Genomic DNA, 48,246 nt, shown 5'->3' with positions numbered 1-48,246 from the left:
ACGAAGGAGCTGGTTGTATTTCGCCATCCTGTCTGATCGACTCATTGATCCTGTCTTAATCTGACCACTGTTGGTTGCAACAGCAATATCTGCAATGGTAGCATCCTCAGTCTCACCAGACCTATGAGATACGACTGCCGTCCATCCTGCTTTGTGAGCCATTTCGATCGCATCCAGAGTTTCAGTAAGTGTCCCAATCTGATTCACTTTAATCAAAATAGAGTTAGCAGCCTTTTCATTGATTGCTTTCTCCAGAAACTTCACATTAGTTACCAATAGATCATCTCCTACCAGCTGGCATTTATCCCCGATCTTCTCCGTTACCATTTTCCATCCATCCCAGTCGTTTTCATCACAGCCGTCTTCAATGCTGTCAATTGGGTATTTACTCACCAATTCAGCCAGGTACTCTGCTTGTTCAGCACTTGATCGCTTTGCACCATTAGGTCCTTCGAATTTGCTGTAATCGTATACTCCATTTTCGAAAAACTCTGATGATGCACAATCCAATGCGATAGTGACGTCTGAACCGGGCTTATATCCGGCCTTTTCGATAGCGGCCAATACACTTTCCAAGGCTTCTTCAGTACCTCCCTCAAAGTTTGGTGCAAAGCCACCTTCATCACCTACTGCTGTACTCAATCCTTTGTCGTGGATGATTGCTTTCAGGTTGTGAAATATTTCACCACCCATTCGAAGCGCTTCTGTGAACGTAGGAGCTCCCACAGGACGGATCATGAATTCCTGAAATGCTATTGGAGCATCTGAGTGAGATCCGCCATTGATAATATTCATCATTGGTACCGGAAGTGTCTTTGCATTGGCTCCACCGATATATCTGTAGAGCGGCAACTGGCATGCATCTGCACCGGCATGGGCAACAGCTAATGATACTCCTAAGATGGCATTTGCACCCAGTTTTGACTTGTTCGGCGTACCGTCTAAATCAATCATGACCTGATCGATGTAAGCTTGCTCAACAACCAGTAATCCCTCAATTTCAGGGGCAATGATATCATTCACGTTATCAACTGCTTTTTGAACACCCTTGCCCATGTAGCGAGACTTGTCACCATCTCTGAGTTCTACGGCTTCATGCTCTCCGGTAGAAGCCCCTGAAGGAACTGCGGCTCTTCCAATGTAGCCATCTTCTGTAATCACCTCTACTTCTACAGTAGGGTTACCTCGGGAGTCCATAATCTGACGGGCAAATACACTTTCGATAACGCTCATTACTTATTGTCTTTTATTAGTTGGATAAAATCGTCGAATAGATAGGTAGAATCGTTGGGGCCTGGCGAGGATTCCGGGTGATATTGCACAGCGAATGCCGGCTTATCTTTCAACCTGAGTCCCTCAACCGTATCATGATTCAAATCGATATGGGTTAATTCGGCTACTTTGGAATTTTTCAATGCTTCCATCTCCACAGCAAATCCATGATTTTGCGAAGTAACTTCACTTAATCCGGTGTTTAAGTTCTTCACGGGGTGATTCAATCCTCTATGTCCGTGGTGCATTTTATAGGTAGGGATACCTACGGCCAGTGCGAGAATCTGACTTCCCATGCAAATACCGAAAACGGGTTTGTTGGCTTCCAATATTTCTTTTGCGGTATTAGTAGCATAATCCATCACAGCAGGGTCACCGGGTCCATTGGAAATAAAATATCCGTCAGGCCCCCATTTTTCCATCTCTGCAAAAGTGGTTTTTGCGGGAAATACTTTGCAATGACAATTTCTGTTCACTAGATTTCTAAGAATAGATTTCTTTATCCCAAGATCCAGTACTGCTACCTTAAACCCATCATTATCCTCACCAAGCTCATATGGTTCTTTTGTTGTAACCTGAGTGGAAAGCTCAAGCGCTTCCATGCTAGGAATCTTATCCAGTTCAGTCTGCAGTGCATCTCCTTCCAGTTCTGAAGAAATTATAGCATTCATTGCACCTTTGGTACGAATGTGGCGGACAATCTTGCGGGTATCTACACCAGCAATACCAACCGTATTGTTTCTCTCAAGGAATTCCTGAAGGCTTTCGGTTGCCTTGGTTCTACTGTAGATATGGGAAAAGTCATTTACTACTAACCCTTTAATGGTAGGAGTATCGCTCTCCACCTCTGAATCAATCGCTCCATAGTTTCCTATGTGTGAGGTGGTATTTACAATGATTTGACCATAATAGGACGGATCGGTATAAATCTCCTGGTATCCGGTCATTCCGGTGTTAAAGCAGATTTCTCCACCGGAAGTACCTTGTTTTCCAATAGAATATCCAGTAAATGTCGTGCCATCTTCAAGTAAAAGTGTGGCTTTCTTTCGGGTAGGGTATTTCATACTGGGGAGCAAAAATAGTTATGGATTGGGCAATAAAAAAGCCATCTAAAAACTCAGATGGCTTTCTATTGTTTGGTTTTAAAATTTTATTCTTTGATGAGACGAGAAGTGATCTCTTTTCCACCGAAATTAAACTTCACAAAATAAGTACCTGGGTCTAGATTAGATATGTCTAGCAATGAGCGTGTGCTCTTTGATAACTTGGGGTATGAGTTTTGCTTGAGTATCATCTTCCCATCCAAGCTTAGAATCTCCACAGATACATCACCTATATAGTCATTAATCATTTCTATCGAGACTCGGCCTTTACTTGGGTTTGGGTAAACGACAACTCCGGCTTCTTCCCATTCCGCAACGGCAGTAACGTCTGATATATTGATTTCAAATGATTTAGCAAAGCTATTTCCATCATCGTCTTCGGTTTGTATGCGAATGGTGTAAACAGCTTTCGTTTCAAAATCGAATACTGCACCGGATTGCAGCTCAGTTCCCGAAATCACAAAATCTCCATTGTCATCAGACCCTTCTCCGGTTACCAATGTGAATGTATGCGTATCATCATCCTCATCCACTGCTTCCAACGTGCCTATCACTGTGCCGCTTGGATCTTCCTCTGCGATTGTACTATTTGATAGGGTTATATTTGAAGGAACTGCAAGGCTCACCACCTCAAGCGAAACCTCGTTGTTACTTGTATCCTCATCTCCTGGAACTGAAACTTCTACCCTTATTTCATATGCTCCAACAGTGGTGAAATCATAGGTGGTGGTAAATGTATGCTGGTAAGACCCTAGGTTATCTATTACTTGAGTCACATTATCTGATACAACCAACTCATTATTTACATAAAGCAGAATATCATAGTTATTTATTGATAGGTTGCCCAGATTCTGAACAGTAGCTATTATCTCTGTTTCTGTCTCAGAAAACACTCCATCTTCAATTCCATCTATACTTTTTGCCATTAAATCCGTATCGAAGAAAGAAACTGTAGCAGAGTAAACCCCATTTCCGTGAGTCGCTGCTACTACCAGACCGTCCAATCTTGTTATCATATGCTCAACGACTGTCGCCCCAATATCATTTTCACCTTCCCTGATCCACTGAGTATTTGTTCCGTCAAGCAAATCAGTTGAATACAACCCAGTGCTGGTTCCGACAAAAAACTTGAAATCATTGCCATGAATTCTTCCTACTCTCACTGATGGACCACTTCCGGAACCATCGATATTCTCTTCAAGATTTCCACTAACATCCGTCCAGGTAATACCTCCATCATTCGTATAAAACACACTTGGTATTTCGTAATTTGAAAAGGTAACCAAAACACGGTCATTATTTACCGGATTAACGCTGACTCCAGAGATATAACCTCCTGGAAAATTAGACCCGGTTACATCCTCCACTGTCGGACTAGACTCACTGGCATTTGTTACTTTAAAAACATTTCCTGATGAAGTCCCCGCATAAACTACTTGATTGCTCCCTACACCTATTTCACTAACTACTCCAGTAGCTCCCGTAAGTGCTATTGACTTCCATCCCGTGTTTTCATTTCCAGTGCTGGCTTGTGTATTAACCCATAAATCAAAATCCCCCCCAAGATAAAACACATCATCATCGTTTCTATCCAGATAAAAAGGAGTGATAAATAAAGATGAGGTATATGACGAAGGTGTCATAAAGTCAAATCCATCATAAGTTACATCATTCGCATCCGAATAATCCAAGCGGTAAATATTCGCATTCTGTGATGATACATAACGATGAGTCCCATCCTCACTTATTGAACTATATGCCCCGTCTCCACCAAAGGGATCTGTCCAATTATCTGTTGAAGCAGTCAAATTACTTGCAAACCAGGTACCGTTATCCTGCAATCCAATTAAAAGTTGGTCTTCAGGTCCGGCTGAAACCGCGTAAATCTGAGCAGTCAGGTACCCATTGTTTAATGGGGTCCATGAGACTGTGGATGCAGTTATATCATTAGTTAATTGAACGCCTCCATCATTGCCAGAATAGGCTCGAACTCCATCAAGAAATATGAATGAATGTTGATCAGGATGGTGATTAGGATATAGTGCATAGGAATCATTATCGGAAGTATATCCCCCAATCCAGGTGGTATTGGTTGAAGTAGAAAAACCGTCAGAGGAAGCAAAAAGATTAGTCCCACCTATGATTACAAAATTTGGATCATCATTTTTCACTTTTATGAGTAAGTCGTACCCTCCTTGTGAATCAAAGTCACCAGTCAACCCCCCTAATTGGGGGATATTTGCTGACAGATCGGTCCATGTATCTGTTGCATCATCAAACTTCCACAATGAATGTCCGCTCGCCTCTGTGGCATCCTCACCCAAAACATATATGACATCTTCATTAGATGGAGCAATTGCTATCTCCTTACGCTCACCGGCCGCAAACGAATGGTTAACGTCCGTGATATCTGTCCAGTTGTCTCCCCCATCCACAGACTGAAAAATTCCTGCAACTAAATGATTTTTAATTGCATATAGAACTCCACTGGACGTAACTGCAACTTCAGACCACCCAACATCACCACCGTCTTCAAAGTCAAAACTCGCTAATATTTTAGTGAACGAATTACCTCCGTCTTGAGATCTAAAAATCCCAAAGGAATTAGCTACGAGAACATCTCCATTCGTAGGGTTAATGACGATTTCATGATTATAGTCAAAACCTTGATCAAATGACTCAGGTGTTTCAAGGCTCGTGGCTGGTAAAAGTAACCAGCTATCTCCTCCATCTGTGGACTTAAAAATACCATCACCACGATATGGAGCCCCTGAACTACCGGCCGAATTTCCACTCCACTCTCCGGTACCATAATACCACACCTGTGTTTCACCACCTGTAGTATCTTGAGCTATACAAGTAATACTTTGTAAGTCTGTAGGTGTAGTCATTTTAGACCAATTTGTACCTCCGTTAGTGGTTCTCCACAATCCCCCTGAAACGCCACCGGCCAAAATCGTATTTTCTGTTGGATCCGTTACATCAATAGCGAGAGCTCTTGTTCGACCTCCAACATTATATGGTCCTCTATTTTCCCATGCTGTTGCTGGTGGGGCTAGTGCCAGAGGATTAATGCGGGATTTAAGGTCTAGCTGACGTTGATCCATCAAAGCCCTTTCCTTTAGCCTAATACCTGCTGGTATCTGGTTGGTAACAGGATTCTTCGTCCGCATAAATTCAAACTCTACACGAGCTTGTGGGTCATCTTTTTGATTCTGTATTTGTGCGGACACACATAGGCTCAAAATCAGGAAGGTAGTAGTAGTTAGTAATCTTCTCATCGGCGTTATTTTAAAATTCGGGTTAGTCTAAACTTCTTTCCACCCATTCTATCAGAAACCTCAAAAGCACAAATGAATTTTTCCTGAGGTTGCTTATTGGTTTGAATGTCAATGATCTCACCAGGAGTTAATACCATTTTTGCACCAAATCCTGCTGCAAGTTGCTCTACTACTTCGACTCTGGCTATCCCAGATTCATAAGTCACTAGCTTTGCACTAATGATTACTTCATCAGGGTTTGGTTTAAACTCTTTTTCGGTTGGATTAGCATTTATATCGTTAGATTGAGAAGTAGCTTGCTTGTTGGAGGTACACTTAATAGTAGCAAGGGCGAAAAGACACAAAATAAGTATTCGCATTATTTTTTTCTGTAAAATAAAAAAAGGGATTGAGCTGTGGCTCAATCCCTTTATATTTTCGACGATTAAGTTTACTTAATCTTCTTTTTTCTTATCTTCTTTCTTCTCCTTCTTCTCAGCTTTAGGAGCTTCTTCTTTCTTCTCTTCCTTCGCTTCTGCTTTCTCCTCCTTAGCTTCCTCAGCTTTTTCTTCCGCTTTAGTTTCCGCTACTTCCTCTTTTACTTCTGCGGCTTCAGCTTTAGGTGCCTCTTCTTTCTTTGCTTTCGCTTTCCCCCCTCTACGAGATCTTCTGGTCTTAGCTTTTCCGGCATCTGCTTCGCTCAATAGTAGCTCGTTGAAATCCACAAGCTCCATCATGCACATTTCTGCATTATCGCCTAGTCTTGCACCAGTCTTGATGATTCTAGTATATCCACCAGGTCTGTTGGCGATCTTTTCAGCTACATTATTGAAAAGCTCAGACACAGACTCTTTATCCTGAAGGTAAGAGAATACAACTCTTCGAGAGTTTGTATCATCTGTTTTAGACTTGGTTAGAATAGGCTCTATATACTTTCTAAGTGCTTTCGCCTTAGCGACAGTTGTATTGATTCTCTTATGCATGATAAGAGAAGAAGCCATATTGGAAAGCATCGCACTTCTGTGTGCGGTCTTTCTTCCCAGGTGATTAAATTTCTTTCCGTGTCTCATTATTCTTCCTCCAATTTGTATTTGCTAAGATCCATACCGAAAGTAAGACCTTTATCAGAAACCAATTGCTCCAATTCAGCAAGTGACTTCTTACCGAAATTTCTAAACTTCATCATGTCAGAAATTTCAAGTGATACGAGATCACCTAAAGTTCTAACATCAGCTGCTTTCAAGCAGTTGTAAGCTCTCACTGAAAGATCAAGATCGTTAAGATTAGTCTTAAGCATCTTTCTCATGTGCAGAAGCTCTTCATCTACTTGCTCTGGCTCTCCAGCTTCTTGAGTCTCCAGAATCATGTTTTGATCTGAGAACAACATGAAGTGCTGGATCAAAATGTTTGCAGCACCTTTAAGAGCATTTTCCGGGTGAATGGAGCCATCAGTTTCAATATCCAATGTCAACTGCTCATAGTCAGTCTTTTGTTCTACCCTGGTATTTTCAACACTGTACTTCACATTCTTGATCGGCGTATAGATTGAATCTATAGCGATAAATCCAAAATTTTGCTCAGCAGGCTTATTTTCATCGGCCCCAACATATCCTCGTCCTTTCTGAACTGTAAGTTCCATTTCGAACTTAGCCGATTCGTCCAAGTGACAAATCACATGATCAGGATTAAGGATCTCGAAAGAAGTAGTTGCTTTAGCCAAATCTCCAGCAGTAAGCTTCTTCATTCCAGAAACATTTACAGTGATAGATCCATCAGCAACTTCCTCGATCTTTTTGAATCGAACCATTTTAAGGTTCAAAATCATTTCACTCACATCTTCTACAACTCCTTCGATAGTAGAGAACTCATGCAGAACACCAGGGATTTTCACGCCGGTGATTGCATAACCCTCTAAAGAAGAAAGTAGAATTCTTCTCAACGCATTACCTATTGTAACACCGTATCCTTTTTCCAGTGGTTTGAAAGTAAAGAGGCCATGGAAATCATCTGCTTTTTCCATTACCACTTTTTCCGGCATTTGAAATGCTAGGATAGACATATATCTTATTTTTTGAGTGTTTACTTAGAGTACAATTCGACGATCAACTGTTCCTTGATGTTCTCGGGAATTTCTTCCCTGCTGGGAGCATTTAGAAACTTACCAGTCATGCTGGCAGAATCCCACTCCAACCAAGAGTAGCTTCTTGCATTAGATGCAAGGCTATCAGTAATGGCTTCAAGAGATTTTGATTTCTCTCTTACACCAATGATGTCATTACCTTTTAATGTGTAAGAAGGCACGTTAACGATTTCTCCATTCACAGTGATGTGTTTGTGAGAAACAAGTTGTCTCGCTGCTCTTCTTGTAGGCGCAATACCTAAACGGAAAACAGTATTGTCCAATCTTGCCTCCAATAACTGAAGAAGGATTTCACCTGTAATTCCACTTTTTCTTGAAGCCTTTTCAAAAGCATTGGAGAATTGACGCTCAAGTACACCGTAAGTGTATTTTGCTTTTTGCTTCTCAGCCAGCTGGATCGCGTATTCAGACTGCTTTTTTCTTCTTCCTCGGCCATGCTGACCAGGAGGATAAGCTTTCTTCTGCAGCGCTTTGCTAGCCCCGAAGATTGGCTCTCCGAATCGTCTTGAAATTTTAGTTTTAGGCCCAGTATATCTTGCCATTATCTATAACAATTTAAAAATCTTAAACTCTTCTTCTTTTAGGGGGTCTACATCCGTTATGCGGTAGTGGAGTAACGTCTTTGATCATTGTTACTTCTATACCAGTATTTTGGATGGTTCTGATGGCAGACTCTCTTCCTGACCCAGGACCTTTTACGTAAACTTCTACTTTTCTAAGTCCCAAGTCATACGCTTTCTGTGCACATTCCTGTGCTGCTACCTGAGCAGCATAAGGAGTATTTTTCTTAGATCCACGGAATCCCATTTTACCTGCTGATGCCCAGCTGATAACCTGACCGGTTCCGTTGGTCATGGAAATAATTATGTTGTTGAAAGATGCTTTGATATGGGCTTGACCCATTGCATCAACGGCAACAACTCTCTTTTTCGCTTTATCTTTTCTCTTTTGTGCCATCTATCTATTACTTAACAGCTTTCTTCTTATTAGCAACCGTCTTTCTCTTACCTTTTCGAGTTCTAGCGTTGTTCTTGGTGTGCTGCCCTCTTACAGGAAGGCCTTTTCTGTGACGAAGGCCTCTGTAGCAACCAATATCCAGAAGTCGCTTAATGCTCATCTGAACTTCGCCTTTGAGAACACCCTCTACTTTGTAATTCTCACGGATTACGGTTCGAACTTTGCCGCCTTCCTCGTCAGTCCAATCCTGAACTTTCTTGTTAGCGTCAACGCCAGCCTCAGATAAAATTTTCTGTGCTGATGCTTTGCCGATACCAAAGATGTACGTCAAGGCAATCTCGCCTCGCTTATTATCGGGAATATCTACTCCTGCAACTCTTGCCATAATTATCCTTGTCTTTGTTTAAACTTTGGATTCTTTTTATTGATCACATAAAGCTTCCCTTTTCGTCTGATGACCTTGCAATCAACGCTTCGTTTTTTTACGGATGCTCTTACTTTCATTTCTTTATTCTTTTCAGTCTTCGACTGTTATTTATATCTATAAACAATTCTTCCTTTCGTCAGATCATACGGTGACATCTCCAACTTTACCTTATCACCAGGTAAGATTTTGATGTAGTGCATTCTCATCTTTCCTGAGATATGCGCAATCACCTCATGACCGTTTTCAAGTTCTACTCTAAACATTGCGTTTGACAATGCTTCCACGATCGTTCCGTCTTGCTCTATGGATGCTTGTTTTGCCATTATGCTGCTTGAGTTCTTCCTTTTACTCTACCTGATTTCATCATACCTTCATAGTGCCTCATGAGCAGGTAGCTCTCAATCTGCTGAAGGGTATCAAGAATTACACCAACCATAATCAAAAGGGACGTTCCTCCGTAAAACTGAGCAAATCCCTGATTCACACCTGCAATCATTGCGAAAGCAGGCAGGATCGCGATAATCGCAAGGAAAATCGCTCCCGGTAAAGTGATTCTTGAAAGAATATTGTCAAGGAAATCAGCTGTTTGCTTACCTGGTTTCACACCAGGAACAAAACCGCCATTTCGTTTCATGTCGTCTGCAATCTGGTTAGGATTGATCGTAATAGCAGTGTAGAAGAACGTAAATACGATAATCATAATCGCGAACGTCAGATTGTACTGCCACGAAGTAAAATCAGAGAACGTAGTTCCAATGTAGTTAGCAAAATCACTTTCTTCTCTCCATAGTCCAGCAAGCATAGCCGGCAAGAACATGATGGATTGAGCAAAGATGATAGGCATTACTCCAGAGGCATTCACTTTTAAAGGAATGTACTGTCGCTGACCTCCGTATACCTTATTGCCTACCACTTGCTTGGCGTATTGAACAGGTACTCTTCGAACTGCTTGTACTAAGGCCACTGTTACCAACACTACAAAGAAAAGTGCAACCAACTCAAGGATGAACAATAACATCTCACTCATTCCCCTGGTGATTGCCTCAGCAGCAATGCTTCCAGGGAACCTTGAAATGATACCGATCATAATTAGCATGGAAATACCATTGCCAATACCCTTATCAGTAATTTTCTCTCCAAGCCACATACAGAAGATCGTTCCTGAAGTAAGGATGATTACCGATGTGAATTTGAAAAAGAATGTATTATTAAGTATTGCTGTCGGCTCGATAGCAGCTGAAACGTAGCTGAAACCCTGAGCCATACATATAGCAATCGTTAATACTCTTGTTAGTTGATTAATTTTCTTTCTTCCACTATCTCCTTCTTTTTGGAGCTTCTGGAAGTAAGGAACTGCCACTGTCATCAGCTGCAACACGATGGAAGCCGAGATATAAGGCATGATACCAAGTGCGAACACTGAGGCATTACTAAACGCCCCACCAAGGAATGTATCCAACAATCCAAAAATACCTGACGCCTGTCCGGTAAGTTTTGATGGATCTACTCCAGGTAATACCACGAAAGAACCAATTCTAAAAATTACCAAGAATCCTATCGTATTTAGGATTCTGGTTCTTAGTTCCTCAATGGAAAAAATGTTTCGTATGGTATCTATGAATTTCTTCATTATTCAGCTACTGTAATTGATCCACCAGCTTTCTCAATAGCTTCCTGAGCTGTTTTTGAGAATTTATGTGCTGTAACTTTTAGTCCTGTTTTCAATTCGCCTCTACCCAATACCTTAACGATATCATTCTTTTGAGCAAGGCCATTGTCAATTAGAACCTGAAGCGTCACTTCTTTCAATTTCTTTGTTTCACTTAGCTTCTGAAGGTCATCCAGGTTGATTGGCTTAGAAACAACTTTATTATTGTTTTTGAATCCAAATTTTGGAACCCTTCTTTGAAGTGGCATCTGACCTCCTTCGAAACCAGTCTTTCTAGAGTATCCAGATCTAGACTGAGCTCCTTTGTGTCCTCGCGTAGATGTACCACCTCTGCCAGAGCCTTGTCCTCTACCTACTCGCTTTCTGTTTTTTGTTGAGCCTTCTGCAGGCTTTAATGATTCAAGTCTCATGTTTACAGCTCTTTAACTTCTACTAAGTGATTCACCGTTTTGATCATCCCCTCAATGGAAGGAGTCAATTCTTTTTCAACGGACCTATTGATTTTACCAAGACCCAGAGCAACAATTGTTTTTTGCTGATTCTTTGGACGCTTGATCGTACTTCTCTTCTGTGTGATTAATACTTTTCCCATTGTCTTAGCCATTGAAAACTTTATCTAAAGACACTCCTCTTTGCTGCGCAACAGCGAAAGGATCTCTCATTTTATTCAAAGCATCAAAAGTTGCTTTAACCACGTTGTGAGGGTTAGAAGATCCTTTTGATTTTGCAAGTACATCATGTACCCCAGCACTCTCCAACACTGCACGCATTGCACCACCGGCGATTACTCCAGTACCAGCTGCAGCTGGCTTCAAAAGCACGTGTCCACCACCAAATTTTCCAATCGCGTCGTGAGGAACAGTCCCTTTGAAAACAGGAACTCGAACCAAATTCTTCTTCGCATCGTCAATTCCTTTAGTGATAGCATCAGTTACCTCGTTGGCCTTACCAAGTCCGTATCCTACTACACCATTTCCATCTCCTACTACAACAATAGCAGAGAAGCTGAATCGACGACCACCTTTCACTACTTTCGCTACTCTTTTGATGGCAACTACTCGCTCCTGAAGGTCGATTTCACTTGCTTTTATAGATCTTATATTGCTTTGTGACATAATTTCTTTCTTAGAATTTTAAACCTCCTTCACGAGCACCTTCTGCCAAAGATTTTACTCTTCCATGGTAAGGGTATCCGCCTCTATCAAAAACGACTGTTTCAATACCTGCGCTTTTAGCATTTTCAGCCAGTTTCTTACCCACTTCCTTCGCTACTTCTACGTTAAGATTTGGCTTGCCAATTTCCTTTGTAGATGCAGATGCTAGCGTCTTACCATTCACATCATCAATCAACTGAGCGTAAATGCCTTTATTGCTTTTGAAAATAGAAACTCTAGGTCTCTCAGCAGTGCCAGAAATCTTCTTTCTGATACCCAGTCTAAGTCTTTTTCTTCTTGCTGTTTTAGTAATTGCCATGTCTTATTATTTAGCAGCAGTTTTACCAGCTTTTCTTCTAATTTGCTCACCAATAAAGCGAATACCTTTTCCTTTGTATGGTTCCACTTTTCTAAGTGACTTGATCTTTGCAGAAATCTGACCTACTAATTGTTTGTCGATTCCTTCAACGATCACTTTAGGATTTTTACCTTTCTCTGTTTCAGCCGAAACTTTAATTTCTTCCGGAACAGCGAAATATATACTGTGAGAATATCCCAGGTTAAGCTCCAATACATTGTTTTGTACGGCTGCTTTATAACCTACCCCAACAAGCTCCATCTCCTTCTTGTATCCGTTGTTCACCCCTTCTACCATGTTGCTCACTAATGAACGGTAAAGGCCGTGCAACGACTTGTGTCTTTTCTGCTCAGTTGGACGCTCAAGCGTCACTACTCCGTCTTCCACCTTACAGGTGATATCCGGATCAATCTCCTGAGTCAGCTCACCTTTAGGACCTTTCACATTCACTACATTTTTATCTATAGTGATTGAAACTCCTTCGGGCAAATTAATTGGTGCTTTTCCTATCCTAGACATCTCAATTCTATTAATACACGTAACATAAAACTTCTCCACCTACATTCTCTCTGCGTGCTTCCTTGTCAGAAATTACGCCCTTAGATGTAGATAAAATTGCGATACCAAGACCATTCAATACTCTTGGTAGGGTATCCGCCGCAGCATACTTTCTAAGCCCTGGCGTACTTACACGCTCCAGGCTTGTGATTGCCGACTGCTTTGTCTGAGGATTGTACTTCAAGGCGATTTTAATGATCCCTTGCTTGCCATCTTCCTCAAACTTATAGTTTCGGATGAAGCCCTTGCTGTGCAATACCTTAGTGATCTCCTTCTTTAAATTAGAAGCAGGCACCTCTACTACACGGTGGTTCGCTGCAATTGCATTGCGAACTCTGGTTAAATAATCTGCTATCGGGTCTGTTACCATTTCTTAAACACACTTATCCCCCTCTGAAAAAGGGGGTGCAAAAATAATAATTTATATTTTGAAACGAAAGGAAGTTTGAAAACTACCAGCTAGCTTTTGTTACTCCTGGTATTTTTCCTTCGGATGCCATTTCTCTGAATGTCACCCTAGAGATTCCAAATCTCCTCATGTACCCCTTAGGTCTACCTGTAAGCTTACATCTATTGTGTAATCTTACTTTTGAAGAGTTTCTTGGAAGCTTGTCTAAGCCCTGATAGTCTCCAGCTTCTTTCAAAGCTTTCCTCTTCTCAGCATATCTTGCTACAAGCTTTTCTCTTTTTCTTTCTCTCGCTTTTACTGCTTCTCTAGCCATAATATCTTAGTTCTTCTTTGAAGTAAACGGCATTCCTAGAGATCTTAATAATTCAAGACTCTCTTCATCAGTTTGTGCTGTTGTCACAAACGTGATGTCCATACCTGTGATTTTGTTTACTTTATCGATACTGATTTCAGGGAAGATGATTTGCTCCTGGATACCCAGTGTATAATTTCCTCTTCCGTCAAATCCTTTTTCTCTAATTCCTTTGAAGTCTCTTACTCGTGGTAGAGCCACAGTCACCAATCGGTCAAGGAATTCATACATTTTATCACCACGAAGTGTCACTTTCGCACCGATAGGCATTCCTTCTCTCAACTTAAAGTTGGAAACTGACTTCTTAGCAATGGTAGGAACCGCTTTTTGTCCGGTAATCATTGTAAGTTCTTCAACACCTACATCTACCATCTTCTTATCAGATACAGCAGCACCAATACCTTTATTGATGGCAATCTTAGTAAGCTTCGGTACCTGCATAACAGAGCTGTACTGAAACTTATCTTTCAGATGTGGAATAATCTCCTTGCTGTATTTTTCTTTTAATCTAGGACTAGCCATTTGTGATAAATTCTCCTGATTTTTTTGAATATCTCTGCAGCTTACCGTCTGCATTTTTCTTTCTTCCGATTCTGGTTGCATCTCCGGATGATGGATCTACTACCATTAGGTTGCTAAGGTGAATTGCAGCTTCAGTTTCCTGAATGCCACCTTCCGGATTCGTAGCGGATGGCTTTACATGTTTTGTAACCATGTTAGCACCTTCAACCACTGCTCGGTACTTAGTTCGATTCACTTCAAGTACTTTACCGGTTTTTCCTTTATCGTTACCGGCAATGATCTTGACAGTGTCGCCTTTTCTTACGTGAAATTTTGCTTTGCTCATCGTTAAAGTACTTCTGGTGCTAATGATACAATTTTCATGAACTGCTTTTCTCTAAGCTCTCTTGCCACAGGGCCAAAGATCCTTGTACCTCTCGGCTCATCATTGGCAGTAAGAAGTACAGCAGCATTATCTTCAAATCGGATATATGTGCCATCTTTTCTTCGTACTTCCTTCTTCGTTCTTACAACGACCGCTCTGGATACAGTTCCTTTTTTTAAACTACTTGATGAAAGTGCATGCTTAACAGTCACAATCACTTTGTCACCAACAGAAGCATATCGCTTCTTGGTGCCACCAAGCACACGGATCACAAGCACTTCTTTAGCGCCGCTGTTGTCCGCAACCGATAATCTTGACTCCTGCTGTACCATTATTTTGCTCTTTCAATAATTTCTACTAACCTCCATCTTTTGCTTTTGCTCATTGGACGAGTTTCCATCACCTTTACCGTATCACCGATATTGCAATCGTTCTTCTCGTCATGAGCTGTGAGCTTAGTGGTTTTTCTCACAAATTTTCCGTAGATCGGGTGCTTAACTTTTCGTTCTACTGCCACAGTGATGCTTTTCTGCATTTTATTGCTCACCACTTGTCCGATTCTTTCTTTTCTTAGATTTCTTTCCATCACTGAAAATTATTTGCTTGCTTCAGCAACTTGATTTAATTCTTTGGCTCTGATTTCTGTTTTTATTCTTGCCACCAATTTTCTATTCTCTCGAATTTTCATTGGATTTTCGATTGGAGTAATACTATGAGCAAACTTTAGTTTGGCATAGTTCTCCTTCTCTACTGCAAGCTTGTTTTTCAGCTCGTCCAGGCTCAATCCTCTTAGTTCAGAATTTTTCATTACTCTGGCTTATAATCTCTTGCAATTGTAAATTTTGTCGAGATCGGCAGTTTTTGTTCCGCCAATCGTAAAGCTTCTCTAGCCAACTCGATATCTACACCTGCAGCTTCGAACAAGATGGTTCCAGGCTTGACAGTTGCCACCCAATATTCAGGAGCTCCTTTACCCTTACCCATCCGTACTTCAGCAGGCTTCTTGGTCACAGGCTTGTCCGGAAAGATTCGGATCCATACCTGACCTTCCCTTTTCATCGCTCTGGTCATGGCAATCCTTGCTGCCTCAATCTGACGGCTAGTGATCCATCCCGGCTCCATCGCCTTGATTCCAAAAGTTCCGAATGCCAGTCTGTGCCCACGTTGAGCAAGACCCTTCACTCGGCCTTTTTGCATTTTTCTAAATTTCGTTCGTTTTGGCTGTAACATGCTCTACAAAACTTTACTTTCTTCTTCTATTATCTCTTCTCCTTCTGTTAGGACCGCCACTTGGAGCATTTCCTCCTGTCTGACCTTGTCCTACGTTAGGTGAAAGGTCTCTTTTACCGAAAACCTCTCCTTTAAATATCCACACCTTGATACCAATCTTTCCGTAGATGGTGTGAGCTTCAGTAATCGCATAATCGATATCCGCTCTCAACGTGTGAAGTGGAATTCTTCCTTCTTTATACTGCTCACTTCGCGCCATTTCAGCACCACCTAATCTTCCTGAGCATTTGATTTTAATTCCTTGAGCACCTACTCTCATAGAAGAAGCAATTGCCTGCTTCATCGCTCTTCGGAAAGAGATTCTGGCCTGAAGCTGCTGCGCGATAGACTCACCTACCAGTTTAGCATCTAGTTCAGGTCTCTTTATTTCGAAAATGTTGATCTGAAGATCTTTTCCGGTTAGGTTTTTCAACTCTTCCTTGATCTTATCTACTTCAGATCCCCCTTTACCGATCACAACCCCCGGACGAGCCGTATGAACAGTAAGGGTAATTCTTTTTAGTGTTCGTTCGATCACCACTTTAGAGATGCCACCTTTAGGCATACGTGCAGCGATGTATTTACGAATTTTGTTGTCTTCAACAATTTTGTCAGCATAGGACTTACTATCAAACCAGGCAGAATCCCACCCTTTGATAACTCCTAATCTAAATCCAACTGGGTTTACTTTTTGTCCCATTACTTGTTGCTTTCTTTAGTTTCGTTAGTATCCTGATTGTGATTATCGATTACGATACTCACATGATTTGATCTTTTTCTGATTCTGTGAGCTCTTCCTTGTGGAGCAGGTCTCAGTCTTTTCAGCATTCGAGCACTATCCACATAGATTTCTTTCACATAAAGGTCAGCTTCTTCGATGCTGATGTCTTCATTCTGCATCTGCCAGTCTGCAATTGCAGTCAAAAGAAGCTTCTCCAGTGTTAGTGAAGCCTGGTGCGAATCAAAACGAAGGATGTTAAGAGCAATGTTTGCACGCTCACCTCGAATCATGTCAGCAACGAGCCTCATTTTTCGTGGAGAGGTTGGAACATTTCTAAGTGAAGATTTCACTGCACCTAGTTTTCCTTTGTTCTCCTCACGGAATTTTTTCTCAGCTTCTTTCTGAAGTCTGATTCGTACTGATTTCTTTAGTTTCTTTTCAGCTTCCATTGGTGCTCTTATCTTTTACCTTTATCCTTCTTGGCAATGTGTCCTCTGAAGTTTCTCGTCGGAGCGAATTCACCAAGTTTATGTCCTACCATGTTTTCAGTTACGAAAACAGGAATGAATTTATTTCCATTGTGCACGGCGAAAGTATGACCTACAAAATCCGGAGATATCATAGAGCGTCTTGACCAGGTTTTGATCACAGACTTCTTACCTGATTCGTTCATCGCGTCAACTTTCTTCTCAAGACGAAAGTCTATATAAGGCCCTTTCTTTAATGATCTTGACATTATTTCCTTCGTTTAACTATCTGCTTATCAGAATATTTATTTGGTCTTCGGGTCTTCATACCTTTCGAGTACAGACCGTTTCTAGATCTTGGGTGACCCCCTGAAGCTCTTCCTTCACCACCTCCCATTGGGTGATCCACTGGGTTCATCGCTACACCTCTTACTCTAGGACGCTTACCTAACCATCTGTTTCTACCGGCCTTACCAAGTCTTACAGACATATGGTCAGAGTTAGAAACAACTCCTACTGTGGCTAGACAGGTATTCAATACCAATCTCATTTCACCAGAAGGAAGCTTTACTGTAGCGTATTTTCCTTCTCTAGCTACCAACTGTACGTAGGTTCCGGCACTTCTTGCCATTACTCCGCCCTTACCTGGCTTCAACTCCACGTTGTGGATAATTGTACCAAGAGGAATGTCAGAAAGGAACAATGCATTCCCTACTTCCGGAGCTACTCCCTTACCAGAGTTTACTACTGTTCCAACTTCTAATCCTGCTGGAGCCAGCATATATCTTTTTTCACCGTCAGCATAGTAAAGCAATGCGATTCTTGCAGATCTGTTTGGATCGTACTCAATTGCCTTCACTGTTGCAGGGATTCCGTGCTTATCTCTTTTGAAGTCGATGATACGAAGCTTTCGCTTGTGACCACCGCCTACGTTTCGCACGGTCATTCTACCCTGATTGTTTCTACCACCGTTTCTTTTTGATGTGGCCACCAAAGATCGCTCTGGAGTGGACTTGGTTACATCATCAAAGACAGGAGCCATTCGGTATCTCTGTCCTGGGGTAGTCGGTTTAAGTTTTTTTACAGCCATTTCTGTCTATTATATTCCGCTATAAAAATCGATTATATCACCCTCAGCCACCTGCACTATAGCCTTCTTGTAAGCTGGAGTTCGTCCTTCAATGATCCTCGATTTGGTATATCTTCTTTTCGATTTACCAGGCTGGATCATTGTATTTACAGATTCAACAGTAACACCGTAAGTTTTTTCAACTTCAGTCTTAATCTGAACCTTATTCGCATCCTTGGCAACTACGAATCCGTATTGCCCGTGCTCGTTTAGCGCGGATACTTTCTCAGTAACTAATGGTTTAATTAAAACTCCCATCTTAGTTAAATCTTTCTTTTAGTTGCTCAAGTGTACCTTCACACAGGATCAAACGCTCTGCATTGATCAAATCATAGGTATTCACTTCATCAACAGTTGAAACATGTGCTTTCTTAAGATTTCGGGAAGACAAGAAGATGTTCTTGTTTTTGTCGCTTACTAGCAACAATGACTTCTTGTCTGAAACCGAAAGGCTGTTAAGAAGGCTGATGAATTCTTTTGTTTTAGGCGCTTCGAAAGTGAAGTCTTCTAAAATCTGAATGGCTTTCTCTTTTGCTCTTGAAGAAAGTACTGACTTGCGAGCAAGTTTTCTTACTTTCTTATTCAGCTTAAAGCCATAATCTCTTTGTTTTGGCCCAAAGATGGTTCCTCCACCTCTGAAGATAGGAGACTTGATGCTACCTGCTCTTGCAGTACCTGTTCCCTTTTGCTTCTTAATCTTTCTGGTAGATCCAACGATCTCTCCTCGCTCTTTCGTCTTGGCATTACCATGCCTTTGATTTGCCAGATAGTTCTTTACATCAAGGTAGACAGCATGCTCATTCGGCTCAATGCCAAATATGCTTTTGTCCAGGCTGATCTCTCTACCTGTTTCCTCTCCTTTAATATTTAATACAGCTACCTTCATGATTACTTCTCAAGTATTACGAATGAATTTTTAGCTCCTGGAATTGCTCCTGATACAAGCACTAAGTTCTTTTCAGGATATACCTTCATGATTCGAAGGTTCAATACCTTCACACGATCTCCACCAGTTCTCCCAGCCATTCTAAGGCCTTTGAAAACTCTTGATGGGAATGAAGCTGCACCAATTGAACCTGGCGCTCTCATTCTATTATGCTGACCGTGAGTTGCTTGTCCAACACCACCAAAACCGTGTCTTTTTACAACTCCCTGGAAACCTTTTCCTTTCGATGTACCAATCGCATCAACAAAGTCCTGCTCATTGAATACATCTTCTATTTTGATTTCATTTCCAAGCTTCACCTTATCCTCAAACTCTTCTCTGAAATCTCTGAATTCTACCACCTTCACTTTCGGAGTAGTCTTTGCCTTAGCAAAATGTCCCTGAAGTGCTTTAGGTGTGTTTTTTTCTTTCCGCTCCCCATAAGCCAACTGCACAGCTTTGTAACCGTCGGTCTCTTCGTTCTTAACTTGAGTCACGACGCAAGGACCAGCTTCAACAAGGGTACAAGCGATGCTTTTACCGTTCTCGTCGAAGACACTTGTCATTCCTACTTTCCTTCCTATTAAACCAGGCATTTTCTACTCGTTTATATCTTTTAATTACCCTCTCAGGCAAACTTTTCGTGAAAAGGACTGCAAAGATAGCAAATCCATATGCCGAACAAAAACTTTGCTCGGTTATTTTTTAGACAAAAAAAGAACCAATCGATAAAGACCAATTGGTTCTCTTTTCCGGCTTAAAACCGAGTTATACTTTAATCTCAACGTCTACTCCACTCGGAAGCTCAAGCTTCATAAGTGCGTCAACCGTCTTCGCACTGTTGCTGTAGATATCTACCAGTCTTTTGTATGTGCAAAGCTGAAATTGATCTCTAGCCTTTTTGTTCACGTGAGGTGACTTAAGGACAGTGAATTTTTCCTTAACTGTTGGAAGTGGAATCGGCCCACTAACAACGGCTCCTGTGGTCTTCACCGCTCGAACAATTTTCTCAGAAGACTTGTCAACCAAGTTGTGGTCGTAAGACTTAAGTTTTATTCTAATTTTTTGATTCATGATCTAATCTTTAAACGTTGGCTGTGCCTTTTACTTCCGCAATAACTCCTTCTGCGATATTTTTAGGCACTTGATCGTAGTGCGAGAATGTCAATGAAGCAGTAGCTCTACCTGAAGAGTTTGTTCTCAGGTCGGTCACATATCCAAATAGTTCGGATAATGGCACATCTGCTTTCACAACTGTAGAGGTCCCTCTCGTATCCATTCCTTTCATCATTCCTCTTCGCTTATTCAAGTCACCAGTAATTGTACCCGTATATTCATCCGGAGTAACAACTTCAACTGCCATAATAGGCTCCAGAATTACCGGATTACATTTCTGAGCAGCAGATTTAAATCCAGCTCGAGCGGCAAGTTCGAATGATAGTGAATCTGAATCCACATCGTGGAATGATCCGTGATACAATCTCACTTTCATATTATCGATAGGATATCCTGCAAGAGGACCATTTACCATGGCTTGCTCAAACCCTTTCTGGATAGCTGGGATAAATTCTTTCGGAATTACACCACCAACAATTTCATTCACAAACTGTAGTCCACCTTGTTCGTAATCTTCATCTTTTGGTCCGATCTCGAATACTATATCAGCAAACTTACCTCGTCCACCAGACTGTTTCTTATAAACTTCTTTATGCTCAACAGAAGATGTGATAGCTTCTTTATAAGCCACCTGAGGAGCTCCCTGGTTAATCTCTACTTTAAATTCTCTCTTCAATCGATCGATGATGATATCCAAGTGAAGCTCACCCATACCTTTAAGGATGGTCTGACCTGTTTCGTGGTTAGTCTCTACCTGTAGTGTTGGATCTTCCTCAACTAACTTACCGATAGCTACTCCCAATTTATCAACATCTGCCTGAGCTTTCGGCTCAATAGCATAACCGATTACCGGATCAGGGAAGACCATAGATTCTAATACAATCTTCGCTTTTTCGTTACAAAGCGTGTCACCTGTTTTTATATCTTTAAATCCTACTACTGCTCCGATATCTCCACAATGCAGTTGATCAATTTGATTCTGCTTGTTGGCATGCATTTGGAAGATACGTGAAATTCGTTCCTTCTTATTCGTTCGTGTATTGAATACATAAGAACCTGAATCCAATGTTCCAGAATAAGAACGCACAAAGCACAGTCGACCAACGAATGGGTCAGTTGCAATTTTAAATGCTAATGCTGCAAACGGATCTTCAGGTGAAGGCTTTCTGGAAGTTTTTTCTTCCGTATCAGGATTTGTTCCTGTAATGCTATCTCTATCTAGAGGAGATGGAAGTAATTCCATCACATAGTTCAATAGTGTCTGTACACCTTTGTTTTTAAAGGCAGATCCACACAACATTGGAACAAAAGCTAAGTCAATAGTAGCAGCTCGAAGTGCAGCTACAATCTCATCTCTTGTGATGCTTTCTGGATCTTCAAAATATTTTTCCATCAGTGCCTCATCGTATTCAGCAACTGACTCTACCAAATGCTCACGATATTCGTCAACATCTGCTTGCATTTCTGCTGGAATTTCTACCTCTTCGAAGGTCATTCCCATATCTTCCTCATTCCAGATATATGCTTTATTCTCTACAAGGTCTACTACACCTTTAAAATTCTCTTCTGCACCGATTGGCAACTGAAGTGGTACTGCTTTTGTACCCAGCATTTCTTTTACTTGCTTACAAACTTTTAGGAAGTCTGCACCAGCACGATCCATTTTATTCACGAATCCGATTCGAGCTACTTTATAGTTGTCAGCAAGTCTCCAGTTTGTTTCAGACTGAGGCTCAACACCGTCTACTGCACTGAAAAGGAACACAAGACCATCTAATACACGAAGTGATCTGTTTACCTCTACAGTAAAGTCAACGTGTCCCGGCGTATCAATAATGTTGATGTGGTAATCGTCTCCTTTGTATTTCCAGAATACGGTAGTTGCAGCTGATGTAATGGTAATTCCTCTTTCCTGCTCCTGCTCCATCCAGTCCATCTCAGCACCACCATCGTGTACTTCACCAATTTTGTGTTTTACACCCGCGTAATAAAGAATACGCTCGGTAGTGGTGGTTTTTCCGGCATCAATGTGTGCTGCGATACCGATATTTCTTGTAAGTCTTAAGTCTCTAGCCATTTTAGTTCTTAGAATCTGAAGTGTGAGAATGCTTTATTAGCTTCAGCCATTCTGTGCATTTCGTCTTTTTTCTTCACAGCGGCTCCTTCACCTTTTGATGCGGCAATAATTTCATTTGCAAGTCTGTCTTGCATTGTTTTTTCGCCTCTTAGTCTAGCGTATTTGATCATCCATTTGATACCAAGAGCGATTTTTCTGTCAGGACGAACTTCGATTGGTACCTGAAAGTTGGCACCACCTACTCTTCTGGCTTTTACTTCAACAGACGGCATAATATTACTAAGTGCCGTTTTCCAAGTTTCAAGACCGTTTTCACCTGTTTTTTCTTCTACTTGATTGATTGCATTGTAGAAGATATTGTAAGAGATACTTTTCTTACCATCCAACATAAGGTTGTTCACAAACTTGGTTACAAGTGTGTCCTGATAAATAGGATCAGGAAGGATGTATCTCTTTTTTGGTTTTGCTTTTCTCATTTCTCCTGAAATTATTTTTTAGGTCGCTTCGCGCCGTATTTAGATCTTCTTTGTAGACGTCCGTTTACACCAGCAGTATCCAACGCACCTCTAATGATGTGATACCTTACACCTGGAAGGTCTTTTACTCTTCCTCCTCTAATCAACACGATTGAGTGTTCCTGAAGATTGTGTCCTTCTCCCGGGATGTAAGCATTTACTTCTTTTCCATTGGTAAGCCTTACCCTTGCTACTTTTCTCATTGCTGAGTTTGGTTTCTTGGGAGTAGTGGTGTACACACGAGTACATACTCCTCTTCTCTGTGGACAAGAGTCCAATGCTGGGGATTTAGACTTTGAAGTCAGCTTTTTTCTACCCTTCCTTACTAATTGTTGTATAGTTGGCATACGCTATAATTTCTAATCGTCCCAAAATTTTGGGAACGCAAAGATAGATATATTGAGATTATATCAAAAAGTTAAAACATTAATTAACTGGAATATTCCGGAAATATTTATTCGTAATACTGGAAGCATCTTATGCTTCACCCATTGTTCCTCCAAAATTCATCGGAAATTTTGGTGTTTCTTCACTCTGTTTTACTTCACCAAAAGTTGCCTCATACTTTTGAATATTGTCCTGCAGGGCATTAAGCAAACGTTTTGCGTGCTCTGGAGTGACCACAATACGTGACTTTACTTTGGCTTTTGGAACACCAGGCATCAGTCGAATGAAGTCGATGACAAATTCGCTACTGGAATGTGCGATCATTGCCAGATTTGCATAGACGCCCTCGGCAATTTCTTCCGAGAGCTCTATGTTAATCTGATTATTGTTTGGATTTTTATCGTCTTTCTTTTTCTGATCGTCGCTCATAAAACCCTAGGCTTCTTCTACCTCTTTAGATTCGAACTCCTCTTTAGAAGCAACCAGCTTTTCGTATTCCTCCTGAGAGTTAACGATGTATTTCTGATGCTTTCTAATTCCTGTTCCAGCAGGGATCAAATGACCTACGATCACATTTTCCTTAAGACCAATCAATGTATCTGCTTTTCCTTTGATGGAAGCTTCACTCAATACTTTGGTAGTCTCCTGGAATGATGCTGCAGAAATGAAGCTCTCTGTTCCAAGTGATGCCTGAGTAATACCCTGAAGTGTCGGCTTACCTGTGGCTGGTTCCGCATCACGCGTTAACATTGGCTTCAAGTCTCTTCGCTTCAAGCTAGACACCTCATCACGTAAGCTTCTAGCGTCTATGATTTGTCCTGCCTTGTAGTTTGAAGAATCTCCCGGATCCACGACTACTTTCTTATCAAGGATGTTGTCGTTTTCCTCCATGAAGGCGAAACGATCAGCCAATTGATTAGTTAGGAACATGGTATCTCCCGGATTCTCGATTACTACCTTCTGCATCATCTGACGTACGATTGCTTCGATGTGCTTATCGTTGATCTTCACACCCTGCAGTCGATATACTTCTTGAATTTCATTCACTAAGTATTCCTGAACAGCAGTAGGTCCTTTGATTTTCAGGATATCTGCAGGAGTGATTGCACCATCTGAAAGTGCATCACCTGCACGTACATAATCATTATCCTGAACAAGTATGTGCTTAGACAGTGGCACCATGTAACGCTTCTTCACCCCATCTTTCGATTCGATGTAAATTTCTCTGTTACCACGTTTGATTCCACCGTACTCTACCACACCATCAATCTCACTTACTACAGCTGGGTTAGATGGGTTTCTTGCCTCAAATAGCTCAGTTACTCGTGGAAGACCTCCGGTAATGTCTCTTGACTTACCAGTTTTTCGAGGAATCTTCGCTAGTACCTGACCCGGCTTGATTTTATCTCCTTCTTCTACAGCTAAGTGAGCTCCTACCGGAATGTTGTAAGCTTTCTCTGTTGAGCCATCTTTTCCAACAATCTCAATTGCAGGGTTCTTAGTTTTATCTTTCGTATCGATGATTACTTTCTCTCTGTGACCAGTCTGCTCATCAGATTCTTCTTTGAAAGTAACACCTTCAATAATTGAATCAAACGACGCAGTTCCGTCAAATTCGGACATAATCACCGCATTGTATGGATCCCAGAAACATAGCTCATCGCCTTTCGCCACTTTACCACCGTCTTTCACCTTAAGGATTGCTCCGTAAGGCACGTGGTTAGAGATCAATACTTTTTCTTTTTTAGCATCGAGGATCTTAATCTCTCCAGATCGACCCATCACTACTTCGATTTTATTCCCTTCATCATCTGTTGACTTCACTGTTCTCAGCTCGTCAAACTCAACAACTCCATCGAATTTCGCTTTTATGTTGGCATCAACAGCAATGTTTGAAGCGGTACCTCCAACGTGGAATGTTCTCAATGTAAGCTGTGTGCCTGGCTCACCAATTGACTGAGCAGCGATCACACCAACAGACTCTCCAACGTGAGACATCTTACCAGTTGATAGGTTTCGTCCGTAGCACTTAGCACAAACTCCCTGACGAGTTTCGCAAGTCAATACTGATCTGATCTCCACTTCTTCGATGCTTGACTGGTCAATGTAGTCAGAGATCTCTTCAGTGAATTCAGCTCCAGACTCTATGATAAGCTCATCTGTAATCGGATCATAAATATCATGAACAGATACACGTCCAAGAATTCGTTCTGAAAGTGCTTCTACCACTTCTTCGTTATCCTTCAATGCAGAAACAGAAAGACCTCTTAATGTTCCACAATCATCTTCATTGATTACTACATCCTGAGCCACATCAACCAAACGTCTTGTCAAGTAACCCGCATCCGCAGTTTTCAATGCTGTATCTGCAAGTCCTTTTCTCGCACCGTGTGTAGAGATAAAGTACTCAATTACATCTAGTCCTTCCTTAAAGTTTGAAAGGATTGGGTTTTCAATAATCTCACCAACTGATCCCTGAAGATTCTTCTGTGGCTTAGCCATCAATCCTCTCATTCCTCCAAGCTGACGAATCTGCTCTCTCGATCCCCTTGCACCAGAGTGCATCATCATGTAGATCGAGTTGAATCCCTGATCATCTTCTTCCATCTGCTTCATCAGCGAGTTGGTCAGCATGGTGTTCGTTCTGGTCCAGATATCAATCACCTGGTTGTAACGCTCATTGTCTGTGATCAGACCCATGAGGTAGTTTTGCCATACAGCATCCACCTCTTCTTTAGCCTGAGCTACCAACTTATCTTTTTCTTCCGGAATGTTGATGTTATCAAGACCCATAGAAAGACCTCCTTTATAAGCCATCTTAAATCCAAGATCTTTGATATCATCAAGGAAGTGAGCTGTTCTGGCCATTCCTACAATCTTGAAGACATTAGAGATGATCTTCTGAAGCTTCTTCTTGGTAAGTAGTTCGTTAACGAATCCAACCTCTTCTGGTACAGACTCATTAAATAGTACTCTACCTGCTACAGTTTCAATAATCTTAGTCTCAAGCTCACCTTTCTCGTTTCGAACCTTCGTTCTTACTTTGATATAAGCATGCTGAGAAATTTGCTTTTCGTTCAACGCAATGATTACCTCTTCGTGGGAGTAGAAAATCTTGCCTTCTCCAGCTACTTTTTCTTTCTCCGTGCTTCTTCGGCCTTTAGTAATGTAGTAAAGACCCAATACCATATCCTGAGAAGGTACCGCAATTGGTGCTCCGTTCGCAGGATTCAAAATATTATGAGAAGAAAGCATTAGAAGTGAAGCTTCCAAAATTGCTTCATGCCCTAGAGGAACGTGTACTGCCATCTGGTCACCGTCAAAGTCGGCGTTGAATGCAGTACATGCCAATGGGTGAAGCTGGATCGCTTTACCTTCAATTAGTTTTGGCTGGAATGCCTGAATACCTAATCTGTGAAGTGTAGGCGCCCTGTTTAGTAGTACCGGGTGTCCTTTCAATACATTTTCAAGGATATCCCAAACAACAGGATCTTTCCTATCTACAATCTTCTTCGCAGATTTAACGGTCTTAACGATTCCACGCTCGATCAACTTTCTGATGATGAATGGCTTGAATAGCTCAGCTGCCATGTTTTTAGGCAACCCGCACTCATGCATTTTCAACTCCGGCCCTACCACGATTACTGATCGACCAGAATAGTCAACCCTTTTACCCAATAGGTTTTGACGGAATCGACCCTGCTTACCTTTAAGCATATCACTCAAAGATTTCAAGGCTCTGTTACCATCAGATCGTACAGCGTTTACTTTTCTTGAGTTATCGAAAAGTGAATCAACTGCTTCCTGAAGCATTCTCTTCTCATTTCGAAGGATTACTTCCGGAGCTTTAATATCTATTAGTCTTTTCAGACGATTGTTTCTGATAATTACTCTTCTGTACAGGTCGTTCAGGTCAGAAGTAGCAAATCGACCCCCATCCAATGGCACTAATGGACGTAATTCAGGTGGAATTACCGGTACCATTTTCACAATCATCCACTCAGGCTTGTTTTCAATTCGAGTTTTGGCATCTCTGAATGCCTCTACTACTCTAAGCCTTTTAAGCGCTTCTGCTTTTCTCTGCTGAGAAGTATCTGTAGCCGCCTGATGGCGAAGCTCATAAGAAAGCTCATCTAGTTGGGTTCTAGCAAGAAGCATTTCTAACGCTTCAGCTCCCATTTTCGCAATGAACTTATTAGGGTCATCATCCTCCAGCATCTGGTTTTCTCTTGGAAGCTTATCCAGAATATCCAGGTATTCTTCCTCAGTGAGAAAGTCTAGCTTGGAAATACCGTCTTCCTCCTTAACACCCGGCTGGATTACGATATATCGTTCGTAATAAATAATCTGATCCAGCTTCTTGGTTGGAATTCCAAGAAGATATCCGATCTTATTCGGCAAAGATTTGAAGTACCAAATGTGTGCAACTGGTACTACCAACTCAATGTGACCCATCCTTTCTCTACGGACCTTCTTCTCCGTCACTTCAACACCACATCGATCACAAATAATGCCTTTGTATCGGATTCTTTTGTATTTTCCACAGTGACACTCCCAGTCCTTCACCGGGCCAAAAATTCGCTCACAGAACAACCCACCCATTTCAGGTTTGTATGTTCTATAGTTGATTGTTTCCGGCTGGGTTACTTCACCATGCGAGCTTTCCAGGATTGATTCCGGAGACGCAAGACTAATCGTAACCTTAGAGAAGTCGTTGTGGATTTTTTTGTTTTTTCTGAACGCCATGTTGTATATCAATAAACTCCCGACGTTTCAGCCGGGATATAATTGTCAATAATTAATTAGTCCAAAGTAATTTCCAGAGCCAATCCTCTCAATTCATGTATTAATACATTGAATGATTCAGGAATGTTCGGCTTATTCATGTTCTCGCCTTTCACGATCGCTTCATAAGCTTTTGCTCTACCTATTACATCGTCGGATTTGATGGTTAGGATTTCCTGAAGCACATTGGCTGCACCAAATGCCTCCAATGCCCAAACCTCCATCTCACCGAAACGCTGACCTCCAAACTGTGCCTTACCACCAAGCGGCTGCTGAGTAATAAGTGAGTATGGACCAATGCTCCTTGCGTGCATCTTGTCATCTACCAGGTGACCCAGTTTCAGCATGTAAATCACACCAACAGTCACCGGCTGATCAAAACGCTCGCCAGTCAATCCATCGTACAGGTATGTTCTACCGAAATCTGGTAGTCCAGCCTCTTTCAATTCTTTCTGAACTTCTTCTTCAGAAGCACCATCGAAAATTGGAGTAGCATATTTTCTACCCAGCTTCAATCCGGCCCATCCAAGAACGGTCTCATAAATCTGACCTATGTTCATCCGTGATGGTACACCTAGCGGGTTCAGTACGATATCTACCGGAGTTCCATCTTCCATGAATGGCATATCCTCTTCACGTACAATCTTCGCCACAACCCCTTTGTTACCGTGACGTCCTGCCATTTTATCACCTACCTGAAGTTTACGTTTCTTAGCCACATAAACCTTAGCAAGCTGTACGATTCCTGCAGGAAGTTCGTCACCTACCTCAAGAGTAAATCTTTCTCTCTTGAACTTACCTGAGATATCATTTCTGTAACCAATATAATTCTTCACAAGCTTGAATACCAGCTCATTCGTCTTATTATCAGTCACCCAATTTTCAATGATCAGGTCAGAGATCAAGTTCGCCTCTTCTGGCACATTATAGTTACTCTCGTCTCTGTACTTATTCTTAGGAGGGAACAAATTCGCTTCGATATTCTTCTTAGTGAACTTTACACCCTTGCTCATCACTTCTTCACCAAACTTATGTTTGATTCCCTGACAAGTTTTGCCTTCCAGAAGGTTCGCAAGCTTATCGATCATCGTAGCTCTGGCCTCAGAAAGTTGCTGGCTATATCTGTTCTTAAGTAGCTCAACTTCTTTCTTCGCTCTAGCTCTTACATCTTTATCTTTCTTCGGTCTTGAAAAAAGCTTGGTATCGATAACCACACCTCTAAGTGAAGGAGACGCTTTCAATGAAGCATCTTTTACGTCACCCGCTTTATCTCCGAAGATTGCTCTAAGAAGTTTCTCCTCCGGTGTTGGATCAGATTCTCCTTTTGGAGTGATCTTACCAATTAGTATGTCCCCTTCTTTGATCTCTGCACCTGTTCGGATGATTCCGTTTTCGTCAAGGTTTTTAACGGCCTCTTCTGAAACGTTAGGTATCTCACTGGTTAGTTCCTCTTCTCCTCGTTTCGTATCTCTTACTTCAAGCTCGAATTCATCAATGTGAATGGAAGTGAAGATGTCTTCTCTTACCACTCGTTCTGAAATTACAATCGCATCCTCGAAGTTGTATCCTTGCCATGGCATGAATGCCACTTGCATGTTGATACCTAGTGCAAGCTCTCCCTTCTCTGTCGCGAAACCATCACAAAGTGCCTGTCCCTTCTTCACCTTGTCACCTTTCTTTACGATTGGCTTCAGGTTGATGCAAGTGTCCTGGTTAGTTCTTCTGAACTTCACAAGATCATAAGTTACTTCTGAATCATTGAATGTGACGATTTGCTCATCAGAATCAAGATCATACTTCACAGTGATCTTATTTGCATCAACGTACTCAATCACTCCATCTCTCTCTGCTCTAATTAATGCTCTTGAATCAAGCGCTACTCTCTCTTCAAGACCAGTACCCACGATAGGTGCCTGTGGTCTCATCAAAGGAACTGCTTGACGCTGCATATTCGATCCCATCAACGCCCTGTTCGCATCATCATGCTCTAGAAATGGAATCATAGATGCTGCCACCGATACGATTTGGTTTGGAGCTACATCCATGTAGCTTACTTCCTCTTCATTACAAAGCGGGAAGTCACCCTCAAATCGAGCTTTAATTTTATCATTAAGGAATTTACCCTTATCAGACAGTGGTGCATTTGCCTGAGCAATATTATGTGTATCTTCTTCTTCTGCAGTTAGATACTTCACATTACCAGACATGTCTACCGTGCCCTTATTCACCTCTCTATATGGTGTCTCAATGAATCCCATTTGATTCACTTTTGCATGAACACATAGAGAAGAAATCAATCCAATGTTTGGACCCTCTGGCGTCTCGATAGTACACAACCTACCATAGTGAGTATAGTGAACATCTCGCACCTCGAAACCTGCTCTTTCTCGCGAAAGACCACCAGGCCCAAGTGCTGACATTCTTCTTTTGTGTGTTACCTCAGCAAGCGGATTCGTTTGATCCATAAACTGAGATAGCTGGTTGGTCCCAAAGAATGAATTGATTACGGAAGACAGTGTTCTCGCGTTGATCAAATCAACCGGCTTGAAATCTTCATTGTCTCGGACGTTCATTCGCTCTCTGATGGTTCTGGCCATTCTAGCCAGGCCAACACCGAATTGAGAATAAAGCTGCTCGCCTACTGTTCGTACCCTTCTATTACTCAGGTGATCAATATCATCAACTACCGCTTTACTGTTGATCAAACCGATCAGGTATTTCACTATAAGGATTATATCCTCAGTTGTCAATACTCTGCGGTCCCAATCGGTATCAATACCTAGTTTCTTGTTGATTCTGTATCGTCCTACTTCTCCAAGATCGTATCTCTTATCTGAGAAGAATAAGCTTGTGATAATATCACGCGCAGTTTGTTCGTCAGGAGCCTCCGTATTTCTCAATTGACGATATATCTGCTCAACAGCCTCTTTCTCAGAGTTTGAGTTATCTTTTTGAAGTGTGTTGTATACGATTGAATATTCAGCAATATTCACATCCTTTCTATGGATGATGACAGACTTAGCGCCTGAATCGATGATGGTTTGAATATCATCTTCTGTGATAATGCTATCACGCTCAAGAACCACTTCGTTTCTGTCAATCGAAACAACCTCACCGGTATCTTCATCCACGAAATCCTCAGTCCAGGTTCTAAGGACTCTAGCTGCAAGTCTTCGATCGATTACTTTCTTAAGCTCTTTTTCAGTTGCTTCGATTTCTTCTGAAAGACCAAACAGATCCAGAATTTCTTTATCTGATCCGTATCCAATCGATCTTAAAAGCGTTGTAATCGGGAATTTTTTCTTACGATCGATATATGCGTACATCACGTTGTTAACGTCTGTTGCAAATTCAATCCATGATCCTTTGAAAGGAATAATTCTGGCACTGTATAGCAGTGTACCGTTGGTGTGCTTGCTTTGCGCAAAGAATACCCCCGGTGATCTGTGAAGCTGTGATACGATCACACGCTCAGCACCATTAATTACGAACGAGCCTTTCTCGGTCATGTATGGGATATTTCCCAAGAACACTTCCTGCTCGATCGTTTCAAAATCTTCATTCTCTTCGTCATTACATAGAAGACGAAGTTTTGCTTTTAGTGGAACCGAATAGGTCAATCCTCTTTCGATGCATTCCTGTATGCTGTATTTTGGAGGATCTACTGTATAGTCCACGAACTCCAATACGAAATTCTCTCTGGAATCCGTGATTGGGAAGTTTTCCATAAACACCTTGTAAAGGCCTTCACCTTCTTTGTGTTCAGCAGGTGTGTCTAATTGGAAAAAATCAACAAATGACTTTAATTGTACATCCAGAAAATCCGGATAATCAATAACTGATTTTATTGAGGAGAAATTGATTCTCGCGTTATTGTTGTTAGCCAAAGCTTACGGAGTTTTAGTTTATAAAAATTATAAGGACGATTAGCATCACATACAAACAGGAAAAGACCTGATCCCTGATCCCGAAACTTACGGGAGGGAGCCAGGCCTAAACCTTCAGTATTATGTGCTAATTACTTTAATTCTACTTCAGCACCAGCCTCTTCAAGCTGCTTTTGTAATGCTTCAGCTTCGTCCTTAGCGATTCCTTCTTTTACTGGCTTAGGAGCACCATCTACAAGCTCTTTTGCTTCTTTAAGGCCTAGTCCAGTAAGTTCTTTCACCAACTTAACGATAGCAAGTTTTGCACCGCCTGGAGACTTAAGGATCACGTCGAAAGAAGATTTCTCTTCTCCACCGCCATCGCCTTCAGCTCCACCGCCACCAGCAACCATAACTGGTCCTGCAGCTGCAGCAGGCTCAATGCCATACTCGTCTTTAAGTATTTCAGCTAGTTCGTTTACCTCTTTTACTGAAAGGTTAACTAATTGCTCTGCAAATTCTTTTAAATCCGCCATTTTATTAAGTGTTAATTCTGTTTAAAAATTTTTAATTCTCTCTTTCTGAAAGTGTTTTAACAATACCAGCAAGTTTGTGCTCTCCACTCTGAAGGAGTGTAAGAACATTCTTAGCAGGCGATTGCAATAGTGTGATGATTTCTCCAATAAGCTCTTGCTTAGATTTCAAGCTAGCAAGTGCGCTTAGTTGGTCTTCACCAATAAATAAATCCGAGTCTATGGAAGCAGCCTTGAATTTCGGTCTTTCCTGAGGATCTTCTTTTTTGAAGTCCTTGATAATCTTCGCAGGAGCATTAGCGACTTCATTTACGAACATGACGCCAGAGGTACCCTTCAACACTTCATCTAATGACGAAAAATCTCCATCTACATTCTCCAGGGCCTTCTTGATAAGCGTGTTTTTAACCAGCTTATACTCTACTCCTTTATTGAAGCACATTTCTCTGAACTTATTAATCTCAGCTACTGTGAGACCTGAAGTGTCAGCTATATAGAAATGATCTGATTCCTTAAACTTTTCAGTAAGGTCACTTATTAATTGTGCTTTGTCTTCTCGTGTCATAACTATTTAATGCTCGCTATGCTACTTTTATCAATTGCTATTCCACTACTCATTGTACTTGAGAGTGTGATCGACCTGAAGTATGCTCCTTTAGCAGAAGCAGGCTTCAATTTGTTAACGGTCTGAATCATTTCGATTACGTTTTCCTTAATCTTATCAGCGTCGAAAGACACTTTTCCCACACTTGTGTGGATGATTCCAAACTTGTCAACTTTGAAGTCGATTTTACCAGCTTTCACTTCTTTTACTGCCTGTCCGATATCCATAGTCACTGTTCCAGACTTTGGATTAGGCATCAAACCTCTAGGTCCTAAAACCCGTCCGAGTTTACCTACTTGTGCCATTACTGTTGGCATAGTGATAATTACATCAATGTCTGTCCAACCTCCTTCGATCTTCTTCACGTAATCATCCAAACCAACATGATCAGCACCAGCATCTTTTGCTTCTTGCTCTTTATCAGGCGTGCATAGCACCAATACTCTCACATCTTTACCTACTCCATGAGGGAGAGATACTACTCCACGAACCATTTGGTCAGCTTTCTTCGGGTCAACACCCAATCGGATGTCAACATCTACAGAAGCATCAAACTTTTCGAAGGAAATCTCTTTCACAAGCTTCGAAGCTTCTTCCAAAGAATACTCTTTACCAACCTCTAAGAGTTCCTGAGCTTTCTTTTGATTTTTTGTAAGCTTTCCCATTACCAAATATTAATTTGCCCAAGGGGCTTTACCTGAAATTTTCACACCCATGCTTCGCGCTGTACCGGCCACCACTCTCATAGCAGACTCTATGTTGAACGCATTTAGGTCTGGCATCTTAGTCTCAGCGATTGTTTTCACCTGATCCCAAGTTACAGATCCTACCTTCACACGGTTCGGCTCGGAAGATCCTTTCTTAATCTTAGCTGCTTCCATTATAAGGGATGCAGCCGGAGGTGTTTTAATTACAAAGTCAAAAGACTTGTCAGCATAGATTGTCACAACAACCGGAAGAAGCTGTCCTGGCTTATCCTGGGTTCTTGCGTTAAACTGCTTACAGAAGTCCATGATATTCAGACCTTTAGCACCAAGTGCCGGTCCTACCGGAGGAGAAGGATTAGCCGCCCCACCGCGAATCTGTAATTTCAAATAGCCTGTTATTTCTTTAGCCATTTTACCTTTTTAATCTTCTTTTTCTACCTGTATATAATTCAATTCGACAGGTGTATTTCTGCCAAAAATCTTAACCGTAACATTAAGCTTCTTACGATCCTCAAATACCTCCTCTACTGTACCCGTGAAGCCACTAAAGGGACCGTCCATCACTTTCACGCTTTCACCCACAATAAATGGGGTATCCAGCTTCTCTTCGTACTCCTCAACCTCATCAACTTTCCCAAGGATTCTGTTCACCTCAGATTGTCTTAAAGGAATCGGATCTTTTGTTGTGCTACTTCCGGTGGATCCTAGAAAGCCGATCACATTCGGAATTAGCTCTTTATTTGTTACCAGGTGTTGTACTTCACCGTTGGAGAAGTCAGCTTGGATCAATACATATCCTGGAAAGAAATTTCTTTCTCTTACTCTTTTTTTGCCGTTGCGCATCTCATATACTTTCTCCGAAGGGATAAGTACCTGAGGGATATAGTCAGTCAATTCCTGGCGAGCCACTTCGTTTTCAATGGCTTCCTTGACTTTCTTTTCTTTGCCGCTTACGGCTCTAACTACGTACCACTTGTGCTCCATCCTGTCCCGTACGTATTATAGTTCTTGATAAATAAATTCCATTAAATTTTCGAAGGCATAGTCTATCGCTCCGATCATCAGCGCGAAAATCAACGATGCTACGAGCACCAATATGGCGCTGTTTTGCAAATCACCATACTTTGGCCAAGACACTTTGTGAGTGAGCTCGTCATATGATTCTTTGAAAAAAGTGATAACTTTAGACATATTTTCCTTCGTTTTAAAAGCACGGGAGGAGGGACTCGAACCCCCAACCAACGGTTTTGGAGACCGCTACTCTACCAATTGAGCTACACCCGTAAAAAACAAGCAGTCCCAAAAGGACTGCAAATTTAGAGTAATCAGTTTGTATAAACAAATCCCGACATACTTCTGTATATCGGGATAACTATTTATTAATCAAGAATTTCAGTTACCTGACCAGAACCTACAGTTCGTCCACCTTCTCTGATTGCAAATCGCAATCCTTGCTCTAGTGCAACTGGGTTGATAAGGTTCACTTCAATTGTAACATTATCACCTGGCATTACCATTTCAACGTTTTCAGGAAGCATGATCTCTCCAGTTACGTCAGTAGTTCTCAAGTAGAACTGAGGTCTGTACTTGTTGAAGAATGGAGTGTGACGTCCACCTTCTTCTTTTGATAGCACGTAAACCTCTGCTTTGAAGTGAGCGTGAGGAGTTACTGATCCTGGCTTACAGATGATCATACCTCTTTTGATCTGATCTTTTTCAATACCTCTCAAAAGAAGACCAACGTTATCACCAGCTTCACCTCTATCTAGAATCTTACGGAACATCTCTACTCCAGTAACTGTAGAAGTAAGACCCTCAGCACCCATACCGATGATGTCAACAGCATCACCTGAGTTGATCACACCTCTTTCGATTCTACCTGTAGCAACAGTTCCTCGACCAGTAATTGAGAATACATCCTCAACTGGCATCAAGAAATCTTTATCAACAGCTCTCTCTGGAAGTGGAATATACTCATCCACTGCAGCCATAAGCTCTTCAATTTTTTCTACCCACTTAGCATCTCCGTTAAGACCACCAAGAGCAGAACCCTGGATAACAGGAACGTCATCACCTGGAAAGTCATAATCAGAAAGAAGCTCTCTGATCTCCATTTCTACTAGCTCAAGTAGTTCAGGATCATCTACAAGGTCAACTTTGTTCATGAACACAACCAATGCAGGTACACCTACCTGTCTTGAAAGAAGGATGTGCTCTCTTGTTTGTGGCATAGGTCCGTCAGTAGCAGCTACCACGATGATAGCTCCATCCATCTGAGCAGCACCAGTTACCATGTTCTTTACATAATCCGCGTGACCCGGGCAGTCCACGTGAGCATAGTGACGGTTTTCTGTTTGATACTCAATGTGTGAACTATTGATTGTAATACCTCTTTCTTTTTCTTCAGGTGCATTGTCAATAGCTGAAAAGTCACTTGCTGTGGCAAGACCTTTGTCTGCAAGTACTTTAGATATTGCAGCAGTCAAAGTTGTTTTACCATGGTCAACGTGTCCGATTGTACCAATATTTACGTGTGGTTTCGAACGATCAAAGGTTTCTTTAGCCATGTTTGATAATCCTCGATTTAGTTTAATTAATTATTGTTATTACTCTATTTTCTTTATTCAATCCTTGAAAAGAGCCAATGAGGGGATTTGAACCCCTGACCTCTTCCTTACCAAGGAAACGCTCTACCCCTGAGCTACATCGGCTTATCTACTCAACTCTCTGAGTTCAGCATTTTGAACCAAAGAGCCCAAAGACCCTGAATATTCAGGGATTTGAGCGGGTGACGAGGCTCGAACCCGCGACCTACAGCTTGGAAGGCTGTCGCTCTACCAACTGAGCTACACCCGCTTAATTGAAATCACAAACAACAAATATCAAATCACAAACACGATAAATGATTGAGATTTGTATTTTGAGATTTGGTGTTTCTCAAAGTGGGGAGAGCAGGATTCGAACCTGCGAAGGAATACACCAACAGATTTACAGTCTGTCCTCGTTGGCCGCTTGAGTATCTCCCCATGTTTTAAATACTTTCAAGAACGTCTTTTTCCAGATACTTGCCAGAAAAAGGATTGCAAAAGTATATGGTTTTTCGAACTAATCAAATATCATTTTTAGATAAAAAGTCTAATGCAATCCATATTTTTGACGAGCCAAAAAATAAACACCATTTCCATGATAGAAATAAAGGCAGGCGATACCGAAAAAATCAAAGTAGAAAACAACAAAGAGGGCGTTTTTCTCGATGGCAGTCCATTCGATGGAGAGATAATAAAAATTAATAGCAACTCTTATAAAGTTTTTAAATCAAATAAAATTTTTCGTGTCGATGTAGTAGAAAGACAGGGAAAAGAAATGAAACTGAAAGTAAATGATCAAGTGATCGACGTTTCAGTGACAGATCACATCGACCATATATTAGATAAGCTAGGGATGAACATCGCTGCTAGTGCTGTCGTTTCGGACATCAAGGCACCTATGCCCGGATCTATTCTGAGTGTTTCAGTTGCTGAGGGTGACGAGGTAAGCGAAGGTGATCCGTTGTTGGTATTGGAGGCAATGAAAATGGAAAATGTCATTAAGTCTCCGGGAGAAGGAAAAGTGAGTAAAGTCCATATCTCAGAAAAAGAGAACGTAGAAAAAAATCAAGTACTCATTTCTTTCGAATAAAACCGAATGCATTCCTTATATATTTGCACGATTTCATCCTACATATAAACAAATAATGACCTACAAACGAATACTACTTAAACTTAGCGGAGAAGCGCTGATGGGAGACAAGCAACATGGAATAGATTCTAAACGCTTGACCCAGTACGCAGAGGAAATAAAGAGTGTGGTAAATAAAGGAGTAGAAGTTGCAGTAGTAATCGGAGGTGGAAACATATTCCGAGGAGTGGAAGCAGAAGCTTCCGGAATTGACCGTGTGCAAGGTGACTACATGGGAATGCTTGCGACAGTTATAAATGCCATGGCTCTGCAAAGTATGTTTGAAAAGCAGGGTATGTACACACGCCTGATGTCAGGATTGAAAATGGAGCAGGTTTGTGAACCTTTCATAAGACGAAGGGCTATCAGACATTTAGAAAAAAATAGAGTAGTCATTTTCGGGGCTGGAATAGGTAATCCGTATTTTACTACCGACTCAACGGCCAGCTTAAGAGCTATTGAAATAGAAGCAGATGTAGTATTAAAAGGAACAAGGGTAGATGGCGTATACACTGCTGATCCGGAAAAGGATCCTAATGCCGAGCGTTATTCTAAAATATCTTTTCAGGAAGCGTATGAAAAGAATCTTAATATTATGGATATGACAGCCTTCACGCTTTGCCAGGAAAATAATCTACCTATTATAGTTTTTGATATGAACAAAGCCGGCAACCTGCAAAAAATTGTGGCCGGCAAGGAAGTTGGGACATTAATTCATTAGAACATTTTAATTTTCACCCATGGAAGAAATAGATATATATCTGGATACTGCAAAAGAAATGATGGAGGCAGCCATCAAGCATACAAAAGATGAATTTTCAAAAATCCGCGCAGGTAAGGCTATGCCCAGCATGCTGGACGGCATAGAGGTAGAATACTATGGCTCTATGACTCCATTGAATCAGGTTGCTGGTGTAACCACGCCTGATGCACGAACTATAAGTGTGAAGCCATGGGAAAAGGCTATGCTGCAGGAAATTGAACGAGCAATTATCAATAGTAACCTGGGCTTTAACCCTCAGAATGATGGAGAGCAAATTCGCATCAACATCCCTCCTCTTACTGAGGAACGCCGTTTGAATCTGATGAAGCAGGTGAGAGCGGAGGCAGAGAAAGGGAAAGTAAGTATTAGAAATGCACGAAAGGAAACCAATGACTCTCTAAAAAAGCTGGATGGCGTTTCTGAAGATCTGATCAAAAGTGCAGAGGATGAGGTTCAGGAGTTAACTGATACTTTCACCTCAAAAATCGACGCATTGGTTGAAAGCAAGGAGAAAGATATCATGACTGTCTAAGTCATTGGAAGAATCCTTTGCTTTTAATCAAAGCTGCAACAGAATCTGGTACCAAATACTTTATAGACTTTTCTTCTTTTATTAATCTTCGGATTAATGTGGCTGAAATATCTATCTCTGGAGCATCAATCACATGGATATTATCATGCGAGGAGAGTTCTGAAGGTTTCGAATTTGGTCTTGGATAAACGATCAAACCGAAGTGTTCTAATATTTTCTCATGATTTTTCCACTTAGGGAATGAGGCCAGATTATCCTCGCCGATAATTAGATGAAACTTTTTATCAGGATGCTTTTCCTGAAGTAGTGTCAGCGTATCAATGGTGTAGCTTGGGCGAGGCATATTGAATTCAATGTCACTTGATCTGAATTTATAGTCATCACCTATTGCAGCATTGACTAAGTCCAGCCGGTCAAATTCATGAAGTAGATTTTTATTTTTCTTGAAGGGGTTTTGAGGGCTCACAATAAACCAGACCTCATCGACACTAGTGGTTTCTTTCACCAGATTGGCAATGATCATATGTCCGGTGTGGATTGGATTAAAAGAACCAAAAAAAAGTCCTATCTCCATTACTTTGCTCTTATAAATGATTTTACCAGATGTTCTGCTTCATTAATAGCCACATCAAGATTTTCATTAAGCACAGCCATATCAAAATGAACTTCCTCTTTCATCTCCTCTGCTGCCTTATTAATACGTTGATTTAAAGCATCCTCGCTTTCTGTATTTCTACTTTTAAGGCGATCACGTAGTACATCCTTACTTTTCACTTTTACAAAAATGGAAAGAGCTTTATCCCCAAAAATCTGCTTCAGCTTTTTGCCTCCTTTTACGTCCACATCAAAAATCACATGATTCCCTTCCGACCATATTCTTTCCACCTCACCTTTCAACGTCCCATAATAGGTATCTGCATACACCTCTTCCCATTCAAGCAACTCGCCCGAATCCTGTTTGGATTTAAATTCATCTAATGAGAGAAAATAATAATCACGACCATCAATTTCAGTTGGTCTTTTTTTTCGTGTGGTAGCAGAAATTGAAAATCGAAGGCTCGGAATTCTGTCAAGCAAGCTATGAACGATAGTTGTCTTACCTGCACCAGATGGGGCTGAAAATATGATAGCTTTTCCCTCCATCCGGCGAATTTAAACCCGAAAGATTCAGGGCACAATTATAATTTGAGCTTACTGCAAAAGATTAGGAAACAATCTTTCGCCTGATCTCATCAGCAAGCGATTCGGGCACCTCTTTATTGTTGAGCTTGGTTTTCAATAACTGCCTTATTTGCTTTTCAACATTATAATGAGCAAAACAAACCATACACTTTTCTATATGGCTATAAAAGAACTCCTCTTGGTTAGAAGTTGCTTCATTATCCAACATGAGGTTCAATATCCTCAGGCACTTATCAAAATCATTGCAACCACAATCGGGACAATCGGACATTTCAAGAATGTTGTTTTTATGTATGTATGGAATGGTGAGTTGATAAAAATAGTTCCGGATCAATTGTATCCCATGGACAAAGCGTATGAACCCAGCTTTTCTCTCAGAAGATTTCTTGCCCGGTGCAATCTTGATCTCACCGTACCTATCGGGATATCCAAAATTTTGGCCATTTCCTCATAGGTAAAGCCTTCAAGGTCACAAAGGATCACTACCGTCCTAAAATCAACAGCGAGTGAGTTCAGCGCATTGCTGATTTCATCGCCAATCATATCTTTTGTAGTCTCTAAACGGAGATCTATTGTTGCATTGCTTGGCGTATCTTCGGAATTATAGAATTGCTCTACCTCCTGATAGTCAACCTTGGCCGGTTGCTTACTTTTTTTTCTGTAATCATTAATGAAGCTGTTTTTCAGAATACGATAAAGCCAAGCCTTAGCATTCGTCCCTTCCTGGAAAGAGTTAATAAAACGGTAAGCTTTCATATATGTATCCTGAACTAAGTCTTTCGCATCATCCTCATCAAATGTCAGACGATAAGCAAAATTGTACATGGAGTCGATGTGAGGCATAAACTCACCATCAAAAACCTGCACTTTTTTAGCTTCAGAATATGATCTTTTTACTGGTGTCTCTACTTGATTGGTCATTCTCTTCACATTTTTATATGTATATACATCAATATACGTGCCTGATTTAGATTTGTTCTAAATAAGTGCTTTCAGAACACATACCTCTAATTTTAGAACCTTAATCCCTGTCAATTGTTCGTCACCTGACATTAACCAGACCCAGAAAAAATAAACATAAAGCCTGCCAATCCCAAAAACCTGCCAATGAGACAGGTTACCTATCTATAAACAAAAAAGGATTCTCCTTTTAAGAAGAATCCTCTCATTTTGATAAAATATGGCTTTTAATACCTGTAGTATTCGGGCTTGAATGGTCCTTCTACTTCAACACCAATGTATTCAGCCTGATCTTTAGTAAGTGAATCAAGCTCAACTCCAATCTTAGCCAGGTGCAGGGCTGCTACCTTCTCATCCAGATGCTTTGGAAGCATGTAAACCGCATTCTCATAGTTTTCATGGTTTAGCCAAAGCTCTATCTGAGCAAGCGTCTGATTGGTAAATGAGTTTGACATCACAAAAGATGGATGGCCGGTTGCGCAACCAAGGTTTACCAATCTTCCTTCAGCCAATACAATTACATCATTACCATTCACATTATATAAGTCTACCTGAGGCTTGATCTCAACATGCGAATCGCCGTGGTTTTTCTTCAACCACGCCATGTCAATTTCATTATCGAAGTGACCGATGTTGCATACGATCGCTTTGTCTTTCATTTTCTCAAAGTGCTCACCTCTGATAATATCTTTATTACCTGTGGCTGTTACTATGATATCTGCTCGTGAAACTGCATCTGACATTTTCTTGACTTCAAACCCGTCCATGGCAGCCTGCAGTGCACAGATCGGATCGATCTCTGTAACAATTACACGAACACCAGCTCCTCTCAAAGATGCAGCTGATCCTTTTCCTACATCACCATATCCTGCTACCACTGCTACTTTTCCTGCCAGCATTACGTCTGTTGCTCTTCTGATAGCATCCACCAAAGATTCTTTACAACCATACTTGTTGTCAAATTTTGACTTAGTCACTGAATCATTCACATTGATAGCAGGCATTGGAAGAGTCCCCTTCTTCATTCGCTCGTACAATCTGTGAACGCCGGTCGTGGTTTCTTCAGAGAGTCCTCTGATATCTTTCACTAATTCAGGATATCTATCTAACACCATGTTGGTTAGATCTCCCCCGTCATCCAAAATCATATTCAATGGCTTGCCGTCTTTGAATGCGAATAATGTTTGCTCAATGCACCAGTCAAACTCTTCATCATTCATTCCTTTCCATGCGAAAACCGGGACACCTGCTTTTGCGATTGCTGCAGCAGCATGGTCTTGCGTAGAGAAAATGTTGCAAGAAGACCAGGTTACATCTGCTCCGAGCTCCACCAATGTCTCAATCAAAACCGCTGTTTGGATGGTCATATGAAGGCATCCGGCAATTCTGGCACCTGCAAGTGGCTTCTCTTTTCCATACTCTTCACGAAGGGCCATCAAACCCGGCATCTCTGCCTCGGCAAGCTCAATTTCTTTTCTTCCCCAGTCTGCCAGGGCAATGTCTTTTACTTTGTACTTTTCTGTCGTAACGCTCATTTATCTAACTATTTCTTGTTTGATTCTTTTTTTGGGTGTGCAAAGATATAACCCTTATGGATCATAATAGTTCTATAGAAATAACATTTAGACTAACCAACAAACTCAACCTCCTTAATCCCATAATAATGAAGGCTACCATCATGGCTTATTGCCAACCTGCCATGTTGATCAATCCCTACAATCTCACCATAGAACTCCTTATCAGCATGCCTGAATTTTCGCTTTTCTCCTCTCCACATAAGTAATTGGTGATATTGATCCAGAATACCTTCTCTATCCCCTGCTTTCAACTTCAAATACCACTTTTCAAGTTTGAGTAGAAAATTCTCCATTATATCATTTAGATCGAAATCTTCTCCTATTTCAATGGACATTGATGTTGCATTGGGTAAAGCGAACCCCTTTTGATTTACGTTCAGTCCCACACCAACAATAGACGACTCCAACGTGCTTCCTCGCATGTTGCTTTCAATTAAAATCCCTGCTATTTTCCTGTCTTGGATGTAAACATCATTTGGCCACTTCAGTGTTAGATCGTTGGGAATAAATTCCTTAAGTACATCTATGATTGCCAATCCAGTGATCAGATTTAAATAAAACTGATTTTGAGGATCCAAAAAGCCAGGTCTAAGAAGTACTGAAATCAGCATATTTTTCCCTGGTTCCGCAATCCATACATTACCCCTCTGCCCCTTACCCTTTGTCTGGTTATTAGTATACAATACCAGCCCCTCCAGTTCTTTGGAGATTTTGGCTAATGTTACCAACTCATCATTGGTAGAATGACATTGTGGCAGGAAAACCACTTTTTTACCTAAGAATAAGGGTTTGGCAAAGATTTTATGCAATAGAATTAATGTAACTTTGCGGCAAAATTAATTGTAAACTATTAGTGAATCAGCAGGTAAGTAAAGACGTCAGTTCAGAAGTATTGAGTGAGTGGGTTGTAGAGGGGATGCTGGATAAAAAAGCCCACGACGTGGTGGTGATGGATTTGAGAGAAGTAAAGCATGCTGTTGCTGATTATTTTGTCATTTGCAGCGGAAACTCAGATACCCAAATAGACGCTATTTCAGATTCAATTGAAGAGCAAATACATAAGCGATCCAAGCAAAATCCATGGAAACGTGAAGGTCAACAAAACAAAGAGTGGATATTATTGGATTATGTAGATGTGGTTGCTCATGTTTTTAATAAAGAGAAAAGAATTTTTTACGGATTAGAGGAGCTGTGGGGAGACGCGAAAATTACTCGTATCGAAGAGAACTAATAACAGATCACCTCGTTTAGCTAAACAGAAATTTACAGGAGGAACAAAAGAATGCCCGATAGAAAAAGAAAAGAAGCACCAAAGCCCAGGCCCGGATTTCAAGGCTGGCTCATAGGAGGACTACTTGCACTTGTGATTGGATTAACGATTTTTTCAAATGACAGTGGTGCTGTAACCACCACTTTCCGGTCTTTTGAGAAAATGGTGCGATCTAACGATGTGCAGAAGGTGGTCTTAATAAAAAATCAAGATTTCATAGAAATTACGCTCAAGCCGGAAGCTCTTAGCAATACGAAATATAAAATTGAACTTGAGCAAAATAGGAGTATTCTGGACGGGGGTGGTGGCCCTCATTACAGAGTAGACATTGTAAGCCTGGAAAAATTTGCCAGGGACTTTGAAGAGCTCATGGAGGACATTCCGGAAGATCAGCGGTTTGATTATGAAGTAACAGATAGAGGTGATTACACCAGCATCTTTTTCAACTGGGGATTCTTGATCCTGTTGATATTTGGATTTTGGTTCCTGATGAGGAGAATGACCGGAGGTGGCGGTCCTGGAGGACAAATTTTCAATATTGGAAAATCCAGAGCTTCTCTATTCGATGCAGAAAATAAAGTAAAGATCACTTTCGCTGATGCAGCAGGATTGGAAGAGGCAAAAGAGGAAATTAGAGAAATTGTTGAATTCCTCAAAAACCCGGGCAAGTTCACCAAGCTTGGAGGTAAAATTCCAAAAGGCGCACTACTTGTAGGTCCTCCGGGAACAGGTAAAACCTTGCTAGCCAAAGCTGTTGCAGGAGAGGCGGCTGTGCCGTTTTTCACACTTTCAGGTTCAGATTTCGTTGAAATGTTTGTGGGAGTTGGAGCCGCAAGGGTAAGAGATCTATTTAAGCAGGCGAAAGAAAAAGCCCCATGTATTGTCTTTATCGATGAGATCGATGCAATTGGTCGATCTCGAGGCAGAGGCCAGATGCCAGGATCAAACGATGAACGAGAAAATACGCTTAACTCCCTACTTGTAGAGATGGATGGATTCTCAACAGATGCAGGAGTTATCATTTTGGCAGCTACAAACCGACCTGATGTATTGGATTCAGCCTTGCTTCGACCAGGAAGGTTTGATCGTCAGATCAGTATTGACAAGCCGGATATCGTAGGAAGAGAAGCTATTTTCAAGGTTCACATCAAACCTATTCAGCTTTCAAAAGATGTTGATACAAGAAAACTGGCAGCACAAACACCTGGATTTGCAGGTGCTGAAATTGCAAACGTATGTAATGAAGCTGCTCTGATTGCAGCTCGAAAAGACAAGCAAAAAGTCGACATGACCGACTTCCAGGATGCCATTGACAGGGTGATCGGAGGTTTGGAAAAGAAAAACAAGCTGATTTCTCCTGAAGAGAAGAAAATTGTTGCCTACCATGAGGCAGGTCATGCCGTAGCAGGATGGTTCCTGGAGCATGCAGATCCTTTGGTTAAGGTGAGTATCGTTCCTCGTGGAGTAGCAGCGTTGGGTTACGCCCAGTATTTACCAAAAGAACAATTCCTTTACCAGACAGAGCAGCTGTTCGATGAGATGTGTATGGCACTGGGCGGTCGTGCGGCAGAGGATATCATTTTCGGAAAAATCTCGACCGGAGCTTTAAGTGATCTTGAGCGAATCACTAAGCTTGCTTACAGTATAGTGACCGTTTATGGTATGAATGACAAAATCGGAAATGTTTCATTCTATGATTCAAAACAATCCGATTATAATTTCACAAAACCATACTCAGACGCTACTGCTGAATTGATTGATAAAGAAGTAAAAGCGCTGATTGATAAGGCTTATGCTCACACCAAAAAGCTCTTACTTTCTAAGAAAAAAGAATTAGAAATACTGGCTAAAGAGCTATTGAAGCGTGAAATCATCTTCCAATCTGATCTTGAAGGATTGATTGGTAAACGACCTTTTAAAACCCCAACAACTTATGATGCCTTCACCAATGGTGAAGCGGATGATGAGGAAAAAGAGGACGCGAAGAAAAAAGACGATAAGTCGGAAGATCTGGACAAAGTGAAGAGCGATGTGAAAGAGGCGGTAGAAAAAGAAGAGTCTGCAGATAAAACCGAGTAAGGAATGAAGGTAAATCCGGAGCTAATCAGCTCTTACAAGGAGCTACCTTCAGGTAAGAAAATATACTTCGCGAGTGACTTTCACTTGGGTATCCCCAATAAAGGAGAAAGTCAAAAACGCGAACAAAAAATAGTCAAATGGCTGGAGCATGTATCACAAGATGCTTCAGCCATTTTTTTGTTAGGAGATGTATTTGATTTCTGGTTCGAATACTCGCATGTTATACCAAAAGGATTTATCAGATTTCAGGGCAAGCTAGCCGAGCTGAAAGATCGAGGTATTCCTATTCACTTGTTTGTTGGTAATCATGACTTATGGATGAGAGATTACTTTTCCGAAGAGCTTGATATTCCTATATATCACGAACCAATTGTTTTGGAGGTTGGAGATAAGAAATTATTTGTAGGTCATGGTGATGGGCTAGGGCCTGGTGACCTAACTTTTAAGATCACCAAGAAAATATTTACCAATCGTCTTTGTAAGTGGCTTTTTAAGTGGATACACCCTGACATTGGCGTGGCGCTTGCCAACCACTGGAGTAAAAAAAGCAGGATAGCACCAGAAAAGGAAAAATTTACCGGTGAGGACAATGAACGCCTGCTGACTTATTGTAAGCAAGTCCAAAAATTGTGCCCACATCATTATTACATATTTGGCCATCGTCATCTTCCTTTGGAACTGCCAGTAGACGATAACTCTACATACTTTAATTTAGGAGAATGGATCACTCAGTGCAATTACCTTGAATTTGATGGCACTCACGCAACGCTTAAATTTTTTGAAGATTAGTCTTCTAATTTTTTTTCCACTCCTTTTACAGGCACAGAGTTGGCAAAAGATCAAGCAAATACAAATTGCAAAAACGCCGACCTCCTATGCCGTCGATTATCAAGGCAATTTTTACCTGGGGTTTTCTGACGGAGGATTGATCAAATATAATTCTGAAGGTGATTTGCTTGAGAATTTTTCACTATCCAACTCCTCATCGATCTCTCTGATTGATGTTCAGAATAACCTGAAACCTTTTCTATTCTATTTTGACAATCAACAAATCACCATTCTTGATCGATTTTCAACAGTACCGAAAAACTATCCGTTGAGTGATCTGGGAATCCAACTCGGTATGATGGCATGCCCTGCACCGGATGGTGATTTCTGGATCGCAGAAAATAATCCTCAACGATTAAAGAAAATCAACCCTTCAAGAAAAAATTTAATCCTCGAAGTTCAGGTCAACATTGGAGATTCGCTGCAAAGAATGCAAGCCTACCAAAACCTACTATTTGTAACACATCGAAAAGGAATTCACACATTTGACCAGTATGGAGGTAAACTCTACTCAATCGCTCTTGATAATCTTTTGTCAATGCAATTGGTTCAAGGAAAACTATTTCTTTTCTCCACAGAAAAAATCCTCCAGATCAATCCGATCACCGGTAGGGTTCTAAATGAAAGTGGTACACCTACCGCCTCATTTTATGCCATATTTAAAACTGATGATCGCTTCCTGGTAATCAATGAAAGAACGCTCACTTTCTATAATTTAATAGAATAAATAATTGACTTATGCACGCAGGAAAAAACTTCGGATTACTTGAGGCCATCATATGGACGCGTAGAGACATCTTCAAGTTTGTTTTGATTTCAAGCATTCCCACAACATTGTATGCCCTACTGGATCTAACGTGGCTCAGTATCCCCTGGCTCCCGCTAGCCTTGATAGGCACAGCCGTTGCATTTATTGTGGGGTTTAAAAACAATGCCACCTATGATCGAATGTGGGAGGCTCGAAAAATCTGGGGTTCGATCATTAATAACAGCCGAACATGGGGAATCATGGTGAGGGATTTCATCACCAATATCCATGCGAATAAAAAATTATCAGAGGACGATCTGAAGTCTATCCACAGGCGGATCATCTATCGCCATCTGGGGTGGCTCACTGCACTCAGACACCAACTCAGACAGCCCAAAGCCTGGGAATACATGGAGAATAGTTACAATAAAGAGTATAAGCGATACTTCAAAGTCCCTGAAGAGCAAGTGGCCTTGGAAGAAGAACTGAAGAGATACCTGACTTCAGATGAGCTTTCTTACATTCTCAGTAAGAAAAACAGAGCCACGCAAATCATTAACAAGCAATCCGAAGATTTGAGGCATTTACTCGAGGAGGGATACATTGAAGATTTCCGACACATGGAAATGGAGAACATGCTTAAAGCATTTTATGATGATCAGGGAAAGAGCGAGCGGATTAAAAACTTTCCATACCCTCGCCAGTTTGCTACGCTCAACCTTTACTTTGTCTGGCTATTTGTCATTCTTCTTCCATTTGGATTGCTATCCGAATTTGACAAACTAGGTGATCACTTCGTGTGGTTGACTATTCCTTTTTCTACTTTGGTTTCCTGGGTGTTTAAAACCATGGAGCGTATTGGTGAGTCAACGGAAAACCCATTTCAGGGTGGCGCCAATGATGTTCCAATTACCAATATTTCTCAGGTAATTGAGGTGGATTTG

59 protein-coding genes and 4 tRNA genes (1 of these 63 running past the window's edge) are annotated in these 48,246 nt (G+C 41.2%); 8 read left to right on the top strand and 55 right to left on the bottom strand.

The genetic code is table 11. The annotated features are described in order from the left end of the window. From eno to ACXAH9_RS02625, 50 genes are all read right to left on the bottom strand, one after another. On the bottom strand, positions 1-1,233 hold a 1,233-nt coding region (gene eno / locus ACXAH9_RS02870; protein ID WP_474893355.1), incomplete at its 3' end, for a phosphopyruvate hydratase. Further along, complete coding sequence (gene carA, locus ACXAH9_RS02865) at positions 1,233-2,336, bottom strand: glutamine-hydrolyzing carbamoyl-phosphate synthase small subunit (RefSeq protein WP_474893354.1); 1,104 nt, start codon at positions 2,334-2,336, stop codon at positions 1,233-1,235. The genes carA and eno, both read right to left, overlap by 1 nt. An 86-nt stretch (positions 2,337-2,422) precedes the next feature. Continuing rightward, on the bottom strand, positions 2,423-5,656 hold the full coding sequence (locus tag ACXAH9_RS02860) for a T9SS type A sorting domain-containing protein (protein ID WP_474893353.1): 3,234 nt from the start codon (positions 5,654-5,656) through the stop codon (positions 2,423-2,425). 5 nt (positions 5,657-5,661) lie between these two features. After that, positions 5,662-6,015: a hypothetical protein gene (locus tag ACXAH9_RS02855; RefSeq protein ID WP_474893352.1), complete on the bottom strand. Its 354-nt coding sequence runs from the start codon at positions 6,013-6,015 to the stop codon at positions 5,662-5,664. Between the two features lie 75 nt (positions 6,016-6,090). Beyond that, positions 6,091-6,705 (bottom strand): 50S ribosomal protein L17, encoded by a 615-nt coding sequence (gene rplQ / locus ACXAH9_RS02850; RefSeq protein ID WP_474893351.1) that lies wholly within the window; start codon positions 6,703-6,705, stop codon positions 6,091-6,093. Next, positions 6,705-7,694: a DNA-directed RNA polymerase subunit alpha gene (locus tag ACXAH9_RS02845; protein WP_474893350.1), complete on the bottom strand. Its 990-nt coding sequence runs from the start codon at positions 7,692-7,694 to the stop codon at positions 6,705-6,707. Before ACXAH9_RS02845 ends, rplQ begins: the two co-directional genes overlap by 1 nt. Positions 7,695-7,714: 20 nt before the next feature. Continuing rightward, complete coding sequence (gene rpsD / locus ACXAH9_RS02840) at positions 7,715-8,317, bottom strand: 30S ribosomal protein S4 (protein ID WP_349564645.1); 603 nt, start codon at positions 8,315-8,317, stop codon at positions 7,715-7,717. Positions 8,318-8,339: 22 nt separating this feature from the next. Beyond that, positions 8,340-8,732, bottom strand: coding sequence for a 30S ribosomal protein S11 (rpsK, locus tag ACXAH9_RS02835; RefSeq protein ID WP_474893349.1), 393 nt, complete (start codon positions 8,730-8,732; stop codon positions 8,340-8,342). Between the two features lie 7 nt (positions 8,733-8,739). Then, a complete protein-coding gene (gene rpsM, locus ACXAH9_RS02830; protein ID WP_349564649.1) occupies positions 8,740-9,117 on the bottom strand; it encodes a 30S ribosomal protein S13 in 378 nt (125 codons plus the stop codon). Positions 9,118-9,119: 2 nt separating this feature from the next. Beyond that, entirely contained in the window at positions 9,120-9,236 is a 117-nt protein-coding gene (rpmJ, locus tag ACXAH9_RS02825; RefSeq protein WP_089356819.1) for a 50S ribosomal protein L36, read from the bottom strand. A gap of 27 nt (positions 9,237-9,263) precedes the next feature. Further along, a complete protein-coding gene (gene infA, locus ACXAH9_RS02820) occupies positions 9,264-9,482 on the bottom strand; it encodes a translation initiation factor IF-1 (protein WP_089356818.1) in 219 nt (72 codons plus the stop codon). Continuing rightward, positions 9,482-10,789, bottom strand: a complete 1,308-nt coding sequence (secY, locus tag ACXAH9_RS02815) for a preprotein translocase subunit SecY (RefSeq protein WP_424963390.1) — start codon at positions 10,787-10,789, stop codon at positions 9,482-9,484. The genes infA and secY overlap by 1 nt, the downstream gene beginning before the upstream one ends. Further along, complete coding sequence (rplO, locus tag ACXAH9_RS02810; protein WP_474893348.1) at positions 10,789-11,238, bottom strand: 50S ribosomal protein L15; 450 nt, start codon at positions 11,236-11,238, stop codon at positions 10,789-10,791. The genes secY and rplO overlap by 1 nt, the downstream gene beginning before the upstream one ends. A gap of 2 nt (positions 11,239-11,240) precedes the next feature. Then, positions 11,241-11,420: a 50S ribosomal protein L30 gene (rpmD, locus tag ACXAH9_RS02805; protein WP_349564656.1), complete on the bottom strand. Its 180-nt coding sequence runs from the start codon at positions 11,418-11,420 to the stop codon at positions 11,241-11,243. A 4-nt stretch (positions 11,421-11,424) separates the two neighbouring features. After that, positions 11,425-11,943, bottom strand: a complete 519-nt coding sequence (rpsE, locus tag ACXAH9_RS02800; RefSeq protein ID WP_349564658.1) for a 30S ribosomal protein S5 — start codon at positions 11,941-11,943, stop codon at positions 11,425-11,427. A 10-nt stretch (positions 11,944-11,953) separates the two neighbouring features. Beyond that, positions 11,954-12,301 carry a 50S ribosomal protein L18 gene (gene rplR / locus ACXAH9_RS02795; protein WP_474893347.1) on the bottom strand — a complete coding sequence of 116 codons (348 nt, stop codon included), beginning with the start codon at positions 12,299-12,301 and terminating at the stop codon, positions 11,954-11,956. Between the two features lie 6 nt (positions 12,302-12,307). Then, on the bottom strand, positions 12,308-12,859 hold the full coding sequence (gene rplF, locus ACXAH9_RS02790) for a 50S ribosomal protein L6 (RefSeq protein ID WP_474893346.1): 552 nt from the start codon (positions 12,857-12,859) through the stop codon (positions 12,308-12,310). Between the two features lie 10 nt (positions 12,860-12,869). Further along, complete coding sequence (rpsH, locus tag ACXAH9_RS02785) at positions 12,870-13,268, bottom strand: 30S ribosomal protein S8 (protein WP_474893345.1); 399 nt, start codon at positions 13,266-13,268, stop codon at positions 12,870-12,872. An 82-nt stretch (positions 13,269-13,350) separates the two neighbouring features. After that, a complete protein-coding gene (rpsN, locus tag ACXAH9_RS02780; RefSeq protein WP_474893344.1) occupies positions 13,351-13,620 on the bottom strand; it encodes a 30S ribosomal protein S14 in 270 nt (89 codons plus the stop codon). 6 nt (positions 13,621-13,626) lie between these two features. After that, entirely contained in the window at positions 13,627-14,181 is a 555-nt protein-coding gene (gene rplE / locus ACXAH9_RS02775) for a 50S ribosomal protein L5 (RefSeq protein ID WP_349564668.1), read from the bottom strand. Then, positions 14,174-14,506 (bottom strand): 50S ribosomal protein L24, encoded by a 333-nt coding sequence (gene rplX / locus ACXAH9_RS02770; protein WP_474893343.1) that lies wholly within the window; start codon positions 14,504-14,506, stop codon positions 14,174-14,176. The genes rplE and rplX overlap by 8 nt, the downstream gene beginning before the upstream one ends. A gap of 2 nt (positions 14,507-14,508) precedes the next feature. After that, on the bottom strand, positions 14,509-14,877 hold the full coding sequence (gene rplN, locus ACXAH9_RS02765) for a 50S ribosomal protein L14 (protein ID WP_349564672.1): 369 nt from the start codon (positions 14,875-14,877) through the stop codon (positions 14,509-14,511). Beyond that, positions 14,877-15,131 carry a 30S ribosomal protein S17 gene (rpsQ, locus tag ACXAH9_RS02760; protein ID WP_089356807.1) on the bottom strand — a complete coding sequence of 85 codons (255 nt, stop codon included), beginning with the start codon at positions 15,129-15,131 and terminating at the stop codon, positions 14,877-14,879. Before rpsQ ends, rplN begins: the two co-directional genes overlap by 1 nt. 9 nt (positions 15,132-15,140) lie before the next feature. Further along, on the bottom strand, positions 15,141-15,353 hold the full coding sequence (gene rpmC, locus ACXAH9_RS02755; protein WP_349564674.1) for a 50S ribosomal protein L29: 213 nt from the start codon (positions 15,351-15,353) through the stop codon (positions 15,141-15,143). After that, on the bottom strand, positions 15,353-15,775 hold the full coding sequence (gene rplP, locus ACXAH9_RS02750; RefSeq protein ID WP_349564676.1) for a 50S ribosomal protein L16: 423 nt from the start codon (positions 15,773-15,775) through the stop codon (positions 15,353-15,355). The genes rpmC and rplP overlap by 1 nt, the downstream gene beginning before the upstream one ends. A gap of 13 nt (positions 15,776-15,788) precedes the next feature. Beyond that, positions 15,789-16,514, bottom strand: coding sequence for a 30S ribosomal protein S3 (gene rpsC, locus ACXAH9_RS02745; RefSeq protein WP_474893342.1), 726 nt, complete (start codon positions 16,512-16,514; stop codon positions 15,789-15,791). Further along, positions 16,514-16,984 (bottom strand): 50S ribosomal protein L22, encoded by a 471-nt coding sequence (gene rplV / locus ACXAH9_RS02740; protein WP_474893341.1) that lies wholly within the window; start codon positions 16,982-16,984, stop codon positions 16,514-16,516. The genes rpsC and rplV overlap by 1 nt, the downstream gene beginning before the upstream one ends. A gap of 8 nt (positions 16,985-16,992) precedes the next feature. Continuing rightward, a complete protein-coding gene (gene rpsS, locus ACXAH9_RS02735) occupies positions 16,993-17,271 on the bottom strand; it encodes a 30S ribosomal protein S19 (protein WP_349564682.1) in 279 nt (92 codons plus the stop codon). Then, positions 17,271-18,092: a 50S ribosomal protein L2 gene (gene rplB / locus ACXAH9_RS02730; protein ID WP_474893340.1), complete on the bottom strand. Its 822-nt coding sequence runs from the start codon at positions 18,090-18,092 to the stop codon at positions 17,271-17,273. The genes rpsS and rplB overlap by 1 nt, the downstream gene beginning before the upstream one ends. A 9-nt stretch (positions 18,093-18,101) precedes the next feature. Next, complete coding sequence (gene rplW / locus ACXAH9_RS02725; protein WP_349564686.1) at positions 18,102-18,389, bottom strand: 50S ribosomal protein L23; 288 nt, start codon at positions 18,387-18,389, stop codon at positions 18,102-18,104. Between the two features lies 1 nt (position 18,390). Continuing rightward, positions 18,391-19,017: a 50S ribosomal protein L4 gene (gene rplD, locus ACXAH9_RS02720; RefSeq protein ID WP_349564688.1), complete on the bottom strand. Its 627-nt coding sequence runs from the start codon at positions 19,015-19,017 to the stop codon at positions 18,391-18,393. 2 nt (positions 19,018-19,019) lie between these two features. After that, positions 19,020-19,652, bottom strand: coding sequence for a 50S ribosomal protein L3 (rplC, locus tag ACXAH9_RS02715; RefSeq protein ID WP_349564690.1), 633 nt, complete (start codon positions 19,650-19,652; stop codon positions 19,020-19,022). A 172-nt stretch (positions 19,653-19,824) separates the two neighbouring features. Beyond that, the gene (rpsJ, locus tag ACXAH9_RS02710) at positions 19,825-20,130 is read right to left on the bottom strand and encodes a 30S ribosomal protein S10 (RefSeq protein WP_349564692.1); all 306 of its coding nucleotides are present in this window, start codon (positions 20,128-20,130) and stop codon (positions 19,825-19,827) included. 10 nt (positions 20,131-20,140) lie between these two features. Beyond that, positions 20,141-22,249, bottom strand: coding sequence for an elongation factor G (gene fusA / locus ACXAH9_RS02705; RefSeq protein ID WP_474893339.1), 2,109 nt, complete (start codon positions 22,247-22,249; stop codon positions 20,141-20,143). 8 nt (positions 22,250-22,257) lie between these two features. Further along, the gene (gene rpsG, locus ACXAH9_RS02700) at positions 22,258-22,725 is read right to left on the bottom strand and encodes a 30S ribosomal protein S7 (RefSeq protein ID WP_474893338.1); all 468 of its coding nucleotides are present in this window, start codon (positions 22,723-22,725) and stop codon (positions 22,258-22,260) included. A gap of 11 nt (positions 22,726-22,736) precedes the next feature. Beyond that, on the bottom strand, positions 22,737-23,111 hold the full coding sequence (gene rpsL / locus ACXAH9_RS02695) for a 30S ribosomal protein S12 (RefSeq protein ID WP_089356794.1): 375 nt from the start codon (positions 23,109-23,111) through the stop codon (positions 22,737-22,739). A gap of 130 nt (positions 23,112-23,241) precedes the next feature. Continuing rightward, the gene (locus tag ACXAH9_RS02690) at positions 23,242-23,580 is read right to left on the bottom strand and encodes a DUF3467 domain-containing protein (protein ID WP_349564698.1); all 339 of its coding nucleotides are present in this window, start codon (positions 23,578-23,580) and stop codon (positions 23,242-23,244) included. 6 nt (positions 23,581-23,586) lie between these two features. Then, positions 23,587-27,897, bottom strand: a complete 4,311-nt coding sequence (gene rpoC, locus ACXAH9_RS02685) for a DNA-directed RNA polymerase subunit beta' (protein WP_474893337.1) — start codon at positions 27,895-27,897, stop codon at positions 23,587-23,589. Positions 27,898-27,953: 56 nt separating this feature from the next. After that, the gene (gene rpoB / locus ACXAH9_RS02680; protein WP_474893336.1) at positions 27,954-31,823 is read right to left on the bottom strand and encodes a DNA-directed RNA polymerase subunit beta; all 3,870 of its coding nucleotides are present in this window, start codon (positions 31,821-31,823) and stop codon (positions 27,954-27,956) included. Positions 31,824-31,954: 131 nt separating this feature from the next. Next, on the bottom strand, positions 31,955-32,338 hold the full coding sequence (rplL, locus tag ACXAH9_RS02675) for a 50S ribosomal protein L7/L12 (RefSeq protein WP_474893335.1): 384 nt from the start codon (positions 32,336-32,338) through the stop codon (positions 31,955-31,957). A 31-nt stretch (positions 32,339-32,369) separates the two neighbouring features. Further along, positions 32,370-32,900, bottom strand: a complete 531-nt coding sequence (gene rplJ, locus ACXAH9_RS02670) for a 50S ribosomal protein L10 (RefSeq protein ID WP_474893334.1) — start codon at positions 32,898-32,900, stop codon at positions 32,370-32,372. A gap of 2 nt (positions 32,901-32,902) precedes the next feature. After that, positions 32,903-33,604 carry a 50S ribosomal protein L1 gene (gene rplA, locus ACXAH9_RS02665; RefSeq protein WP_474893333.1) on the bottom strand — a complete coding sequence of 234 codons (702 nt, stop codon included), beginning with the start codon at positions 33,602-33,604 and terminating at the stop codon, positions 32,903-32,905. Between the two features lie 9 nt (positions 33,605-33,613). After that, entirely contained in the window at positions 33,614-34,057 is a 444-nt protein-coding gene (gene rplK / locus ACXAH9_RS02660) for a 50S ribosomal protein L11 (protein WP_474893332.1), read from the bottom strand. 9 nt (positions 34,058-34,066) lie between these two features. Further along, positions 34,067-34,630 (bottom strand): transcription termination/antitermination protein NusG, encoded by a 564-nt coding sequence (nusG, locus tag ACXAH9_RS02655; RefSeq protein WP_420577344.1) that lies wholly within the window; start codon positions 34,628-34,630, stop codon positions 34,067-34,069. 15 nt (positions 34,631-34,645) lie between these two features. After that, positions 34,646-34,837, bottom strand: a complete 192-nt coding sequence (secE, locus tag ACXAH9_RS02650) for a preprotein translocase subunit SecE (RefSeq protein ID WP_349564714.1) — start codon at positions 34,835-34,837, stop codon at positions 34,646-34,648. A 20-nt stretch (positions 34,838-34,857) separates the two neighbouring features. Then, a tRNA-Trp gene (locus ACXAH9_RS02645) sits at positions 34,858-34,930 on the bottom strand. Between the two features lie 95 nt (positions 34,931-35,025). Next, entirely contained in the window at positions 35,026-36,213 is a 1,188-nt protein-coding gene (gene tuf / locus ACXAH9_RS02640; protein ID WP_474893331.1) for an elongation factor Tu, read from the bottom strand. Positions 36,214-36,285: 72 nt separating this feature from the next. Further along, a tRNA-Thr gene (locus ACXAH9_RS02635) sits at positions 36,286-36,357 on the bottom strand. Positions 36,358-36,429: 72 nt separating this feature from the next. Further along, positions 36,430-36,502, bottom strand: a tRNA-Gly gene (locus ACXAH9_RS02630). Between the two features lie 87 nt (positions 36,503-36,589). Further along, positions 36,590-36,672 (bottom strand) — tRNA-Tyr (locus tag ACXAH9_RS02625). Positions 36,673-36,829: 157 nt separating this feature from the next. Here ACXAH9_RS02625 and ACXAH9_RS02620 point away from each other — a divergent pair. The 3 genes from ACXAH9_RS02620 to frr are packed head-to-tail and all read left to right on the top strand — an operon-like array spanning position 36,830 to position 38,658. Then, positions 36,830-37,324 carry an acyl-CoA carboxylase biotin carboxyl carrier protein subunit gene (locus ACXAH9_RS02620; RefSeq protein WP_474893330.1) on the top strand — a complete coding sequence of 165 codons (495 nt, stop codon included), beginning with the start codon at positions 36,830-36,832 and terminating at the stop codon, positions 37,322-37,324. A gap of 55 nt (positions 37,325-37,379) precedes the next feature. Beyond that, the gene (gene pyrH / locus ACXAH9_RS02615; protein WP_474893329.1) at positions 37,380-38,084 is read left to right on the top strand and encodes a UMP kinase; all 705 of its coding nucleotides are present in this window, start codon (positions 37,380-37,382) and stop codon (positions 38,082-38,084) included. A gap of 19 nt (positions 38,085-38,103) precedes the next feature. Then, on the top strand, positions 38,104-38,658 hold the full coding sequence (gene frr, locus ACXAH9_RS02610; protein WP_474893328.1) for a ribosome recycling factor: 555 nt from the start codon (positions 38,104-38,106) through the stop codon (positions 38,656-38,658). A 1-nt stretch (position 38,659) separates the two neighbouring features. On the opposite strand, the gene nadD is transcribed toward frr, so the two are convergent. From nadD to ACXAH9_RS02585, 5 genes are all read right to left on the bottom strand, one after another. Further along, positions 38,660-39,232 carry a nicotinate (nicotinamide) nucleotide adenylyltransferase gene (gene nadD / locus ACXAH9_RS02605; RefSeq protein WP_474893327.1) on the bottom strand — a complete coding sequence of 191 codons (573 nt, stop codon included), beginning with the start codon at positions 39,230-39,232 and terminating at the stop codon, positions 38,660-38,662. Beyond that, the gene (gmk, locus tag ACXAH9_RS02600) at positions 39,232-39,801 is read right to left on the bottom strand and encodes a guanylate kinase (RefSeq protein WP_474893326.1); all 570 of its coding nucleotides are present in this window, start codon (positions 39,799-39,801) and stop codon (positions 39,232-39,234) included. Before gmk ends, nadD begins: the two co-directional genes overlap by 1 nt. Positions 39,802-40,170: 369 nt before the next feature. Next, positions 40,171-40,761 (bottom strand): sigma-70 family RNA polymerase sigma factor, encoded by a 591-nt coding sequence (locus ACXAH9_RS02595; protein WP_350207688.1) that lies wholly within the window; start codon positions 40,759-40,761, stop codon positions 40,171-40,173. Positions 40,762-41,027: 266 nt separating this feature from the next. Continuing rightward, positions 41,028-42,335, bottom strand: coding sequence for an adenosylhomocysteinase (gene ahcY / locus ACXAH9_RS02590; RefSeq protein WP_474893325.1), 1,308 nt, complete (start codon positions 42,333-42,335; stop codon positions 41,028-41,030). Positions 42,336-42,427: 92 nt separating this feature from the next. Beyond that, entirely contained in the window at positions 42,428-43,186 is a 759-nt protein-coding gene (locus ACXAH9_RS02585) for a biotin--[acetyl-CoA-carboxylase] ligase (protein WP_474893324.1), read from the bottom strand. Between the two features lie 44 nt (positions 43,187-43,230). Here ACXAH9_RS02585 and rsfS point away from each other — a divergent pair, with 44 nt between their 5' ends. The 5 genes in view from rsfS to ACXAH9_RS02560 are tightly spaced (at most 51 nt apart) and all read left to right on the top strand, a layout consistent with a single transcriptional unit that may run on beyond the window. Next, complete coding sequence (gene rsfS, locus ACXAH9_RS02580) at positions 43,231-43,608, top strand: ribosome silencing factor (protein WP_349564736.1); 378 nt, start codon at positions 43,231-43,233, stop codon at positions 43,606-43,608. 51 nt (positions 43,609-43,659) lie between these two features. Continuing rightward, the gene (gene ftsH, locus ACXAH9_RS02575) at positions 43,660-45,726 is read left to right on the top strand and encodes an ATP-dependent zinc metalloprotease FtsH (protein ID WP_474893323.1); all 2,067 of its coding nucleotides are present in this window, start codon (positions 43,660-43,662) and stop codon (positions 45,724-45,726) included. Between the two features lie 3 nt (positions 45,727-45,729). After that, positions 45,730-46,515, top strand: a complete 786-nt coding sequence (locus ACXAH9_RS02570) for a UDP-2,3-diacylglucosamine diphosphatase (RefSeq protein ID WP_474893322.1) — start codon at positions 45,730-45,732, stop codon at positions 46,513-46,515. Beyond that, a complete protein-coding gene (locus ACXAH9_RS02565) occupies positions 46,505-47,281 on the top strand; it encodes a hypothetical protein (RefSeq protein ID WP_474893321.1) in 777 nt (258 codons plus the stop codon). The genes ACXAH9_RS02570 and ACXAH9_RS02565 overlap by 11 nt, the downstream gene beginning before the upstream one ends. Positions 47,282-47,292: 11 nt before the next feature. Next, positions 47,293-48,246, top strand: partial view of a bestrophin family protein gene (locus ACXAH9_RS02560; RefSeq protein ID WP_474893320.1) — the 5' portion only. The gene runs 66 nt beyond the window's last position; 954 of the gene's 1,020 nt are visible here — the first part of the coding sequence; its start codon is at positions 47,293-47,295; its stop codon lies beyond the right edge, outside the window.

The sequence above is a fragment of the Ekhidna sp. ABH4_415 genome, from assembly GCF_056161305.1.
The sequence above is the reverse complement of the archived record's forward strand: the minus strand, read 5'-3'. Positions and strand labels throughout refer to the sequence as shown.

Bases quoted from the DNA above. Each gene is read 5' to 3' on its own strand.
- ftsH (WP_474893323.1), top strand. From the start codon at position 43,660: ATGCCCGATAGAAAAAGAAAAGAAGCACCAAAGCCCAGGCCCGGATTT.
- rplB (WP_474893340.1), bottom strand. From the start codon at position 18,092: ATGGCTGTAAAAAAACTTAAACCGACTACCCCAGGACAGAGATACCGA.
- rplR (WP_474893347.1), bottom strand. From the start codon at position 12,301: ATGGCAATTACTAAAACAGCAAGAAGAAAAAGACTTAGACTGGGTATC.
- ACXAH9_RS02855 (WP_474893352.1), bottom strand. From the start codon at position 6,015: ATGCGAATACTTATTTTGTGTCTTTTCGCCCTTGCTACTATTAAGTGT.
- secE (WP_349564714.1), bottom strand. From the start codon at position 34,837: ATGTCTAAAGTTATCACTTTTTTCAAAGAATCATATGACGAGCTCACT.
- pyrH (WP_474893329.1), top strand. From the start codon at position 37,380: ATGACCTACAAACGAATACTACTTAAACTTAGCGGAGAAGCGCTGATG.
- ACXAH9_RS02690 (WP_349564698.1), bottom strand. From the start codon at position 23,580: ATGAGCGACGATCAGAAAAAGAAAGACGATAAAAATCCAAACAATAAT.
- rpsQ (WP_089356807.1), bottom strand. From the start codon at position 15,131: ATGGAAAGAAATCTAAGAAAAGAAAGAATCGGACAAGTGGTGAGCAAT.
- rpsL (WP_089356794.1), bottom strand. From the start codon at position 23,111: ATGCCAACTATACAACAATTAGTAAGGAAGGGTAGAAAAAAGCTGACT.
- rpsK (WP_474893349.1), bottom strand. From the start codon at position 8,732: ATGGCACAAAAGAGAAAAGATAAAGCGAAAAAGAGAGTTGTTGCCGTT.
- nusG (WP_420577344.1), bottom strand. From the start codon at position 34,630: ATGGAGCACAAGTGGTACGTAGTTAGAGCCGTAAGCGGCAAAGAAAAG.
- frr (WP_474893328.1), top strand. From the start codon at position 38,104: ATGGAAGAAATAGATATATATCTGGATACTGCAAAAGAAATGATGGAG.
- rplE (WP_349564668.1), bottom strand. From the start codon at position 14,181: ATGGCTAGTCCTAGATTAAAAGAAAAATACAGCAAGGAGATTATTCCA.
- gmk (WP_474893326.1), bottom strand. From the start codon at position 39,801: ATGGAGGGAAAAGCTATCATATTTTCAGCCCCATCTGGTGCAGGTAAG.
- rplF (WP_474893346.1), bottom strand. From the start codon at position 12,859: ATGTCTAGGATAGGAAAAGCACCAATTAATTTGCCCGAAGGAGTTTCA.
- rplN (WP_349564672.1), bottom strand. From the start codon at position 14,877: ATGGTACAGCAGGAGTCAAGATTATCGGTTGCGGACAACAGCGGCGCT.
- rpsJ (WP_349564692.1), bottom strand. From the start codon at position 20,130: ATGAATCAAAAAATTAGAATAAAACTTAAGTCTTACGACCACAACTTG.
- rplC (WP_349564690.1), bottom strand. From the start codon at position 19,652: ATGCCTGGTTTAATAGGAAGGAAAGTAGGAATGACAAGTGTCTTCGAC.
- rpmC (WP_349564674.1), bottom strand. From the start codon at position 15,353: ATGAAAAATTCTGAACTAAGAGGATTGAGCCTGGACGAGCTGAAAAAC.
- ACXAH9_RS02860 (WP_474893353.1), bottom strand. From the start codon at position 5,656: ATGAGAAGATTACTAACTACTACTACCTTCCTGATTTTGAGCCTATGT.
- rplK (WP_474893332.1), bottom strand. From the start codon at position 34,057: ATGGCTAAAGAAATAACAGGCTATTTGAAATTACAGATTCGCGGTGGG.
- rpsN (WP_474893344.1), bottom strand. From the start codon at position 13,620: ATGGCTAGAGAAGCAGTAAAAGCGAGAGAAAGAAAAAGAGAAAAGCTT.
- rpsE (WP_349564658.1), bottom strand. From the start codon at position 11,943: ATGTCACAAAGCAATATAAGATCTATAAAAGCAAGTGAAATCGACCTT.
- ahcY (WP_474893325.1), bottom strand. From the start codon at position 42,335: ATGAGCGTTACGACAGAAAAGTACAAAGTAAAAGACATTGCCCTGGCA.
- rpsH (WP_474893345.1), bottom strand. From the start codon at position 13,268: ATGGTAACAGACCCGATAGCAGATTATTTAACCAGAGTTCGCAATGCA.
- rplP (WP_349564676.1), bottom strand. From the start codon at position 15,775: ATGTTACAGCCAAAACGAACGAAATTTAGAAAAATGCAAAAAGGCCGA.
- fusA (WP_474893339.1), bottom strand. From the start codon at position 22,249: ATGGCTAGAGACTTAAGACTTACAAGAAATATCGGTATCGCAGCACAC.
- ACXAH9_RS02845 (WP_474893350.1), bottom strand. From the start codon at position 7,694: ATGTCTATCCTAGCATTTCAAATGCCGGAAAAAGTGGTAATGGAAAAA.
- ACXAH9_RS02620 (WP_474893330.1), top strand. From the start codon at position 36,830: ATGATAGAAATAAAGGCAGGCGATACCGAAAAAATCAAAGTAGAAAAC.
- rpmJ (WP_089356819.1), bottom strand. From the start codon at position 9,236: ATGAAAGTAAGAGCATCCGTAAAAAAACGAAGCGTTGATTGCAAGGTC.
- rplD (WP_349564688.1), bottom strand. From the start codon at position 19,017: ATGAAGGTAGCTGTATTAAATATTAAAGGAGAGGAAACAGGTAGAGAG.
- rplQ (WP_474893351.1), bottom strand. From the start codon at position 6,705: ATGAGACACGGAAAGAAATTTAATCACCTGGGAAGAAAGACCGCACAC.
- rpsG (WP_474893338.1), bottom strand. From the start codon at position 22,725: ATGAGAAAAGCAAAACCAAAAAAGAGATACATCCTTCCTGATCCTATT.
- carA (WP_474893354.1), bottom strand. From the start codon at position 2,336: ATGAAATACCCTACCCGAAAGAAAGCCACACTTTTACTTGAAGATGGC.
- rplJ (WP_474893334.1), bottom strand. From the start codon at position 32,900: ATGACACGAGAAGACAAAGCACAATTAATAAGTGACCTTACTGAAAAG.
- rpsD (WP_349564645.1), bottom strand. From the start codon at position 8,317: ATGGCAAGATATACTGGGCCTAAAACTAAAATTTCAAGACGATTCGGA.
- ACXAH9_RS02595 (WP_350207688.1), bottom strand. From the start codon at position 40,761: ATGACCAATCAAGTAGAGACACCAGTAAAAAGATCATATTCTGAAGCT.
- ACXAH9_RS02570 (WP_474893322.1), top strand. From the start codon at position 45,730: ATGAAGGTAAATCCGGAGCTAATCAGCTCTTACAAGGAGCTACCTTCA.
- rplA (WP_474893333.1), bottom strand. From the start codon at position 33,604: ATGGGAAAGCTTACAAAAAATCAAAAGAAAGCTCAGGAACTCTTAGAG.
- rpsM (WP_349564649.1), bottom strand. From the start codon at position 9,117: ATGGCAAGAGTTGCAGGAGTAGATATTCCCGATAATAAGCGAGGCGAG.
- rpmD (WP_349564656.1), bottom strand. From the start codon at position 11,420: ATGGGAAAAGTATTAATCACACAGAAGAGAAGTACGATCAAGCGTCCA.
- rplL (WP_474893335.1), bottom strand. From the start codon at position 32,338: ATGGCGGATTTAAAAGAATTTGCAGAGCAATTAGTTAACCTTTCAGTA.
- rplO (WP_474893348.1), bottom strand. From the start codon at position 11,238: ATGAGACTTGAATCATTAAAGCCTGCAGAAGGCTCAACAAAAAACAGA.
- rplV (WP_474893341.1), bottom strand. From the start codon at position 16,984: ATGGAAGCTGAAAAGAAACTAAAGAAATCAGTACGAATCAGACTTCAG.
- rpoC (WP_474893337.1), bottom strand. From the start codon at position 27,897: ATGGCGTTCAGAAAAAACAAAAAAATCCACAACGACTTCTCTAAGGTT.
- rpsS (WP_349564682.1), bottom strand. From the start codon at position 17,271: ATGTCAAGATCATTAAAGAAAGGGCCTTATATAGACTTTCGTCTTGAG.
- secY (WP_424963390.1), bottom strand. From the start codon at position 10,789: ATGAAGAAATTCATAGATACCATACGAAACATTTTTTCCATTGAGGAA.
- infA (WP_089356818.1), bottom strand. From the start codon at position 9,482: ATGGCAAAACAAGCATCCATAGAGCAAGACGGAACGATCGTGGAAGCA.
- rpsC (WP_474893342.1), bottom strand. From the start codon at position 16,514: ATGGGACAAAAAGTAAACCCAGTTGGATTTAGATTAGGAGTTATCAAA.
- tuf (WP_474893331.1), bottom strand. From the start codon at position 36,213: ATGGCTAAAGAAACCTTTGATCGTTCGAAACCACACGTAAATATTGGT.
- nadD (WP_474893327.1), bottom strand. From the start codon at position 39,232: ATGGAGATAGGACTTTTTTTTGGTTCTTTTAATCCAATCCACACCGGA.
- rplW (WP_349564686.1), bottom strand. From the start codon at position 18,389: ATGGGAGTTTTAATTAAACCATTAGTTACTGAGAAAGTATCCGCGCTA.
- rplX (WP_474893343.1), bottom strand. From the start codon at position 14,506: ATGAGCAAAGCAAAATTTCACGTAAGAAAAGGCGACACTGTCAAGATC.